Source organism: Actinomycetota bacterium (genome assembly GCA_035640355.1).
Taxonomy (GTDB): domain Bacteria; phylum Actinomycetota; class UBA4738; order UBA4738; family HRBIN12; genus CALGFI01.
The window spans coordinates 1-57,671 of sequence record DASQWI010000007.1 but is presented as its reverse complement, the minus strand read 5'-3'; the positions used below and the strand labels follow the sequence as shown (position 1 = coordinate 57,671).

Sequence of the window (57,671 nt, the reverse complement as noted above, 5' to 3'; positions counted from 1 at the left end):
ACGTCCACCGAGTCGTCGTCGTTGGCGACCAGGAACACGCCGAACGAGGCGGGCGGTCGGCTGAGCTTCTCGACCTCCTCACGGAGGCCCTCGATGCGTTCCTTCTCCGAGGTGAGCGTCGACGTGAGCTTCTCGTTCTGCACGAGCGCGCGAGAGAGATCGGATTTGGCCTCGAGGAGCTTCTCCTCCAGGATCTTGACCTGACGAGGAGCGTTCGTGAGGCGGCGGCGAAGGAGCGCGATCTCGTCCTCGAGGAAGCGGACCTGCGTCTGCAACTCGTGGATCTGCTTCTCCGCCCGTTCCTGCTCTTCGCGTGGATCGGGCTCGCGCATCACGTCACCTCCCGCGTTTCCCGAGCATACCCGCGGTCCCCTCGTCGGCCGATGAGCGTGCCGGAGGTCTTCCGACCGATCGATACGGTCTTCGGCACGTTTCCGGGTTGACCTGAGATGAGACTCGGCTCATCCGGCATCGATTCCCCGCCGAGCGACGGTGATGAAGCCGGTGTGTCCGATCATCCGCTGTTCCGGCCGGACGCTTCGTTCGGTGACGTGCCAAGAGCGAAGCAGCACCTCGAACGTCTCGAGGTGCTCATATCCCCGTTCGTCGAGAGCCATGACGAACTCCTGGACCTGTCCGGTGGTCGGGACATACGCGCAGATGATGCCGCCGGACGGAAGGGCCGTTACCAGCGCCTCCAGGACTCCCCACGGCTCGGGGAGATCGAGGATCACCCGGTCGAATCGCTCGCCGGTCGTAGCGACGTCGCGGACGTCTCCAGCGCGAAGCTCGAGCCACGCCGGCAGCTTGCCCAGGTAGGCCTCGATGTTCTCGGACGCCTTCGCTTGGAACTCCGGACGAAGCTCGTAGGAGACGACGCGCCCCTCGGGACCGGCGGCCCTGCACAGCGCCATCGTGAGCGCCCCCGATCCCGTCCCGGCCTCGAGCACTTCGGCACCCGGGACGATGTCGGCCTCAACGAGGATCGCGCCGACGTCCTTCGGATACACGACCTGCGCCCCGCGCGGCATCTTCAGAACGAAGTCGGCCATCCGTGGGCGGAACGCGTGGAACGACATGCCGGTCGCCGAGCGGACGACGGTTCCCTCATCGGCCCCGATGAGCAGATCGTGCGGCACGCCACCGCCGTGGGAGTGCCACGTCTCTCCGCCGCGGAGGCGCACGAGGTACCGCCGCCCGCGCTGGTCAACGAGCAGGATGCGTTCGCCCGGTTCGAACGGCGTGCTCACGAAATCAGGCTAGCGCACGCCGAAGACGCAACCGCTCAAGCGATGGCAGCGGGATTCACGCCGAGCTCGACGGAGAGCGTCACCCGCTCACCGGTGGGACGAACCACCTCGAATTCAACAGTGTCTCCCGGTTCGTGCGACCGGATCGCTTCGCCGAGCGCCGCGGAGTCCGGGATCGCCTCGCCATCGAATGTGACGACGACGTCTCCTTCTTCGACGCCGGCGTCCTCCGCCGGGCCGCCCGGGACGACATTGACGATGCCAGCGCCCTCCTCGACAGAGGTTCCGGTTGTGAACTGAAATTCCGGATCGGACGCGTCGATGGAACCGATCCCCATGAACGCGACGGGCGCACCGGGCTCCTCGGCGGCCTGCGTGATCGTCGGCGTGACGGAGCTGATCTGGATGGCGAACCCGATGTTCTCGGCGGCGCTCGTGCCGGCAGTGTTGATGCCGACGACGTTGCCCGCCATGTCGACCAGCGGACCGCCCGAGTTGCCCGGATTGATGGCGGCGTCGGTCTGGATCACGTCCGTGTACACGCGCTCCTGATCCGAGCCGCACTCCTCGAGCGGGCAACCGGGATCGCGAACGCTGATCCTCCGGGTGAGTGACGACACGATGCCGGACGTCACCGACGGCCCTCCCTCTAGTCCCAGCGCATACCCGAGTGCCACGACCTGCTGACCGAGCCGCAGCTCGCCCGAGTCACCGAGCGGAACCGCCGGCAGCCCCTTGGCGTCGACGTCGAGCACGGCCAGGTCTGCTTGTATGTCGCCGCCGATCACCCTCGCGTCGAACTCTTGGGGCTGCTCGTCCGAGGTGAAGACTCTGAGCCGGGACGCACCCTCGACGACATGGAAGTTCGTCACGATCACGCCGTCCTCGCGCACGACGAACCCCGTCCCCTGTCCGCCGTCTCTCTTGACGTTCACGACCGACGGGAGGACCTGGTCGACGACGTCGGCCACCGTGCCGCGGCTCGTGGGGATGGGTGCACTCGTGGGCAGTTCTCGGGCCTGGGCGTTGTCCGCATCCGTGGTGCTCGACGTGCACGCCGCGAGGAGCAGCGCGACCGACGCGATTGACGAGACGAGGAACCTGTTCATTGGCTTGGTCATGGGCTTGTTCTCCAGTTTCTTCGGTTCACAGGGCGTTCGACACGCCCTCCGGGAACGTTCGCGAACACACGGAAGAGTGTCCGAGATCCACAAGGCATCGAGCGCGGGCGCTCAGCCGACGGCCTGCGGAACGGAGCTCGGCCGGGGAAGCAGCCCGGCGCGCTCGATGACCTCGACGATCGCCTCCTCGTTCCGGATCGTCATCAGGTGCAGGCCGCTTACGCCGGGGATCGCGCGAACCTGCTCGACGATGTCGAGCGCGAGTCCGATGCCTTCGTCCCGTTGCCGATCCGGCGGGACCGAGTCGAGACGGTCGACGACCTCATCGGGAACGTCGATCCCCGGGACCTGGTCGCGCAGGTACCGGACGGCCTTGGCCGACCGCGGCACGAACACTCCGGCGAGCACCCAGGCGTGCTCCAGCAGGCCGAGATCCGCACATCGAGCCATGAACAAACGCATCTTCGACAGGTTGAAGCAGATCTGAGTCTGGACGAACTCGGCGCCGGCTTGGATCTTCTTCCCCAGGCGCATCGGCCGGAAGTCCAGCGGGGGTGCGAACGGGTTCTCGACGGCTCCGATGAGGAACTCCGGCGGCTGCGTCAGCTGCCGTCCCGACACGTACCTGCCCTCGTCGCGCAGCACACGGGCGATCCGGAGCAGGTGGATCGAGTCGATGTCGTAGATCGGCTTCGCCTCGGGATGATCTCCGACGCTCACGTCATCGCCGGTCATGCACAAGACGTTCCGAACGCCGAGCGTAGCTGCGCCGAGCATGTCGGCCTGCAGCGCAAGCCGGTTCCGGTCTCGGCATACGAACTGCATGATCGGTTCGATCCCGGCGTCGGAGAGCAGGTGCGCGGCCGCCATCGGCGAGAGATGCGGGTGCGCCGAGCTGTTGTCGGTGGCGTTGACGGCGTCCACCTTCCCCCGAAAGACATCGGCGAGCTCCGCGACCGATCGGGGGTCGGCCGAGTCAGTGGCCTGGAGCTCCGCCGTCACCACGAACTCGCGGCTAAGGAGCAAGCGGTGGAGGTCGCTCCGCGCCGACGGAGCGGCGCTCATCGCTCGCGCTTCGTGCTCGCCGGCTGTCGTCTCGCCGGGTCCCACGCCGCCGGCACGTGCTGGTCACGCCGCGTCAGCAGGTTCTCCCACGACGACGTCTCCTGCAGTCGCCAGTCGACCGGTGGCTCAACGCGCTCGATATGGTCGCGCCACAGCGGCAGCGTCCGCGAGCCCTCCCACGCGGACACCCACACGCACTTCATGTCGGGAACGACCTCGCAGTGACCGTCCTGGAGGGTGCCGCCGCACGGGCCGTTCCGCAGGTTCTTCGGACACCGCATCGGGCAGACGAGGCCGGTGGAGTGAAGGATGCACTGCCCACACATCCGGCAGTCCCACACGGCCTCCTTGATGGCGCGTTCGACAAGGACGATCGCCCTGCGGAACCCGCGCGGCGGCGGAACGGTGGGCGGGGGCCTTCGGTCGAGCGTGCGAGCCATACGGGCCGGGGCGCGACGCGGGACGTTCAGCTGGCCCGCAGGTCGCTCGCCGGCACCTCCTTCCGCGCGTCGACGAAGGGGATCGCCGTCGTCATGACGGTGAGGGGTCCGTGCTCCGACTCCACCTGGAGGGCGTTCCCCGGTCCGGCCAGATCGATCGGGACCCAGGCGTATCCGATGTTCCTCTCGAGCCGTGGAGACCAGATCGCGTCGGTGACCCTCCCCACCCGCTCGCCGTTTCGAACGACGGGCCAGAACCACGACAGCTCGGCGGGCAGCTCGTTGCCTTCCCATTCGATCCCCACGAGCTTGCGGTCGACGCCGCGGGCCTTGAGGTCCTCGAGCGCTCGTTTGCCGATGTAGTCCTGCGGCTGGTCCTCGACGAGGTGCTCGAGTCCCATGATGTGCAGAGGCGTGTCCTCGTGCGTCATGTCGGAGTTGTAGTTCATGATCCCGGCCTCGATGCGACGAGCCTCGACCGGTGCAACCGCCCGGATGCCGAGCTCGTCGCCCGCCTCGAAGACCGCGTTCCACAGGTCGTCGCCGCGGTCGGGGTCGAGCAGGTTGATCTCGAACCCCCGCACCGCCGTCCATCCCGTTCGGCTGATCAGAACGGGGATGTCCTTGATGTCGAACCAGTCGCACCAGTAGTACTTCAGGTCGTAGATCGCCGCGCCCACGAGCTTCTCGAGTACCTTCGCCGCCTTGGCGCCCTGCACCTGCATCGGGTACGCGTGCGGGTACGAGACGTCCACGTCCACGTTCGCCTGCGTGGCCACGCCGAGCGCGTACAGACCGGCGTCCGAGTCGGCGAGCTGCATCCACCAGCGGTTGTCGCCGACGTGGAGCAGCACGGGATCGTTCACGATGCCGCCGTCCGGCGCCGTGACGATCATGTACTTGCCCTGCTTCACCGCGCACTTCGTCAGGTCGCGGCACGTGAGCATGTCGACGAATCGGTCGGCGTCCTTGCCGGAGATCTCCACGGTGCGTTCCACGGCGACGTCCCATACCGTGACGTCGTTGAGGAGGGCCCAGTACTCGGTGACTGGGTCGTCGAAGTACGCCGGCAGCAGCATGTGGTTGTACACGTCGTATGCGGTGCACCCGGCCCGGCGGGTCGCCTCGAAGTACGGCGAGCGTCTGTACCACGGCCCGAAGTAGATCGTCGCGCTCTGCTCGAGCATCTCTGGGCGTTCGTTCGCCATCACCGTCGCGCTCCTCGGCCGCCGCCCTCGCGGCGGGCGGGTTGAATCATCGTTCAAACGGCCGCTCGGCTGCAACGTGCGTTCTGGCTCGAGGGAAGGCGCGGCTCAGGAGACCGGGATGCGCTTGTCCGGGTCGACGAACGGCATCTCCACGACCGTGGCCGCCCGGGTACCCCACTCCGTGTCGACCGTGACGCTCGTCCCCAGCGTGGAGCGGTCCGCCGGCAGCCACACGAACCCGATGTTCCGCTCCAGCCGCGGCGAGTAGATCGCCGAGGTGACCTTGCCGATGCGCTCACCGCCGTCGGTGACGGGCCACTTGACGTTGTTGAGCTCGGGGAAGGGGTCGCCGTCGATCTCGATGCCGTTGATCCTGCGGGAGACGCCTCGGTCCCTGATCTGCCGCAGCGCTGGGAGCGAGAGGCTCGCGTCGTCGGGCAGATCCCACGCGACGAGTCGCTCCAGTCCCATCTCGAGCGGGTTGTTCTCGTACGTCATGTCGGCGCCCCAGTTGAAGATGGCCCCCTCGATGCGCCGGATATCCGATGGACCCGTTGGTTTGATGTCGAACTCCTCGCCTGCCGACATGATCGCCTCGTACACGTCGGTGCCGCGCGTCGTGTCCGTGAGATAGACCTCGTATCCCACCTCGGACGTCCATCCCGTTCGGGTGATGACGACCGGCGCGCCGGCGATCTTGGCCTCGGTCCACCAGTAGTACTTGAGCTCGAGGATCTCCTCGCCGAGGAGCTTGACCATCAGATCCTTGGACCGAGGTCCCTGAACCTGGAGCGGCGCGACGTCGGCCTCCTTGATCGTCACGTTCAGATCCGGGTAGGCGTTCTTGAGGCCTCGCGCGAACAACAACGCGTCCGACGACGCCAGCGCGAACCAGAACGTGTTCTCGTCCATGCGCGTGAGGACCGGATCGTTGACGAGGCCTCCGTCGCCGTCACAGATCAACACGTACTTCGCCTGACCGACCGCGCACTTCGACAGATCGCGCGGGGTAAGGAGCTGCGCGAAACGGAACCCGTCGGGCCCGGAGATCTCCAGGCACCGCTCGACCGACACGTCCCACAACGTGACGCCGTTCAGCAACGCGTCGAACTCGGCTTCGAACGTGTCGAACCGGATCGGGAAATACATGTGGTTGTAGACGGTGAATCCCATCGGTTCGTACCGCTGCGTCGCTTCGTAGTACGGCGTGCGCCGGTTCCGGGCACCGCGCTGAACCTGGCTCATGTCGAACGGCATGGATGGCCTCCTCGTCTGTTCGGGCCGGCGGCGAGCAGCCGTTGACGGCCGACGTCGCGCGATGCGGTCATCGTGGCGGCGGGGCGTCGTGCGCCGCAACGACGACGCTGACCACAGGTCAGGAAAGGTCGGGTGACGCGAAGACGCGCTCGCCCTCGACGAGCGTCAGCACCACCCGCGCCGCGTGGATCTCGTCCGCGGGGATGGAGAACAGGTCGCGGTCCAGCACGATCAGGTCCGCGTACTTGCCAGGCTCGAGCGACCCGGTGACGTCGTCGAGATGGTTCACGAACGCCGATCCCAACGTGAACGCGCGGATGGCCGTCTCGAGATCCACCGCCTCGCCGGGGATGAACGGCACCCTCGTCCAGTCGCCTTCCGGGGCGTATGTCTGACCGCCGAAACCCTTCCTGTTCACCGCGACGTGGATCTCCTCGATCGGGTTGGCGCTCGAGACCGACCAGTCGCTCCCGGCGACGAGCGTCGCCCCGGACCGGATCAGCGAGCCGAACGGATATTGCCAGCTCGAGCGCACCTCGCCGAGGAACGGGATCGTCAGGTTGAGCATCTGCGGTTCGTTCTGCGCCCACAGCGGCTGCATGTTCGCGGCGACGCCGAGCTGGGCGAACCGCGGGATGTCGTCGGGGTGGATGATCTGGATGTGCGCGATGTGGTGGCGGTGGTCGTTCATCCCGTTCGCGTTCCGAGCGGCCTCGACCGCGTCGAGTGACTCTCGAACGGCGCGCTCCCCGATCGCGTGGAAGTGGACCTGGAACCCCTCGGCGTCGAGCCGCGACACGTAGCGTTTCAACGCTTCGGGTTCGACGAACGACTTCCCGCGGTTGTCGGTCGGCTTCCCGCTCTCGTCGAGGTACGGCTCGAGCACCCCCGCGGTGAAGTTCTCGATCACGCCGTCCTGCATGATCTTCACGCTCGTCGCCGCGAACCGGCCCTCGCGGCCGCGTTCGCGCGCCTCGAGGAGTTCGTCGATCTGCTCCTCGCCTCGGTACCGGTCCCACCACAGCGCACCGACCACCCTTGCGGTGAGCTCATCCGCTCCTGCGAACCGGAGGTACGCGTCCAACGTCCGGTACACCTCGTTGACGCCGACGATCGCGTCCTGCCACGCCGTGATGCCGAGCGAGTGGAGATAGCCTTGCGCGACGCGGAGCCCGGCGATCCAGTCCTCGGTCGTCTCCGCCGGCGCGAACTTCTCCGCGAGGAACACGGCGCCCTCGTGGAGTGTCCCCCACGGCTCGCCGCCGTCGTCGCGGACGATCACGCCGTCGACCGGATCCGGCGTGTCCTTCGTGATGCCGGCGATCTCCAGCGTCCTGGAGTTGACCCACACGCTGTGGCCGTCGCGGCTCGGAAGCATCACGGGCCGATCCGGAATCAGTCGGTCGAGGACGTCCTTCGGCGGGTTACCTCGCGGGAACACGTCCATGGACCAGCCGCCGCCGAGGATCCATTCGACCTCGGGATGCTCGGCCGCGTACGTGGCGATGATGCGCTCGTACTCCGGGATCGAGTACGCGTCGGACAGGTTGCAGCGCAACATCTCCAGACCACCGCTCGGGGGGTGCACGTGCGCGTCCTGAAAGCCGGGGAGCACCGTCCGGCCCTTCAGGTCGAGGACCTCGGTACCGGACGTGATGACCTCGCGCACGTCGTCGTCGGTGCCGATCGCGGCGATCTTCCCGTCCGCCACGGCGACGGCCTGCGCGCGCGGTCGCCTCGGATCGACCGTGTGCACCGCACCGTTGACGAGCGCGAACGTCGCTCGACCCGTCACGCGTTTCCCCTCTCGAGACGCGCGAGAGCATACGGCGAAGCGTCGGTGCCTCGCGCGCCACCGAGCGTGGGTATTCGCGCGGAGGTAATCGATCAGAACAGGGCGGCTTGACCGATGAAGCCGAGCACGAGCAGACCGACCGTCGCCAGCAGCAGGACGCCGCTCGCGATGGCTTCGCGAACGATCGGGTCGTCGCGGCGACGTGACTGGTTCGGCTGCATCGTGTGCTCGATACCCAGTCGGCCGAGCGCCCAACCACCTTTAGGATGCGCGGCGTGGACCGGCAGCAGGCGTTCCTGTTCGACCTGGACGGAACGCTCGTGGACAGCGTCTACCAACACGTCCTCGCGTGGCGCGAGGCGCTCGAGGCGGCCGGGATCGAGCTGTCGGTGTGGCGGATCCACCGAAAGGTCGGCATGTCAGGCGGATTGTTCGCGAACGCCCTCCTTCGCGAGACCGGTCGGGAGGTGACCGCCGAGGACGCAGCCCTGCTCCGGCGGCTCCACGCCGAGGCCTACGCCCGCCGCGGCTCGCAGGTCAGACCGCTGCCGGGGGCGCTCGAGCTGCTTCGGGCACTGACGGACGGCGGCACCCCTTGGGCCATCGCGACGAGCGGCTACCGGGAATCGGCAGGCCCGGCGATCGAGCTCCTCAACGTCCCCGACGACGTTCCGGTTGTCACACGCGAACTCGTCCCCAGGGCCAAGCCCGATCCCGATCTGTTCCTCACCGCGGCGGAGAAGCTCGTCATCGCGGTCGAGGACTGCGTCGTGGTGGGCGACAGTATCTGGGATCTCCTGGCCGCTCGGCGTGCGCGCGCCCTGGGCGTCGGGGTCTTGTCCGGCGGGTACGGGCGCGAGGAGCTCGAGCGCGCCGGCGCGTACCGCGTGTACGAGGACACCGCCGATCTGCTGGCGCACCTCGACGAGGTCGGCATCAGGTGATCCCGATGCCCTTCACGACGCGCTCACGATGACACCTTCGTAGGGGCGGAGCCTCGTCGCGACCGCACCGACGCCCGGGATGGTCGAGAGGAGGACCTCGGCGCCCGCCGGCGGTTCGATCTCGCGGTGTTCGTCGCCGAAGTTCAGGTGGATCTGCACGGCCGTACCGTGGTGGTGCGTTCGTTCGTAGGAGAAGACCCCCGTCGGCGCCTCCAGCGAGCGGTACGCACCGACGGCGAGCGCCGGCGTTTCCCTACGCAGCCGGACGAGCGAACGGAACAGACTCAGCGTGCTCGCCGGATCGTCCCGCTGCCCTTCCACCGTGAGGGCGGGATCGTTCGACGCGATCGGTACCCACGGCTCGGCGATCGAGAAGCCTGCGTTCGGGCCGGACGACCACTGCATCGGCGAACGCGCGGGGAGCCTGTCGAGCCCTGGCGCGCCGAACGCCTGCGGATCGGCGAGCGGATGTCCGGCCGGAACGACCGCGTTCCGCATGCCGAGCTCGTCGCCGTAGTACCAGGTCGGCGTTCCGCGCAGCGTGAGCAGCAGCATGTGCGTCACGCGCAACAGGTCCGGACCGACGCGCGTCGCGATCCGTGAGAAATCGTGATCGCCGAGGAGCCAGTTCGGCCACGCGCCGGGTGGCACGAGCGCGTCGTACGCATCGACCGCCGAACGCACCTCGTCCGCCGACCACTCGCGGAGCTCGGTCAACGTGAAGTTGTGCGGGATGTGCGCTTCGTCGAGATTCTCGCCGTGGTACGTGACGGCGCGTTCGGGCGGGAGAACGACCTCGCCGATCATCACGCGCTCCGGGTACTCATCCACCACCGATCGGAGCGACCGAGCCCGCGCGTGGGCATCGGGCCCGTCCTCGGAGTACCGCCGCACCAGCTGCAACCGCGCCGGTAACCCGTCGTGCCAGTCGGGGTCGAGCGGGTTGTCCCGAAGCTCCGGGTCCTTGCCGAGCAGCCACAGCACGTCGACGCGGAACCCGTCGACGCCCCGGTCGAGCCAGAAACGCATGGCGTCGTGGATCGCCGCCGGCACCTCGGGGTTGTTCCAGTTCAGGTCGGGTTGCCCTGGATCGAACGAGTGCAGGTACCACTGGCCCGGCGGTTCGAGGTAGTCCCACGCTGGCTTCCCGAAGTAGCTGACCCAGTTGTTCGGAGGGCCGCCGCCCGGCAGTCCGTCGCGCCAGACGTACCAGTCGTGCCTGGGGCTGCTCGGATCGCGGCTCTCGACGAACCACGGGTGCTTGTCGGAGGTGTGGTTGGGGACGAGATCCAGAACGAGCCGAACGTCGTGTTTGTGCAGCGCAGCGACGAGCCGATCGAAGTCGTCGAGCGTGCCGAACGCGGGATGGACGTCGACGTAGTTCGAGATGTCGTAGCCGAGGTCCGCGTCCGGCGAGGGGTAGATCGGCGAGAGCCACACCGCATCGACGCCGAGCCACTGCAGGTACTCGGCCCGCTCGGCGATGCCGGCCAGATCGCCGACGCCGTCACCGTTCGAGTCGGAGAAGCTGCGCGGATAGATCTGGTACACGATGCCCCGCTGCCACCACGTGGGACTCTCAGGCACCCAGCCGTCCCGGTCGCTCACGTCGTAATCCCCTCCGTCGCGAGTCCGGTGGACTCTAGCCACTCGGCGTCGAGCGTCGCCGGTCCGTGCACAATGCCCGGATGCTTCACCTCCCGGACGGACGAACGCTGTGGCATCGGGCGCGACGCGAAGTCCGAACGTTCGCCGGCAGGTGGCCCGCCGTCGCCAGCCGTTTCACCACCGGCGAGTTCCCAACCGAGGCCACGGAGCTCTGCATCGAAGGGTTCCTCAGGGCGGGCAACACGTTCACCGTGATCGCGTTTCAGCACGTGCAGCCCGAGCCCGTGAGCATCGCCCACCACGTTCACGCCGCCGGCGCGGTCATCGCCGCCGTCGGAATGCGAACGCCGACCCTCGTGCTGATCCGGCCGCCCGAGCAGTCGGTGCTCTCGTACGTGGTCCGGTGGCCCGAGCTCACGATCGGCCAGGCATTGCGAGGGTACGCGCGCTTCTACCGGCCGCTGCTCCCCTACCGCGACGGGTTCGTCGTCGGCCGCTTCGAGGACGTGACGTCCGACCTCGATCGCGTGATCCGTCGGGTGAACGAGCGCTTCGGCACCAGCTTCGTGCCGTTCGAGCCGACCGAGGCAAATCTCGCCGCCGTCCGCGAGGAGATGGACCGGTGGGACGCGAACACCTACCGGCGAGGTGGACAGATGGAGCTCGGACGTGGGCGCCCGACTGAAGAAAAGGAGTCGCGGAAGGCTGAGCTGCTCGAGCGGTACCGAGCGCCGTCGGTGTCACGTCTCCGCGAGCGCGCGGAACGCCTGTACACCACGTTCGCGGCGCACTCGCGTTGATGGCTACTCGGGCGTGAAGTCGACGCCGCTGTACAGAATGACGTTGGCGTATGGGGAGAACTCGCCGGTACGGACGACCGCCTTGGCCTCAGCGGTGATCTCTTTCAGTTCCTGGTGGGACACCGATGACTCCGCGGCGGTACGAAGCCGCATGCGGAGGGCGTCGACGATGTGGGGACTCGACTCCTTGGCCATCGTGTAGCGCTCGACGCGGAGCTCGGAGAGCACGGCGTCGACAACGTCCAGGAACGCCGGCTGACCCGGTGCAAACGCCAGGTCGATCCGGAGAACGCCGGTCGGGATGGGCAGGCCGGCATCGGTTATGCAGAGCGCGTCGCCATGACCCATCGACGCAATGACCCGCGCCAAGCGGGGATGGAGGATGCCTCGATCCTTCACGCGTCGCCTCCTTCGTCCCGGGGATGAGACATCACGCGGAGCGTACGTGCAAGATGCCGAGATGCCCGAGCTACCGGACGTCGAGGCGTTTCGACGGCGGTTCGCTCGGCATGCCATCGGCCGGACGATCGGCGAGGTCGTGGTGACCGACCCGGGGATCCTCCGAAACGTGACGGCCCACGAGCTGAACGATGCGCTCCACGGCCGGCGGTTCGACGAACCCGAGCGCCGGGGGAAGTGGCTCATCGCGTGGACCGATGGCCCGAGCCCGCTGATCCACTTCGGGATGACCGGAGACATCGAGTGGGCCGGAAGCGCCGACGGCCGGCATCGGCACGATCGCGTGATCTTCGTCCTCGATCGTGGGGAAATCCGGTATCGGAACATGCGAAAGCTCGGCGGTCTGTGGCTCGCGCGGGACGCGGCGGACGTCGATGCGCTGCTCGGACAGCTCGGTCCGGACGCAGCGAGCATCGACCGACGCGGATTCATGGAGCTGCTCGAACGACGACGTGGCGGGATCAAGGCCGCGCTCATGGATCAGACGTACATCGCCGGCGTCGGAAACCTCCTCGCCGACGAGATCCTGTGGCAGGCACGCATCCATCCGCTTCGGCCGATCCCGCAGCTGTCGAAAGAGGAGCGGTCGCGTCTACATCGGGCGCTCCAGACGGTGATCGCGCGGACGGTCGATAGATACCCGGAGGGTTACGAGACCCGCTGGACCGTCGCTCGCGGACGGCCCATGGCGCGATGTCCTCGTTGTCGAACCGAACTGGCACGAATCGTCGTCGGCGGCAGGACGACGTACTTCTGCCCGAGGTGCCAGCAGCTTCCGACGTGAGCAGCGTCGGCTCCCCCTCGGACGCAGGCGCTCAGCGCCCTCGTGACCCCCCGAGGGTTGGGACTCGCGGACTCCTACCCGGCGCTCATCTGTCAGACTCGGCCGCCTTGATCTGCGCGGCGAGCTCATCCGCGCTCGCGTCGATCTCGGCCGAGACATACCGGTTGACGGCCTTGATGTTCGCGGCGATGTTGTCTGTTCGAGGGGAGGATTTACGACCGGACGGCATGGTCGAAATCTGACTCGCGTTTGACACGGGCTCGGTACCGGACGCGTTGTGAATCACCGAGACCCGCACCGCACGGTGGCTGTCCTGAGAACCTAGCGGTCGGCGGAGCTTTACAAACGCCTGCGCCTCGAATCCCAGTCTCACCGCACCGGACGAGTCCGCGCTGGCAAGCAAACGACCACGACCGAACGGACTAACGACTTGCGGGCTATGACTCTGTCGCGGCCTTGTCGGGAGCGTCCGGGATGACGACGAAGGTTTCTGTCGTTCGCTGACCGACGTTTACACCCAGTCGGTCGATCACCTCAGCAAGTTTCTCCTGTGCGCGCTCGAGCCCGGCAACGGCCGTGCCGAAGACGCGCCTGATTTCGGCCGCCTCAGCTAGTGCTTCCGCGCGCGTTCGGTCGGCGTCGGCGCGTGCGGCGTCCACGATCTGCGCCGCCTCGGCCTCGGCTTCGGCTCGGCGCTTGATCGTCTCTTGTCTCATGCGCACGGCGTCGGCCCGATCGGCTCGCGCGGATTCCGCGGCCGAACGCGCATCGCGTATGTGCGTCCCGACCCCCTCGACGAACCCACGTACGAGTTCCACGATCTCCGATCCAGCCTGCTGGTAGGGATCGGTCTCCCTGCCTCCGGGCGTCGTCGTCGGCGTGATTGATTCGCTCGCTCCGCCGGCCGGCGACGTCGGCGAACCCGTTACCCCGATATTCGAGCTCTCATCCATTTGTCATCGAGGCTAGTCCCCCGCCTGAGGGCGGCAACACCGACAATGGTCTGCGACTCAGAAATACTGCCCTAGGCCTTTCGTCGGTCCCCTGCCATCGTCGGCAAACGTCCGCGCCTATTCGGTGAGCCGCGATGATGCATATGGACACACGGTGTCGGCACCTCGAGATCACCGACTCCGGTCGCCGTACGGCGCGGCAGGGGGTTCGTTGTCACCCAACGCTCTCGGCGTAAAGCGGAACCTGCCAGCCGCCGCTGCACACCAGTGGGGCATCCACTTCCGACACGTGCACAGACTGATTCCCTTTCCTTATTGTCCCTGGCCCAACGGTCTCGTGGCCCTCCGAGGCACCACGGTGGCAGCGCAATCAGAAGCCCCGGAGGCAAGGGTGGCTTCCGGGGCTTTATCGTTTCCGCTGCTGGTTGACGTGTCGGAGGACCGAAGTCTCCAAAGTGCCACCAGGAGTGGCGATTCTTGCCGTGGCCGACTTTCATGTAACAAAGATCGCAGCACCCTGAGCGGTCCGTGGAGAGATAGCAATAGCGATCATCCAGTGATCCTGACGCCTCGGCAGACGGGGCGCGACGAACGACTGCATCTCCGTTCGTCGCCTCTAGACGCGCGCGCCGTAGATATTCTGGTCCAGGCCTCCCTTGCTCAGGCAGGGATCGTCGATCGTCGGTGACGAGTACGAGGGCGCGTCGATGTCGTTCGGCACATAGGTGCAGGGCTGGAGGACGTCAAAGCCCTCCACGTCGGCGCCCTCGCGCGGGTCGACGCCTCCCACGAGGTCCCGGGAATCCGTCCATACGACGTTCACCGCGCCAGACACAGCCGAGACATAGAGGTAATCGCCCCAGAACCCGACCCGGCGCGACCCGTGCGTCATCCACCCGAAGTTGCTCCCCGACGTGCTCACCACGGACTCCGTCCAGCTGTGACCGCCGTCGGTCGACTCGGCGATCATCGCCTGGACCACGTCACCCGAGTTCATTCCGCTGCCGGTGTTGCCCGGCGGCAGACTCGGCGAGTAGGCCGGGTCGTCCCTCGAGTCGTAGAAGATCACCGTAAGCGTTCCGTCCGCCGTCGCAACATCGGGGAACCACTGGTGGCCCAGTGTCACCGCGTCGAGGGTCTCGGCCTCGCCCCACGTGTCACCGCCGTCGGGCGAGTTGCGCACGAAGACCTTCGACTGGCCACTCGGCAGCTCGGAGCCCCACACCACGTGCACGCCGGTCTCGTCGGCGGTGACCGCCGAGTTGCTGAAGAACCGCGAGAACGTGAGTCCGCTTTCGCACTCGAACGGCCCGTCGCCGCAGTCGACCGTCCCCGTCGTGCCGGCGAACTGGTTCGAGTCGAACAGCTCGATCGAGGCGACGTGGATCGGCGCCTCGAACGAGACACCCCCGCTCGTAGAGCGTTGCAGCCAGATGTCCGCCGTCGGCCGGCTCGAGGATGGATAGGTCAGGTACGTGAGCCACACCGTCCCCTCCGGGCCCACGGCCAGGTCCGCGAACGAGGCGGTCCCCCGCTCCTTCGGCGTGACCCTGATCGGCCGGGAGAACGAAAGGCCACCGTTCGTGGACCGCGAGAACAGGACGGCGTTCGTCGGCGCGAAGCCGTCGTACTGCGACCAAGCGACGTACACGTTCCCGCCATAGGCGCCTGCAGTCTGGTCGACCGTGAGGTTGATCTTGTCCTGGAACAGCCCGGTCAGGAACAGCCCGGACGGCGTCCCGCTCTTGACGAGCACCGTCCGGTCGTACGTGGCGCCGTGGTTCGTGTACTTCGCGACGTAAACGGACCCGTTGACAGGCGCCGAACGGTTGAAGCAGATGAAGGCGTAGAACAGGTTCCCGTCGGCGTCGAACGACTGTGTGGGGTCGCCGGCTGCCGCGCAGCTGCCGTGCACGGGCGAGGCCGTACCTGCGGCCGACGTGTCGTCCGGGTACCCGGGGACCAGGCTGTTGGTCCACGTGCGCCCACCGTCCGTCGAACGGTAGTACCCGGTCCAGACCTCGTCGTTCACGATCGCGGAGCAGTAGTCGTTCGCCCCCGCCACGACCACGTTCGGGCTCGAGGGGTCGACCGCGACCGACGGCTCGTTCTGCTGCCGGCGTCCCGTGCTGCAGCCGTTCGTCGTAGTGTCGGTGCCGCCGTCGTAGCGCACGTAGCTGCCCGCCCGGTCGTCGATGGTCACGCGGGCGTTCGGCGCGGCGAGCGAGGGCGTCGCCAGGACGGCGACAAAGGAGAGCGCGGCCACCAACGGAAAGATGCGTCGTCTCATCTAATGCCTCCTTGCGAGCTCACAAACCACACGAGCCACGGGCTTCGACGCGGTCGATGCGCTTCAACCTAGGACGGCCTGGCGTTTTCGCGCAAACTCGGTGGCCGACCGGATGTCCGCCACGACTGGAACGCGTGCCCGAGTTGCACGCGACGCCAGCCCTTCCTAGGCTCGGCCTCCAGATGCGGTCCGGTCACGCAGGACTGCACCTCGACGACGACCGAGGAGGTAGGTGACGTGACTCACATCCGCACCGCCGGTCCGGGTTTCGCGACGCGTTCGGTGATGTCGTTGGTCGCCGCGGCGGCCCTCGTGTTCGCCTTGGCTCCCATCGTCGCCGGTGCCGCCCCGCCTGATTCTCTCACCGCGACCGGGGCGACCAACGTGGGGTTCTGCGGCGGGGATGACTGGGAACCAGAGATCGCCGCGGCAGGTACGCACGTTTACGTGGGGATCGCCCATTTCCCGGGAGATTCCTCGTGCGACGCCGCCGCGGGCGGCCCACGCGAGATCTTCGTCCGCTCATCCGACGACGCCGGAAGGACATTCGGCCCGCTCGTCGCTCTGCCTCGGCTCGGCTACCCGAACGTCGTGGACGTCGTCGTGACGGTTGATGACGTCAGCGAGGACGTCTACGTGAGCTTCCTCGCGTACGGGAGCGGCTTCGCCACCGACGTCCTCGTCGCCAAGTCGTCCGATCACGGCGCCACCTGGACCACGACCAAGATCAACGGGCCGCTCTGCACGGCGTGCGATCACCCGTGGCTCGTCGCTCACGACGACAACGTGTACGTGATGTACGCCTCTGGCGAGGACCACTTTCTGTCACGATCGTCGGACGGTGGCGCGACCTGGTCGGAGAGCCTCGTCCTCGAGGACACGCACGTCGCGTTTCCGGAAGGGGCCGTCCTCGATCCCGCAGGGAACGCCTGGTTCGCGTGGGGAGACTGCTTCGGCAGTTGCACCGGCACCACCGCGGCGATCTACCAGGTGTCGAAGACGGTCGCCGGGACGTCGAACACGAAGTTTGCCCGGTGGCCGAGGGCACCGCCGGTCCGCACTGTCCGCCGGCCGGTTCGTGCGGCTTCGCCTACTGGGGGCCCCAGGACGACATCGCCATCGACGCCGCCGGAAACCTGTACCTCGTGTGGCAGGACAACCTCCCCGACAAACCCGGCCGCCCCACCATCGTGCAGCTCTCGAGCTGCTCGGCCGGGTCCGACTGCACAGAGTCGGAGAATTGGGAATACGTCGGTCGCGTGGACGACAAGACCTCCACCGGTTGCGCGGGTGGGGCGTGTTACGCGCTGTACCCGAGGGTCGAGGGGGGCAACGCGGGCCAGATCAGCGTGATCTGGATGGACGACCGTCTTGGCACGCCGCTCGACCACAACAACGGATGGAACGTCTGGTATCGCACGTCGACAGATGGCGGTATCTCGTGGACGGGGCCAAGCGTTCGCGTCTCCGAGTTCGATCCGGACCGCTCCGAATCGCACCCGAACGGCTTCGAGTTTCCCTACGGCGACTACCAGGGGATCGATCTGCTCGGGAACCGAGCCGTCATGACGTGGGGCGAGGGGCACAACTACGTCGGCGGCCCGACGAACCCGGGCATGTGATCTACCGGTCGCTGCGAACGTAGGATCCGCTTGTCAACTGGGGGCGTGGTCTCGTGCCCACGTCGGACGCGAGCCCGCGGACGAGAGCGGTGAGGTCGACCGGGTTCCCATCGAACCCTCGAGCGCCGGCTCGCATCGCAGCCCAGGCACTAACTATCGGCGAGATCTTCCCGACTGGATGCCGTCGACGCCTCCTACGACAACGTGCGGCCATTCCGTGCCTCTCAGTCGCACGCTCGTGAGTGAGGACGGAGAACTGCAATGCAAGCTTGTTCTGGATCCGAGCCGCGACTAACAGCCCATGAGCTGAGGTGGAACGATGTCGCGGGAAACGTGTGAACGATGTCCCGAGACACACATTTGGTGTCGGAGGGGGGATTTGAACCCCCACGGGCTATGCGCCCACTAGGCCCTCAACCTAGCGCGTCTACCTAGTTCCGCCACTCCGACGGGTGAACATCGATACTACCAACGGCGCGTTTGCCCTCGGACCTTACTTCCACTGCCAAGACAGCCAGAACGTGCTCAGACCGAAGATCAGACCAGTAGCGACGGTGATCCGGTCCAGCCGGCGCTCGAGCGACGTGCCGCCTGACAGGCTCGACGACCCGCCGAACATGTCCGACAGCCCGCTCCCCTTCCCCGAGTGCAGCAGGATGAACACGATGAGGAACAGGCTCGACAGGATGTTCAGCACGAGGGCGACGACGTCCAGCACGGCGACCCAGTCTACCGGCCGGAATGGGAGACGCCGTTAAGACGCCTGGATCTCCGCCCGGTCCTCGAGCGGGAAATGGCACGCCGCGACCTGGCCGGGATGGTGCGGCGCGAGGGCGGGCTCCTCATCCCGGCACCGTGGGTGGGGCTGGTCCGCGTACCCGGCTTCGGCAGCCACTTCCCGGCTCCGCGGGCACCTGGGGTGGAAGCGGCAGCCCGACGGCGGGTCGATCGGGCTCGGCACGTCGCCCTCGAGCACGATCCGCTTCTTGTGCGCCGACAGATCCGGGTCCGGGATGGGAACGGATGAGAGAAGCGCACCCGTATACGGGTGCTTCGGGTATCGGTACAGCGTCGAACCGCCGGCGACCTCAACGACCTTCCCCAGGTACATCACGGCGACCCGGTCCGAGACGTGCTTCACGACCGACAGGTCGTGCGCGATGAAGATGTACGTCAGACCGAAGTCCGACTGGAGGCGTTCGAGCAAGTTGATGATCTGGGCCTGGATCGAGACGTCGAGTGCCGAGACGGGCTCGTCGCACACGATCAGCCTCGGTCGGAGGGCGAGGGCACGCGCGACGCCGATCCGTTGACGCTGTCCGCCGGAGAACTCGTGCGGATATCGGTTGTAGTGCTCGGGGTTCAGCCCGACGAGCTCCATCAATTCTTCGACGTTCGACTTGATCTTGTCCTTCGGCACCGAGCCGTGGATACGGAACGGATCCGCGATGATCGAGCCGACCGTCTTTCGCGGGTTCAGCGATGCGTACGGGTCCTGGAACACCATCTGGATCTGCCTGCGAAGCGGCCGCATCTGCCGGCGACCGAAGTTCGTGTAGTCGTCCCCGTCGAAGTACAACCGCCCCTCGGTCACGTCGTAGACCTTGAGGATCAGCCTCGCCAGCGTCGACTTGCCACAGCCGGTCTCTCCGACGAGGCCGAGGGTCTCGCCGGGGTAGACGTCGAGGTCGACGCCGTCGACCGCGTGCACCTGCCCGATCTTCTTCTGGAAGATCACGCCTCTCGTGATCGGGAAGTGCTTCTTCACGCTCTCGATCCGAAGGAGCGGTGTGCGCGGAGGCCTGCCGTCCGACGTCGTGGGCGTTCGATCGACGAGCGTCATGCCCGCTCGAGGACCTGCTCGCGGAAGATCCGTTCCTTCTCCGCGAGTGAGAGGTGACACGCGGACGCGTGGTGCCCGTCCGATGGGAGGAGCGGGGGCACGATCTCCCGGCAGACGTCCATGACGTACGGGCATCGCGGGTGGAACGGGCACCCCGACGGGACGAAGATCAGCGACGGCGGCAGCCCCTTGATGGGGTGGAGCGGCTCATCCTCGTCGCTGTCGAGTCGCGGGATCGACTGCAGCAGGCCCCACGTGTACGGGTGGTGCGCGTCGTAATAGATGTCGCGCGTCCGGCCCGCCTCGACGATCGTGCCGGCGTACATGACCTGGATGTCATCGCAGTGTTCGGCGACGACGCCGAGGTCGTGCGTGATCAGCACGACCGCCATGCGGAACTCCTGCTTCAGGCGGTCGATGAGCTCAAGGATCTGCGCCTGCACCGTCACGTCGAGCGCGGTGGTCGGCTCGTCCGCGATCAGCAGGTCCGGGTTCAGGGCGAGGGCCATGGCGATCATCACGCGCTGCCGCATGCCGCCCGAGTACTCGTGTGGGTACTGGCGTGCGCGTTCGGCGGGCTTGGGAATACCCACGAGGTTGAGCATGTCGACGGCCCGATCCCAGGCCTCCTTCTTCGACGCCTTCTCGTGCGCGCGGACGGCCTCCACGATCTGCTCCCCGACCGTGTAGAAGGGGTGAAGCGACGTCATCGCGTCCTGGAACACCATCCCCATCAGCTTGCCGCGGAAGTGACGGAGCTCCTCGTCGGGTAGGCGGAGCAGATCTTGGCCCCGGAACAGGATCTCGCCTTCGATGTGTGCCTGCTTCGACGTGACGAGCCCCATCACGGTGAGGAACGTGACGCTCTTCCCGGAGCCCGACTCACCGACCACGCCCAGCGTCTCGCCGGCATCGATGGCGAAGCTCACCCCGTCGACGGCCTTGACGACCCCGTCCGCCGTCGGGAAGTGAACCCTCAGGTTCCGAACCTCCATGAGCGGCTCGGCGGACGAGACACGGGGCGTGCCGTCGATCATGCGTATTTGATCCGCGGATCGAGGAACGCGTACAGCACGTCGACGACGAGACTCATGATGGCCACGCCGAGCCCTGCGAGCACGACGACCGCCAGGATCACCGGCAGGTCGCCGTTCCCGGTCGCTCGAACGACGTACGTCCCCAGACCGGGAAGGTTGAAGACGGTCTCCGTGATGATCGCCCCGCCGAGGAGCTGGCCGAAGTCGACGCCGAACAGCGACACGATCGGCGTGAGGCTCGAGCGGAGCGCGTGCTTGAACACGACCTTGCGTTCGGACAGGCCCTTCGCGCGCGCCGTTCGAATGTAATCCTCGCTGAGCGTCTCGAGAAGGTTGCTCCGCACCATGCGCGCATAGAACGCGGCGAACAGCAGCGCCAGCACGGACCAGGGAAGGATCATGTGGAGGAACCACTGGGACGGGTCGTCCGTGAGGGAAACGAACCCGGTGCCGGGCAGCACCTTGAGCTGCTGCCAGAACACCCAGAGCGCTATGAGGCCGAGCCAGAAGACTGGCGCGGACACACCGAGAAGCACGAACCCCATCGCCAGCCTGTCCGCGACCTTGCCCCGGTTCAGGGCGGAGATGATCCCGATGACCACACCGACGATGAGCCACAGCACCGCCGCCCCGGCGGCGAGCTGGAACGTGACGAGGGCCCGGTCGAACAGCACCGGCCTGATGGGCGATCGGGTAAGGAACGAGAACCCGAAGCCCGGCCATCCGTACTCGTCGCCGAGGAAGATGCGCTGCACGAAGAGCAGGTACTGCATGTAGGCGGGCTCGTCGAGGCCGAGGGACTCCTTGACCTGCGCGATCAGGCGGGGAGTGGGGGCCCTGCCGGCGAACAGGATCGAAGGATCGGTCGGCGGCATGACGAAGAAGATCACGAACGTGAACAACGTGACCAGGAAGAGCACCAGCACGACCCAGAGCAGACGCCGGATCAGGTACCTACCCATGCAGGTTCCTCAGACCGCGGTCACGTAGAGGGAAGCCGCTGCGAACGTCCACGTAGGGCGATTGTATGGGGTGGAACGGGACAGCCGTCGCCCAGGCTTCCCTGGGCGACGGCTCCCGGTGCTCCCGACCCCTAGGCGCCCTGTGCCGACTGGTCGACCGCGACCTTCGAGAACGCCGTCACGCCGGCGAACTGGTCGAAGTCCCACGCCGTCACCGCCGGACCGATCGTCGTGAGGATGTTCGGCCACAGGTACGGGACCCACGGCACGACCTCCTCCATCAGCTTCTCGTCCAGTGCCAGCCAGCACTCGTTCGTGGCTGCGGCGTCGCCCTCGAGCGCGACCTGCTTGCAGTTGTCGATGTCGGCGTCGACGTTGGGAGTCTCCACGAAGTCGATGCCGCACTCCTCCGCCTTCTCGCGCGTAAGGCCGACGAGCGAGTAGTTGAAGTTGCCCTCGCACGCGATGCCGCGCCCGTCGAACAGGAATCCCACGAACGACGATGAGTCCGGGAAGTCCTTGCCCCATCCCGGGTTCATCCCGAGCGGCGTCTCGTTGGAGACGGTCTGGATGATCGTGTAGTGGTCCTCGGCCTCCCGAACGTCGACCTCGATCCCGATCTGCGCCAGCGCGTCCACGACGACCGGCTCGGACTCCGTCCACGGCGACGTGTTCCGGTTCACCATCAGGAGCCCTGAGCACTCCGGAGCATCGCACACGCCGTCGCCGTCGCTGTCATACGCCGATTGGCGCATCTCTTCCTTCGCCGCGTCGAGGTCGCCGGCCCAGTTCGGCGTGGGATACGGGTCGTACTCCTCGTTCGTCGGACTGCCTCCGGTCATGTTCGGCGGCTGGATGTGCGTGGCGACTTCGCCGCTGATCTGGCCGCCCCAGGCCTGCAGGATGCTGGCCTTGTCCATCACCAGGTTCACCGCTTTTCGAACGTGGATGTCGTCGAACGGTGGCGTTGTCAGGTTCATCGTGATGTACCACGTGCGGTCGTCGTTGCCTGACTTCAACCGGTCCTGCAGCTCCTCGCTCGTCGAGTACCGCTGGAGCACGTCGGCCGGCGGGTTACCCGAGGAGACGGCGCCGTCCAGCTCGCCGCGCTCGATCTTGTCGTAGATGTCCGCGACGTTGGTGTTCAGGTCGATGTTGATCCCGTCGACGTAGTTCGCGCGGACCGTGGGGTCGTCAGTCGCCGGGTCGTAGTCGGGGTTGCGAACGAAGTACGAGTGGTCCTCGGGGTCGAACCCGGAGATCGGGCCCGAGCCCGTCAGCGCGTCACAGCTCGACGCGTCGAGCTGATCGGTCCCCTCGTACATGTACGGACCCGAGGAGATCACGTAGCGCCCGTACTCCCCCGCCTCGGTGAAGCAGCCGGCGACCTCTTCCGGCATCGGCCCTGCGGCCGGCATCGCCGTCAGGAACTCGAACTCGGGCGCGAGCCTCGTCAGCTCGAAGACGATCGTCTTGTCGTCCGGCGTCGTGATTCCGGGGATACCACCGGGGCCCGGGTCCTTTCCCGCCTCGAACCCGTCGATGAGCCCGTAGTAGTAGAACCCGTACTGCGCCACGAGTGATTCGGTCGCGATCCGCCGGAACGCGAACTCGACGTCCGCGGACGTGATCTCGCGGCTGAGGGGCGGCCCGAACATGATGCCGTCCTTCAGGTGGTACGTGTAGGTCAGGCCGTCGGCACTCACCTCCGGCATGTCCTCGGCGAGGTCCGGTACGAGGCTGTTGCCCGCCTCGCCACCGGTATGCGGATACGTGAGCAGCGTGCGCTGCAACAGGTTCGTGAAGATGCCGAACGAGATGCCCAGGTACTCGCCCGTGGGGTCGCCGCCGCTGGTGTAGGCGATCCCGTCGGTCTCCATGCGGTAGGTGCCGCCAGTCTGAACCTCGCCCGTAGCACCGTCGGGACCGGTTTGCGCCGGCCCTTCCTCGTCGTCGCCGCCGCAAGCGACGGCGACCATCGCCACGATCGCGAGAAACGCGACCGCCGGTAGCATGCGTCCTCTTCTCACCTTGCCCCCTCTCTCAGCTCTCCGTCGAGCCGCTTTCCTGTGTTTCCGCTCCACCCGTCGCGGCCACGGGGCCGCGAACGTCGAGCTGCTTGATCTTCGTGGAGAGACGCGGGTCGAGCGCGTCTCGTAGACCGTCGCCAACCAGGTTGAATGCCAGCGTGGTAAGGACCAAGAACAGACCGGGGAAGAACATCGCCCACCAGGCGATCTCGAAGATCGGAGCGGCCTGAGCGATCTGCCGTCCCCATTCGGGAGTTCGCTCGGGGACTCCGAGACCCAGGAACGACAGCGACGACGCGAAGATGATGTTCGTCGGGATGACCAGCGTCGAATAGACGATGATCGGGGCGATGAGGTTCGGGAGCACCTCGCGGAACATGATCGAACCGTTTCCCGCCCCGAGCACTCGACTTGCCTGGATGTAGTCCCGTTCTCGAACCGACAGCGTCTGACCGCGAACCAGCCGGGCGATGTTCGGCCAGCTGAACAGCGCGATGACGAAGATGACGACGGGAACGCCCGGCTTGATCAGGCCGCCGAGGCATCCTTCCTTCGCGCGGGAGCACGTCGACACGATGCCGATGGCGAACAGGAGCAGCGGCATCGACAACATGACGTCCGTACCACGTGCGATCGCCGTGTCGGCCCACCCGCGGAAGTAGCCCGCGGTCATGCCGAGGATCACGCCGATCGTGACGGCGATGGCCGTGGCGAACAGCGCGATGATCAGAGACGTCCTGATCCCGTAGATCACGCGAACGAACAGGTCCCTCCCCACGCGGTCCCCGCCGAACCAGAACTGTGCGTTCGGCCCCTTGGGGAGCCCGAACTCGTTCAGCATCTCTTCTCGAAACAGCTCGTATGGCCCGTGGTGGACGACGTACCTGGAGATCAGTGACGCGGTGAACGCCAACAGAACCAGCAGCACGAGGATTCCGAGCCCTGCGATCGCGGCCCGATCGCTTCGGAATCGCATCCAGAAGAGCTGACCCGGAGACTTGCCGACGACGACCGGACCGGCCTGCGCCGACGTCACCTCGGTTGGGCCGGCGCCGACCTCTGTTTGCAGTTGCGACATGCGCCGATCGCATCTCCGGCGTTGTAGGGAACTCGGGCATCCTAGCGACGGCGCCGAAGCCCGAGCAACCCGCTCACGAGCACATATACGCCCCAGCGCACGCGGTGGGATTGCCGCGCAGGTGGCGGCCCGCTACGTGCCCCGCCGCTCAGGACTCGACAGGAACGACCTCGCGCACCTCGGAGAAGTGGCAGGCGTCGGGATGTGGCCGGCTCCGCGGGGTCAGCGCCGGCTCCTCTTGCCCACAGATGGGCTGCGCCTTCCAGCAGCGCGTTCGGAACCGGCACCCGGACGGCGGGTCCGCGGGGCTGGGGACGTCGCCGGTCAGGATGATGCGGTCGCGCTTGCCGCGGAGCTTCGGGTCCGGAACGGGGACTGCCGACAGCAGCGCCTGTGTGTACGGGTGCGCCGGGTGCTCATAGATCTCGTCCTCGTCGCCGATCTCGACGATCTTCCCGAGGTACATGACGGCCACGCGGTCGGAGATGTGGCGGACGACGGACAGATCGTGCGCGATGAAGATGTACGAAAGCCCGAACTCGTCCTGAAGGTCCTCCAGCAGGTTGACCACCTGCGCCTGGACCGAGACGTCGAGCGCCGAGACCGGCTCGTCGCAGATGATGATCTCTGGGTTCAGGGCGAGGGCCCGAGCGACGCCGATCCGCTGACGCTGACCCCCTGAGAACTGGTGCGGGTACCGGTTCACGTGGTCCGGGTTCAGGCCGACACGTTCCAGCAGGTCCTGTGCCCGCGTGCGGCGCTCCCGCCGGGAGGCCACGTCTCGATGGATCGCCCAGGGCTCCGCGACGATGTCGCCGACGGTCATACGCGGGTTCAACGACGAGTACGGGTCCTGGAAGATGATCTGGATGTCGCGGCGGAGCTGCCGGAGATCGCGGCGGTTCAATGAGAAGACGTCGCGCCCCTTGAAGTACGCCCGCCCGGCGGTGGGCTCGTACAGCCGAAGAAGCACTCGCGCAACGGTCGACTTGCCGCAGCCGGACTCGCCGACGAGCCCGAGCGTCTCGCCCTTGTTCAGGTCGAACGCAACTCCGCTGACTGCCTGGACGTCCCCGACGTGCTTCTTGAACAGGATGCCCTGCGTCAGCGGGAAGTTCTTGACCAGGCCGCGAACCGAGAGCAGCGCGTCGGGGTTCGGCTCGGTCGGCGTCCCTGGTTGCGCCTGGGTCTCCGCCTTCACGTCGCGACGACCTCCACGCCCTCCTCGGCCAGAAGCTCCTCGGCGAAGTGGCATGCCGCAAGGCGGTTCGTCACGACGTCACGGAGCGGCGGCACCTCGCTCCTGCACGGATCGGGGATCCGCGCGCGGGGGCACCGGGGGTGGAACGGGCAACCGGGCGGGATGTTCATCAGGCTCGGCGGTGCCCCCTTGATCGGGTCGAGCCGTCCGCCCTTCTGGTTCACGCGTGGGATCGAGTTCATCAGGCGCTCGGTGTACGGGTGGGCGGGTGACTCGTAAACATCTGATACCGACGCCTTCTCCACGATCTTGCCCGCGTACATCACGCACACCTTGTCCGCCACTTCCGCGACGACGCCCAGGTCGTGCGTGATCAGGATGAGACCCATCTGTGTCTCCACCTGGAGGTCGTGGAGGAGCTCCATGATCTGTGCCTGCACGGTCACGTCGAGCGCGGTGCTCGGCTCGTCGGCGATCAGGATGTCCGGGTCGAGCGAGATGCCGATGGCGATCATGACCCGTTGCCGCATCCCGCCCGAGAACTGATGCGGGTAGTCGTGGAGGCGTTCCTTCGCGGACGGGATGCGAACGCGATCCATCAGCTCGAGCGCCTTCTTCATCCCCTCCCTCTTGGACATCCCCCTGTGCACCACGAACATCTCGGCGATCTGGTCGCCCACCGAGAACACCGGGTTCAGCGCCGATAGCGCGTCCTGGAAGATCATGGCGATCTCGGCGCCGCGAACCGATCTTCGCTCCGCCATCGGAAGGGTCAGAAGGTCGATCCCCTTGTAGAGGATCTGGCCCTCCGCGATCCGCCCTGGCCGGTCGATCAGACCCATGATGGCCAGCGCGCTCACCGTCTTTCCGGAGCCGCTCTCGCCCAGGATGGCCAGCGTCTCGGCGGCGTCGAGGGTGTAGTTGATCCCGTTGACGGCGTGGACGTTCCCGTAGTCCGTGTTGAACTCGACGGCGAGCTCGCGCACCTCGAGCAGGTGCTGTGACGGACCGAACTCTATGTCGGCGAGCGCCGTTCGGGCTTTGCGCACCTAACGGAGCCTTGGGTCGAGCGCGTCCCGCAGCTGGTCGCCCAGGACGATGAAGCACAGGACGAACACCGACAGGAACGCGCCGGGGAAGAGCAACAGATGCGGGCTGCTGAGGAGCCGCCCCTGCGAGTCGGCGATCATCAGCCCCCACGAGATCGACGGAAGCTGCAGTCCGACGCCGAGGAACGAGAGCGCCGCCTCGGCCGAGACGATGATGCCGACGCTGATGGTCGCGTACACGATGACGGGAGCGATGCCGTTCGGCAGGATGTGCACCCGAAGGATGCGCCAGTCGCTCGCGCCGAGGGCGCGGGCCGCCTGGACATAGTCGGCCTCCTTCCCGGCGAGCACGGACGAACGCATGAGGCGCATGAGCGTGGGCCATCCGAGAAAGATCAGGACCGCCGATACCTGGAACAGTCCGCGATTGTCGAGAACGCTCAGGAAGACGAGCCCGGCCAGAGTCGTAGGGAGCGCGAACCAGATGTCGGCGCCGCGCCCGATGATCGAGTCGAAGGCTCGGCCGTAGAACCCGGCGATACACCCGAGGATCAGGGCGATAACCACGTCCACGCCGACCACGAGGAAGCCGATGATCAGCGACACGCGCGTTCCGTACAGGACCCGCGTGAAGTAATCGCGCCCCTGGATGTCGAAGCCGAACCAGTGCTGCGCGGAAGGCGTCTCGACACTCCGCGAGAGATCGGCGTAATCGGCCGGGTGCTGCGGGTCTTGATTGGCGAACTCAGCGCACGAGTTGCATACCCCGGCGAACACTCCGGGCGCGAGGGCGACCGCGACGAAGAGAACGAGCAGGCCGGCTGCGATCAGGAACAACGGCTTGCGACGCAACTGCCGCCAGGCGTCGCCCCACAGGCTGGCCTGGTACTCGGAGACGGCCCCTTCGGCCGCGGTTGCGGCGGAGAGCGCGCCCGCCGCGGGTTGCGTCGACGCCGCATGCAGGAGCTGATCTTCCTGTCGCGCCGCCTCCTCGTCGTCGGGCTCGAGGGTGTCGGCGCCGCCCGCCGGCCGCTGCTCACTCATAACGGATCCTCGGGTCGAGCACCGCGTAGAAGAGATCGACGAGCAGGTTCATGACGATGAAAACCAGGATGCCGGCCGTGACGATCCCCACGACCACCGCGTACTCCTGGCTCTGGACCGCGAGGAACACCTCACGACCCACGCCGGGGATGTTGAAGATACCCTCGGTGATGATGGCGCCGGCCATCAACGTTCCGAGGTCGACGCCGAGGAAGGTCACGACGGGGATCAGCGAGTTGCGCAGCGCGTGGCGTCCCACCACGCGGCGTCTCGGCAGGCCCTTCGCCTCCGCCGTCCTGATGTAGTCGGAGCGCAGGTTCTCGACCAAGCTCGTCCGCGTCAGCCGCGCGATGTACACGAGCGACAGCGAGCCGAGGACCATTGCCGGGAGTATGTAGCTGTACCAGCCCTCCTGGAGGCCGGCGATGGGGAACCACCCGAGCTGAACGCCGAGGACGAGCTGCGCAACGAACCCCAACACGAACACCGGGATAGCCACGATGAAGGTCGTCGAGACGAGGACCAGATTGTCCATGAACGAACCTCGTCGCAGTCCGGCGAGGATCCCCGCGATCAGCCCCAGGACGCCCTCGAAGATGAACGCGGCGAACGCGAGCTTCACCGTGACCGGGAACTTCTCCTTGATGATGTCCGATACAGGTTGCCCCCGGAACGTCTCGCCGAAATCGCCCGTCAGGAGTCCGCCGACGTACTTGGCGTACTGGACGACGAGGGGGTCGTCCAAGTGGTAGCGCTCGCGCAGGACGGCCTGCGCGCTCTCCGAGATCGGTCGCTCTCCGTTCAGGGCGCGGATCGGGTCGCCCGGGATCAGGTACACCATGGCGAAGACGATGAACGTCGCGCCGAAGAACACGGGGATCGCCTGTAGCAGCCGTCGAGCTACATAGCGCCCCATCGTTCACAACCTCGGTCGTTGGTTACGTGGTTGGAGCGGCCGATCGCTCGGCCGCTCCAACCATCGTACTGCCTTGTTCGCTCTATCTGCTACTCGGCGACCACCTCAACGGTGGCGGGGTCGACGAACGTGAACTTGTCGAACACGACGTTCGACACTCGCTCCGACGTGACCTGCTGAACCTGGCCGTACCACAGCGGGATGATCGGCAGGTCCTCGATGATCATGTCGTCGGCTTGCTGGTAGAAGGAGATCGCTTCCTCGCCCGAGCTTGCCGACTTGCCCTGCGCGAGCAGGTCGTCCACCTCCGGGTTGGAGTAGGTCGTGTAGTTCGACCCGGCCCCCGTGCCGTGGAGGTTCTCGAGGTAGTTCTGCATGCTCGGGTAGTCCATCACCCAGCCGAGGCGGAACGGCCCGTCGACGCCCTCGGTTGCGGGGTCGTCGTCGATCCCCTCGTCCAGGAGGCCGAGGTACCTGGCGAACGGCATGGACTCGAACTCGATGTCCTCGATGCCGAGGTTCTGACGCCACTGGTTCGAGACGGCTTCGATCCACCCCTCGTGACCGCCGTCGTTGTTGAACCAGATGCGGAGCGTGCCATCGTACCCGCCCGCCTGATCGAACAGCTGCTTGGCGGCCTCGGGGTCGAAGGTACATGCTTCGCCGCACGCGCCCTCGCGGTAGCCCTGGACCGTTGGCGACACCATGTCGTCAGCCGGCGTCAGCGTGTCGAAGAAGATGGCGGAGATGATCGCCTCGCGGTCGATCGCCATCGACAGCGCTTTGCGGATGTCCGGGTCGTCGAACCCCTCGGCGTACAGGGGGAACCCGATGTACGAGAACGACGAGCTCTCCGCCGTGATGAAGCGGTCTCCGAACTCCGTCTCCGCGTTCGCGATCTGGTCGTCGGGGACGTCACCGATGTCGAGGTTCCCCGCCTGGACGTCCCGGTACGACACGGCGAGATCCGCGTAGACGCGGAACTCGATGGCGTCGGCGTTCCCCGGCGTTCCGCCGTAGTCCTCGTACCTCACGACGTTGATACCGACGTCGTGCTCCCACGTGCCGTCCATCATGTACGGCCCGTTGCCGACCGGCGCCTCGTTGAACGCCTCGGGGTCGTCGAAGAACGACTCAGGCAGCGGGTAGAACGCGTTGTAGTTCACGGTAATGGGGAACTCGCTGAACTCCGCGCCGAGCTGGACGGTGAACGTCAGGTCGTCCTGAACCTGGAGGCCCGACAGTCCCTCCCCAGAGGACCGGTTGGGGCAACCCTCTTCGGGATTCAGCTCGTCGTATCCGACGATGTTCACGCCCGCGGGGCCGAAGAAGTAGTTGTTCCCCGCTGCGTTCACGCAGTCGGCGCCCCAGTTCCACGCGTCCACGAACGACTGCGCGGTGACCGGCGTCCCGTCGTGGAACGTGTAGCCGTCGCGGAGCGTGATCGTCCAATTGACGTTGTCATCGGATTCGATCGATTCAGCGACCGCGAAGATCACGTTGTTGTCCTGATCGAACTGGACCAGCGGCGTGAACAGGGCCCTCAGCACCTGGCTTCCGCACGTCTCCGCGTTCACCTGCGGGATCAGCGACTCGGGCTCGCAGATCGACATGGACCACTCGCCGCCGGTTACCTCGCCTCCCGTAGTCTCGGTAGGTCCGGTCGCCCCTCCCCCGCCCTCGTCGTCCCCGCCGCATGCCGCGGCGACGAGCGAGAGCGAGAAAAGCACGGCGAGCCATGCTGGCGCCCTCTTACCCCAACTCATTCGACCTCCCTCCGACTCGACGGCCAACCATTAGCACAGTCCAAGGCAGCCGCGCCATGGCGCCTCAAGCTGCGCCATTCCTTTCATACGCATCCCGAGGTGCCCGCGGTTGGAACGGCCGTTCAAACCCACCGGCCTCAGCCTCGGAGGAGCCCAGCAAGAAGCGGGACGATCTCGACCCCTCGGAGCGATCCCAGTGACCCCCGCGCGCAGGCGCCCTCGCCGTAGCTCTCGCTCCCATCGGAGGTGACCCCCACGCCGGAGACGACGAGCGGCACCGGGTCCGGCGTGTGGGCCTTCCGCACGCACGAGGTCGAGTGATCCGCGGTCACGGCGACGAGCGTTCGCGCCGGATCGATCATCGGCAGCACCTCGCCGAAGAACGCCCGGTCGATCATCTCGATCACGTCGCGCTTGTCCTCCGCCCGGCCGTCGTGGGCAGGCACGTCGGGACCTTTGATGTGGATGTACAGCGCGTCATAGCCGTCCAGCGCGTCGGCGGCGAGCCGCGCCCACGTCGAGTAGTCCGACTCCGTCAGCAGTCGCGGCGCGTCCACGGGCGCCATGCCGAGGAGCACGGCGATGCCGCGTTCCACCGGCATCTCGACGAAGCATCCCCACTCCGGTCCGAAGCGCTCGCGGATCGGCGTGAGGTTGGGCCGCGCGTCGCCGCCGTCTCGCGTCAGGATGAGGTTTCCCGGCAGCTTTCCCGTTCGCCGGCGCGCGGCGTTCACTTCCGATGCGTCGAGGATCTTCGCGCTGTCTTCGACGAAGGCGTTCGTCAGCGCTGCCGAGCGCCGTGCCGCCTCCGAGTCGTCGAGCGGCTCGCACCGAGCGACCTCCGGCTCGAACGTCTCGAGCGCCACGCCGAGGTGTCCTTCCTTGCGGTAGGCGGGATCCGTGTTGGTGACGTTCGCGGAGAGCGTTCCCTCGTTCGAACGGATCACCAGCACGCCCCGATGCTCGACGGTGGCCCGAAGCTCGAACGTCGCCTTCGGCAGCCGCAGCGTGCGGTTGACCTCGTCGGCGAGGGCGGCGGCTTCGTCCGATGTGAGGTCACGGCCGACGCGCCGGTCCACGATCCGGGGCCAATCCGCCGTGGCGAAGTTCACGCGGTACGCGAGGTCGCCGTCGCGGAAGTCCATCCCTACCCCGACGGCCTCGACCACGCCGCGGCCGGGGTGCTCGTCGCGGGGGTCGTAGCCGAGGATCGCGAACACCGCGATGTCGGACTCGGGCGCGATCCCCTCACCCACCGTAACGACGGTCCCCGTTCGGCCACGTCGCGCGAGCGAGTCGAGGAACGGCGTTCGCGCCGCCTCGAGGGGCGTCCGGTCGTCGAGCTCGGGGATCGGGTCGTCGCCGAGCCCGTCGAGGCAGACGTAGAGCAGGCGATTCATCTACTGGCGGTACTTCACGATGAGCGCGAACTCCTCCGGGTCGAGACTCGCGCCGCCAACGAGCGCGCCGTCGATCTCGGGGTGCGCCATGAACTCGCGGATGTTGCCGGCCTTCACGCTCCCCCCGTACTGGATCCGAACGGCATCGGCGATCTCCTTCGAGGAGCGCTCGCCGATCGTCTCGCGGATCAAGCCGATGATCCGTCCGGCCTCCGCCGGCTCGGCATTCCGCCCCGTACCGATCGCCCAAATCGGTTCGTATGCGATGACGAGCCTCGCCGCGTCGTCATCGGAGACGCCGTGGAGGTTCCGTTCGATCTGTCCACGCACCTTGTCGTCGGCCGCTCCGCCGTCGTGCTCGGCAAGCGTCTCGCCGACGCACAGGATCGGCGTCATGCCGTGCGAGAACACCGCGCGCACCTTCTTGTTGATCACGTCATCGGTCTCTCCGAAGTGCTCGCGGCGTTCGGAGTGGCCGACGATCACGTACTCCACCTTGAGTGCGGCGAGCATGAGCGGCGACACCTCGCCGGTGAACGCGCCCTGGTCCATCCAATGAACGTCCTGCGCGCCCAGACCGTACGGCAGCCGGTCGCTGTCGAGCAGGGTCTGGATCGAGCGGAGCGCCGTGAAGGGGGGGCAGATCACGACCTCCACGCGCTCGGCGTCATCGCGGTCGAGGAGGTACGAGAGCTTCTGCACCGTCTGGATCGCCTCGAGATGCGATTTGTGCATCTTCCAGTTGGCCGCGAGGATCGGCCGCCGCTCGCTCGTCATCGTCAGGTCGTGCGACGGGTCATCGGTCCTTCTCCAGCACTGCGATCCCCGGCAGCGAACGGCCCTCGAGGAACTCGAGCGACGCCCCACCGCCGGTCGAGAGGTGGTCGAATCCGTTCTGGAGCCCGTACTTGGCCACCGCTGCCAGGCTGTCACCGCCGCCGGCAACCGTGTACGCGTTCGCGCCCGCAACCGCCGTGGCGACCCCCCGCGTCCCTGCGCCGAAGGGCTCGAGCTCGAACACCCCCATGGGCCCGTTCCACAGGATCGTCCTCGCGTCGGCGATCGTGCGCGCGAACTCCTCGACGGTTCGGGGTCCGATGTCGAGGCCCCTCATTCCGCGGGGGATCGCGCTGGCGGGGACGGTCGAGCGGCTGGCGTCCGCGGTGACTTCGGACGCCGCGACGACGTCCTCCGGCAGCTGGATCAGGACGCCTCGTTCCGCGGCCCGGGCACGCGCCTCGCGGACCTCGCCGAAACTATCCGCTTCCACGAGGCTGTCGCCGATGGCTCCGCCGTCCGCGGCGAGGAACGTGAACGCCATCGCACCGCCGATCAGGATGGCGTCGACACGCTCGACGAGCGCGACGATCGTGGCGAGCTTGTCGGAAACCTTCGCCCCGCCGAGCACTGCGACGTACGGTCTGTCGGGATCGTTCAGCAGTCGCGAGAGCGCGACCACCTCTCCCTGGAGGAGCCGCCCGGCAACGGCGGGTTTCCCCTCTTTCACGAACAGCTCGGCGAGCGCGGCGACCGAAGCATGCGCGCGATGCACGGCGCCGAATGCGTCGTCGACATAGACATCGGCGAGGTCGGCGAGCTCCCCGGCGAAGCCGGTGTCGTTCGCCTCCTCGCGTGGATCGAACCGCAGGTTCTCCAGGTAGACCACGTCGCCGGGCTCGACGTGACCGCATACCGCCGCGACCCGATCGCCAACGACCTCGTCGAGCGCCTGAACGTCGCGCTCGAGCAGCTCGCTCAAACGGTCGGCGACCGGAGCCGTCCGCAGCTCGTCGCGTGTCTCGCCCTTTGGACGGCCCAGATGCGAGGCCACGACGAGCGACGTTCCCGCGTCCAGGAGCTCGGTCAGCGTACGCAGGCTCGCTCGAACCCGCGCGTCGTCGGCGACGTCGCCGGCCTCGAGCGGGACGTTGTGGTCGACGCGGACGAACACGCGACGCCCGCCGATGTCACCGAGGTCGTCGAGGGTTCGAAGCGTCACGTCACCGCGCTCACAGCGCCGCGGCGACCTTCTCCGCCAGATCGACCAGCCGGTTCGAATATCCCCACTCGTTGTCGTACCAGCCGATGACCTTCGCCACGTTGCCCATGACCATCGTCGACGCGGCGTCGAACGTGCACGACGCCGGGGTGCCGACGATGTCGCTCGAGACGATCGGATCCTCCGTGTACACGAGGAGCCCGCCGCTCAGCGGACCGCTCTCCGACGCGGCCCGGAACGCCGCGTTCACCTCGTCGATCGTGACGTCCCGCTTCAGGGTGACGACGAGATCGGTGACCGAGCCGTCGGGCACCGGAACACGCATGGCGATCCCGTCCATCTTGCCCTTGAGGTGCGGCATCACGGTGCCGGTGGCCTTCGCGGCGCCGGTGGACGTGGGAATGATGTTGATCGCCGCGGCGCGCGCGCGACGAAGGTCCTTGTGCGGCAGGTCGAGGATGTTCTGGTCGTTCGTGTACGCGTGGATCGTGGTCATGAATCCCCGCTCGATTCCGAACGCGTCGTCCAGGACCTTCGCCATCGGGACCACCGAGTTCGTCGTGCAGGATGCGTTCGAGATCACGTTGTGCTCCGCGGGGTCGTATTTGTCGTCGTTGACCCCGGGGACGATGGTGATGTCCTCGCCCTTGGCCGGCGCGCTGATGATCACCTTCTCCGCGCCGGCGGCGATGTGCTTGTCCGCTTTCTCCCGGTCGGTGAACAGGCCGGTCGACTCGATCACGATGCGCGCTCCGAGCTCCTTCCACGGCAAGCTCGCCGGATCGCGTTCCGCGAGGACCCGAAGCTCGTCACCGTCGACGCGGATGCCGTTCTCGGAGACCGCGATGTCGCGGTCGAACGTCCCGAGGACGGAGTCGTATCGCAGCAAGTGCGCGAGGGTCTTCGAGTCCGTGATGTCGTTGACGGCGACGACGTCGAGGTCCGAACCTCGTTGCGTCGCTGCCCGGAAGAAGTTTCGCCCGATCCGTCCGAAGCCATTGATGCCGATCTTCACGCCCATCGACGTCCTCCTGGAGGGGGGGAATTCCACTCTATCGAAGGGGGTTGGGGTGGGTCGCTCGAGAGACGGCGAGCGCCGTCAGCGATCGAGGTCGCGGTAGTCGACCGACGCCGAGAGGCCCTTGTCGCGGAAGAACCGCGCGAGGTCGTCCGCGATCACGACCGAGCGGTGACGGCCACCGGTGCATCCGACGGCGATCGTAAGGTAGGCCTTCCCCTCCGCGATGAATCCCGGAACCATGAACCCCAGTAGCGCGCGGAGCCGCCGCATGAACTCGCGGTAGGTCTGCTGACCGCGAACGTATCTCACGACCCGTTCGTCGGTTCCGGGCAGCGGCCGCAGATCGTCGACCCAGTGCGGGTTCGGCAGGAATCGGCAGTCGATGACTAGGTCGGCGTCGCGCGGAGCGCCGTACTTGTAGCCGAAGGAGATGAGCGAGACGGCGAGGTCGGCGTCGGGCGCGGTCTCCGCGAAGGCTTCGCGGATGCGGTCGCGAAGCTCGTGGGGCGTGAGGCCGGAGGTGTCGATGATCAGGTCGGCGTCGCCGCGGAGGCTCTCCATCATCAGGCGTTCCTTGCGGATGCCCTCGACAACGCGATCGGCCGGGGCCAGGGGGTGCCGGCGCCGCGTGGCCTCGTAGCGGTTCACCAGGTCCTGATCGGACGCCTCCAGGTAGAGGATCCGGTACGGGATGTTGAGCTCGTCGAGCTCCGCAAGGGCCCGCGAGAGCTCGCCGAAGAACACGCCCCCGCGAACGTCGAGCACGATCGCCACCTTGCCAGGACCGCCCGGCCTCGACGCGAGCTCCGCCATCTTCGACAGGAGCGACGGCGGCAGGTTGTCGACGACGAAGAAGCCCAGGTCCTCGAGGCATCGCGCCGCCTCGGAGCGCCCGGCGCCCGAAAGCCCGGTGATGATCGTGAACCCCGGACCCGACGTGCGAGGACGTGTTCGAGCCGGTTTCGAGCTGCCGGTCGGCTCGGACGATCGATTCGCGTTGCCCGTCCGCGTCCCCTCCGCTCGTTCCTGCACGCTCACGCGCTCTGCCTCCGTTGACCGTTCGCCGAGGCCGCCGCCGTGAGCCGTTCGTGAACCGCCTGCGCGACCCCACGTCCGACGCCGGGCGTCGCGGCGATCTCGTCGACGCTCGCGCGTGAGATACGCGCGAGTGAGCCGAACCGCTTCAGCAGCGCCTTCTTCCGCCCGGGGCCGACACCCGGCACGTCGTCGAGCGGTGACGCGAGCGCGCGCTTCGCCCGCTTCTCACGGTGGTAGCCGATGGCGAACCGGTGCGCCTCGTCGCGGAGATGTTGAAGCACGAACAGCCCCTCGGATCCGCGCGGGATCAGCAACGGATCCGGACGGTCCGGAAAGTAGATCTCCTCGAGCCGCTTGGCGAGGCCGATTGCCGGGATGTGGAGGCCTTCTTCGGCGAGCACCTTCGTCGCCACCGAGAGCTGCCCCCGGCCCCCGTCGACCACGATCAGCGCGGGCGGGTACGAGAATCGGCGTCTCCTGGACGGATCGGCGTCACGATCCTTGCGCAGCCGCGCGAACCGGCGTCCGAGCATCTCCTCCATGCTCGCGAAGTCGTCCTGTCCGGGGACCCCCCGGATCTCGAACCTCCGGTAGTCGGATCGCTTCGGCAGTCCGTCCTCGAACACGACCATCGAGCCGACCTTGTCGGTCGGACCGAGATTCGAGACGTCGTAGCACTCGATCCGCAGTGGCGCCTGCTCGAGGCCGAGCAGAGCGCCGAGCTCCGACAGCGCTCGCGAACGCGCGCCGAAGTCCGAGGCACGCTTCAGCTTGTGCCGCTGGAAGTGCTCGCGCGCGTTCTGCGCGACCGTGTCCATCAGCTTTCGCTTCGCACCGCGTTCGGGAACGGCGAACACGACCGGTGCGCCCCGCCGCGCCGCGAGCCACGCAGACAGCACGTCGGCGTCGGCGGGTTGCGTCGGCAGGAGGATCCGCGGCGGAACCTCAGTGCGCTCCATGTAAAGCTCGCGCACGAACGACGCGAGCAGCTGCGGCACGTCGAGGTCTTCGACGCGATCGACCACCCAGCCCTTCCGGCCCTTCACGCGTCCGCGCCGAACGAAGAACACCTGGAACGCTGCCTCGAGGTCATCGTCGGCGACGCCGATCACATCGAGGTCCTGTGGCTGCGTGAGGACCATCTCCTGGCTCTCGAGCGCGCGGCGAGCGGCGACCAGCTGGTCCCGATACTTCGCGGCGAGCTCGAACTCCTCGCGGTCGGCCGCCGCCCGCATCTCGCGCTCGAGCCGAGCGAGCACGGGCCGTTCGTTCCCGGCGAGGAAGTCCGCGAGGGCGTCGACGTGCCCACGGTACGTCTCCTCGGTCACGCCGGTGACCTCGGGGACACACGGACCGGCGCATCGGCCGATGTCGTAGTACAGGCACGGTCGTCCCGCGCGGGCGCGCTGCTCGAAGAACGAGTTCGAGCAGGTCCGGACGGGGAAGACGCGCGTCAGCGCGTCGAGCGTCTCGCGGATCGCGTACGCGTGTCCGAACGGGCCGAAGTACCTCACGTTCTTCCTCTTCGCGCCGCGCAATACCTGAGCGCGGGGCCATCGCTCACCGACCGTCAGCGCCAGGTAGGGGTAGGACTTGTCGTCCCGGTAGCGCACGTTGAACCGCGGCCGGTGCTCCTGGATCAGGTTGTACTCGAGCATCAGCGCGTCCACCTCGCCCGAGGCGACGATCCACTCGACGCCCTCGGCGGCGTCGACCATCGCGACGGTCCTGGCGTGCAGGTCGCGGGCCCAGTAGTTGGCCAAGCGCTTCCGCAGCGAGCGGGCCTTGCCGACGTAGATCACTCGGCCATCGGCGTCCCTGAACAGGTAGGCGCCGGGGGCATCGGGGATCGTGGAGGGCTCCGGGCGGAGGGCGCTCACACGCCCATTGTAGGACCGGCCCGGAACGCTCCTTCCGAAGCGAGACTGGTCGTCACGTGCCGTTCATCGATGAAACACCGGGTTGAATACCCAGATCAGCCGACGACGGCGGATCCGTTCATCGTCGGATGGACGTCGCACTGGAAGTAGTACTCGCCGGCGTCGAGCGGAGGGACCGTGTAGTCGATCGTGTCGCCGGTGACGGTCTCGCCGCGGAACAGGTTCTCCGCGACCGTGTCGTCCGTGTAGATCGCGATGTTGTGCGGCACGGTGTCCTCGTTCACGAGGGTGATCGTGCTCTCGGTCTCGGTGGGCAGCTCGATGGTGTCGGTGTCGAACGAGATGTTCTGCGCCGTGACCGTGACGGCCGCGCCCTGGTCGCCCCCAGCGCCTCCGCCGCTCTCACCGCCTCCGGCGCCACCTCCCCCGCCGCCGCCGTCCCCCCCGCCCTCGTCGGCGACAACGGTGCCGTTCATCGTCGTTGGATGGACGTCGCACTGGAAGTAGTACTCGCCGGGGTCGAGCGGGTCGACGGGCGGGTACTCGACGGTGTCGGGGCCAGCGATGATGTCTCCCCGGAACAGCGGATCAGTGAGCTCCTCGGGGCTCGGGTAGATCGCGACGTTGTGCTGGTCGGGGTCCTCGTTCGTGAACGCGATCGTGAACGGTTCGCCGGCTGCCACGTCGACACAACCGGTATCGAACTCGAGGCCCTGGGCCGTGATCTCCAGGACGCCGTCGGAGACCGGCGTGCAATCGCCCTCCGGCTGCGGTGCGGGGGCGGCCGGCTCCGGCGTCGGCTCGGGGCTGGGTTCGGCGAGCGCGAGGCCCTCGATCTCGCCGTAGCTTCCAAGCAGGACATCCTCGTGCTGGGTGTCGTACCAGGCGAGGTAGACCGCCTCGCCATCGGGCGTGACGGCCACAGACGGCATCGCTCCCGTAGCGGTGTCTGCTCCGGTGTCGATGCGCGTGAGGTCGTCCGCGGGCCCCGACGCGAACCCGACGCCCTGCGTCGTGTCGTACCAGGCGACCCAGACGTCACCGTTCTCTTCGACGGCGATGGAGGTTCGGGCGCCGGGCGGGGTATCGGACTCCGGGCTCACGTCGATCTGCGAGGAGGTCCCCTCGCCGTCCAGCGACTGCACGAGGATCGTGACGCGATCGTTCTCGTAGAACGACAACGCGAAGCCATCCTCCGTGCCCGCGCCGGAGATACCTTCTCCACCGAGGCCGTGGCCGACGCCCGTGCTGACCCAGCCGTTCTCACCGTCGTTCCTCGCCACCTGGACCCCTGCACCATCGGCATACGCGACGATGATTTCGCCACCCGCCCCCATCACGGCGGTTTGGCAGTTCTCACAGCCGGGGGCGTCGGCGATCGCGTCGACCTGCCACTTGTCGTCCGTCTTCGTGGCGAGCTCAACGGATGCGCGCTCCGACGTCGACGTGTAGTAGCTGACCCACGGCGTGCTCCCGACCACGCCGATCGACACCCCGTACGGCGGCGTCTCGGTCACCTGTTCGATCCGGACCTGCTCCGTCGTGCTCGGGTCCGTCGAGCCCGTCGCGTAGAACGCGCCCGCGTTCGAACCCCACACGGCGTGGAACCGATCGCCGTCGACCACCATGTCGAGGCCCGTGACGTTCTCTGCCGTGAGATCGGCGATCGCCGGGTCGAATGCCGGGTTGAACGGGACGTCGACGCCCGTGATCTGGCCCTGGAGCGCGATCGCACCGCGCGTCCAGATCCCGTCCTCGTTCAGGGTCGCCATCAGCACGCCGGGGATCGACGGCGCGCCGACCGGTCGGGTCTGCGGGAGGACCCCCTCGGCCGTCTCCTCCGCGAATGCGAAGTACGCGACGAGCGGCCGACCTTCCTGATCGATCGCCACCTGGACGTGGCGACCCGCGTCGTTCAGCGAATCGGCGACCAAGGGGACGAAGCGGGCGCCGGATCCGAACTCGACTTCCGCATGTTGCGGTGAGGCGCATGCCGCTGCGATCAGCGCGAGGACGAACGCGAACGGCAAGGCCTTTCGGGGCATGAGCGGGCGCAATCCTACAGGTCGGTTCGTACCACCCGCCTACGAACGCCCCGTGGAGCCCGCGCCGACGACCTCAAGGGGCAACGTCCCCACGACCTGTTCGAGGAACTGGCCGGTATGCGAAGTCGCGTGCGATGCAACGGTCTCGGGCGAACCGGCGACGACGATCTCTCCGCCCGCGTCTCCGCCCTCGGGCCCGAGATCGACGATCCAGTCGGCGGTCTTCACCACGTCCAGGTTGTGCTCGATCACGAGCACAGTGTTCCCCTGCCCAACGAGCCGCTGCAGGACGCCGAGCAACTTCCGGACATCCTCGAAGTGCAACCCGGTCGTTGGTTCGTCCAGCACGTACAGCGTGTTGCCGGTCGCGCGCTTTTGGAGCTCCGAGGAGAGCTTGATCCGTTGCGCCTCGCCGCCCGAAAGAGTCGGCGCCGGCTGCCCGAGCTTGACGTAGCCGAGCCCGACGTCCGACAGCGTCTGGAGGTGACGCTTGATCACCGGGATGTTCTGGAAGAACTCGAGCGCCTCGTCGACGCTCATCTCGAGCACGTCTGCGATCGAGCGGTTCTTGTATCGAACCTCGAGCGTCTCGCGGTTGTAGCGGCGGCCCTTGCACACCTCGCAGGTCACGTACACATCGGGAAGGAAGTGCATCTCGATCTTGATCTGTCCGTCTCCGGCGCAGTTCTCGCACCGTCCCCCGCGGACGTTGAAGCTGAACCGGCCGGGGTTGTACCCGCGGACGCGAGCGTCCGGTACCTGGCTGTAGAGCGTCCTCACGGCGTCGAACAGTCCCGTGTATGTGGCCGGGTTCGACCGCGGCGTGCGGCCGATCGGCGACTGGTCGATGTCGATCACCTTGTCGATCTCCTCCCAGCCGACCAGCCGGCGATGCTTCCCCGGCAGCGCACGAGACCGGTACACCTTCTGCATCAGGGCTCGGAGCAGGACCTCCTGCACCAGCGTGGACTTGCCCGAGCCGCTCACCCCGGTCACGCAGACGAACAGCCCGAGCGGGATCTCCAGATCGACGCCCTTCAGGTTGTGCTCGCTCGCGCCGAGCACTTTCAGCCACCGGTCGCCGGGCGGGCGTCGGACCTCGGGCGTGGGGATCACGCGGCGTCCCGACAGGAACGCGCCCGTCAGCGAGTCCTCGGCCTCGAGCAAGCCCTTCAGGTCGCCGGTGTAGACGATGTCCCCTCCCGCGTTGCCCGCACCGGGACCGATGTCGACGACGTGGTCGGCGGCCGCGATCGTCGCCTCGTCGTGCTCCACGACGATCAGCGTGTTCCCGAGGTCGCGAAGCCGTTCCAACGTGTCGATCAGCCGGCGGTTGTCGCGCTGGTGCAGACCGATCGACGGCTCGTCGAGGATGTACAGCACGCCGACGAGACCGCTCCCGATCTGCGTGGCCAGCCGGATCCGCTGCGCCTCGCCGCCGGCGAGCGTCGCCGACGCGCGCGAGAGCGTCAGGTAGTCGAGCCCCACGTCCACGAGGAACTGCAGACGCTCGCGGATCTCCTTCAGCAGGCGCTCGGCGATCATGTGCTCGCGCTCGCTGAGATCCATCGTGCCGGTGAACGTGAACGTGTCGCGGATCGACATCGTCGTGAGCTGCGAGATGTTGACCCCGCCGACGGTCACCGCGAGCGACTCGGCCTTGAGGCGGGCGCCACCGCACGTGCGGCACGGCACCTCTCGCATGAACTGCTCGAGCTTGTCACGCTGGGCGTCGGACTCGGTCTCCGCGTGGCGCCGCTCGACCGAGGCGAGCACGCCCTCGTATGTCGTCCAGTACGACCGGACGCGTCCGTACCTGTTCTTGTACCGAACGTAGATCTCCTTGTCGGTGCCGTGCAGAACGACCTCGCGCGCCGTCTTCGACAGCCTCTTCCACGGCGTATCGAGCGAGAATCGGTGCGCCTGCCCCACGGCCTCCAGAACGCGGTACCAGTACTCCAACCTCGTCCCCGCCCACGGCGCGATCGCGCCCTCCTCGATCGACAGGTCCGGGTCCGGGACGAGGAGCTCGGCGTCGACCTCCAGACGGGTACCGAGCCCGTCGCACGTCGGGCAGGCGCCGTAGGGCGAGTTGAACGAGAAGTTCCGCGGCTGCAGCTCGTCGAACGACAGACCGTCGTATGGGCAGGCGAGCTTCTCGCTGTACGTCTGGACGTCCTCGCCGTCATGGGTCTGCACGGCGATCGCCACGAGGCCCTCGGTGAGCTCGAGCGCGGTCTCCACCGAGTCGGCGATGCGACGCCGGATGTCGGGCTTGGCGATCAGGCGGTCGACGACCACCTCGATCGTGTGCTTGTAGTGGCGGGGCAGCCGGATGGGCTCCGAGAGGTCGTGGAGCTCGCCGTCGACGCGAGCCCGGACGAACCCCTTCCGCCCCAAGTCCTCAAGGAGCTTCTCGTACTCCCCCTTCCGGCCCCGAACGACGGGAGCGAGCACCTGGAACCGGGTGCCCTCGGGGAGCTGCATGACCTGGTCGACGATCTGCTCGGGTGTCTGGCGACCGATCGGCCGGCCGCACTTCGGGCAGTGCGGGTGGCCGATCCGGGCGTAGAGGACGCGGAGGTAGTCGTAGATCTCGGTGATCGTCCCCACCGTGGACCGCGGGTTCTTCGAGGTCGACTTCTGGTCGATCGAGATGGCCGGCGAGAGGCCCTCGATGAAGTCGACGTCGGGCTTCTCCATCTGCCCCAGGAACTGGCGGGCGTACGCGGAGAGCGACTCCACGTAGCGGCGCTGACCCTCCGCATAGATGGTGTCGAAGGCCAGCGAGCTCTTCCCGGAGCCGGACAGGCCCGTGAACACGATCAGCTTGTCGCGCGGAAGCTCGAGCGTGACGTTCTTGAGGTTGTGCTCACGGGCGCCGTGAATCACAAGCTTGTCGGTGCCCACCCGCCGCATTGTACGGGCGGCGGCGACATGGCCTCCGGGGCGTCTTCAGGACCCATACGGGCTCGCCGATGACGACGGCATGGAGGACGTCGTGCTCACCGGCTCGCCGGTCCGATCGTGGCCTCCATCGGCGGGGCGCCACGGAACGGACCCATCGCTCCTGGCGATCGCGCTGCTGCTCGGCGCCGCGACGTGGGCGACGCACGCGCTCGGTGCCTGGGTGCCTCGGGGAGCCACGCCGATGCGCGCCGTCTGGTGGCTCGCCGGCGTCGATGCGCTGCGCCTGGCGATGTGGCTGGCGATCGTTGCCGCCCTGGCTTGGTGGCGACCCGCCGGAATGGGGCGCGGCGTCCGGTCGGCGTGGGCGCTCATCCCGCTCGCGGCCGTGGCGGTCGCCGCAGCGTCCGCCGAATGGCCGGGTGGAAGTCCGAACGGCAGCTCCTTTGCTCTCGTCCTGGCGGCGAGTAGCGCGCTCGGTGCACTCCGCGAGGAGGTGGTCTTCCGCGGGGTGGTGTTCCACTGGGCGGCGATGCGCCTCGGGGGGACGAGCGCGGTGATCGGCTCCAGCGCCCTGTTCGCGATGGCGCACGTCCCCCGCTTCGTTTGGGAAGACCGCACGGCGGCCGAGATGGCGGCCGCGTTGATCGTCGTGTTCTGTCTGGGGCTGTTCCTCTGCCGCGTCCGCGCCGCCACCGGGTCGATCTGGATGCCGGCCGTGATCCACGCCATGTGGAACATCGCGGTCGGAGGGGTGGCCCTCGCCGAAACGCCGGCGCCGGTCACGTTCGCGTTCGCCGCGCCGTTCGCGGTCGGCGCGGTCCTGTTCCTTTCGCTCGTGCTGCCCAAGATGTGTCCGAAGACGTTCGGATCCTTCGGCGCGTTCGCCATCCTGGGGACCGATCGCATCGTTGCTCGTCCGAGCGACGCTACCGCGTAGCGAGCTCGCCCTCATCGTTCGTCGCCGTGGGAGCATCGGCGCGTGCCGCCACCGACACGCCTGGCCGACAAGGAAGTGCCCTTCCGTCAGACGCTTCGGTTCTGGGTCCGACTAGGGTTCATCAACTTTGGCGGACCCACGGGCCAGATCGCGATCATGCACGACGAGCTCGTCGAGCGGCGCCGATGGATCGACGAGCCGAGGTTCCTCCACGCGCTGAACTTCGCCATGCTCTTGCCCGGTCCCGAGGCGCACCAGCTTGCGATCTACGTCGGCTGGCTGCTGAACGGAGCTCCCGGCGCCGTCGCCGCCGGCGTCTTCTTCCTGCTTCCGGCGTTCGTGTTGATCGTTGCCCTGTCGTGGGTCTACGCGGTACACGGCGACGTCGGCTGGGTCTCGGCGATCTTCCAGGGCCTGGCGTGGGGTGTCGTCGGGATCGTTACGGCTGCCCTCGTCCGCATCGGTACGCGCGCGCTCCATACTCCGGCTGCCGTCGCGATCGCCATCGCCGCGTTCGTCGCGCTGTTCGCCTTCGGCGTGCCGTTCCCCGCGATCGTGCTGGCCGCCGGGGTATTCGGGTTCGTCGCGGGCGACCGGCTGACCGCCCCGTCGACCGGCGCGGTCGACGTCGGACCGGTGGGACGGCCGGACGTTCGGCCGACGTGGCGGCGAACGATGCGCGTCCTGGTGATCGGGGTGGTCGTGTGGCTCGGGCCGCTGGCGCTCGCCGTGGTCGTGACCGGGACCGACGGCGTCATCGCCGACGAGGCGGCGTTCTTCTCCCTGCTGGCGCTGGTGACGTTCGGCGGTGCCTACGCCGCCCTCGCATACCTGAACCAGGCGGCGGTGACACGCTTCGGATGGCTCACCTCCGGCGAGATGGCCGTCGGTCTCAGCCTGGCGGAGACGACTCCCGGGCCGCTGATCCTCGTTGTGGTCTTCGTGGGTTTCGTTGCGGCGTATCGCGATCCTGGATCGCTCGGGCCGCCTTCCGCCGGCGTCGTGGGGGCGATCGTGACGGCATGGGCGACGTTCGTCCCCAGCTTCCTGTGGATCTTCCTCGGCGCGCCGTCCGTCGAGCGTCTCCGCGGGAACGTGCGCTTGGGCGCGGCGCTCGCCGCGATCACGGCCGCAGTAGTCGGCGTCATCGCCAACCTCGCCGTCGTCTTCGCCATCGGCGTGCTGTTCGACGAGCGCGCCGTCGAGCGGTTCGCCGGCAACGACGTCGTCCTGCCGGTGATCACTTCCGCCGATCTGCTCGCAATCGCCGTCGCCGCCGCGGCGTTCGTCGCGCTCCGCGTGTGGCGGGTGAACGTCGCGTGGGTCGTCCTGGGGAGCGGCCTCGTCGGCGTCGCCCGGTACCTGATCGCGTGACCGCTGCGGGGCGCTAGGCTTCTGCCGTGCCCGACCGCGCCGAGCTCGAATCGCTGTCGTCTCCGGAGCTACACGATCGCGCCACGCGTCTCGCCTGGCGCCGCCTCGACGTCTCGTTCCTGTGGGACCTGTTGAAGACGATCCCAGAGGCCCGCGCGGCCACCGGCGACGAGGAGCGAAGCGAGAGCGACATCATTCGTCCGCTCGCGCTGCTGAACGATCTGGTCGACGCCGACCGCGGCGAGCTGGCCGACGCGCTCCGGCCGCTGTACGTCGATTACCTGCTCGAGCATGGGGACGACCCGTCCGACCGGGAGCGCGACGACGCCTGAGCGGAGCCTGGAGTCCTACCGGGACGAGTTCCCGGTGCTCTCGAAGAAGACCTACCTGATCAGCGCGTCGCTGGGTCCGATCTCCAACCGCGGGCGCACGTACCTGGACGGCTACCTCGACGCGTGGGCGAGCAAGGGCGCACCGGACCATGTGTGGTTCGAGGACATCTTCCCGAGGATGCTGGAGGTGAAGCGGACGTTCGCCCGCCTGGCCGGTTGTGACGTCGACGAGCTCGCGATCACCACGAACATCTCCATCGCCATCTCGACATTCGCCTCCGCGCTCGACTTCAGCCGGCGCAACAAGGTCATCCTCTCCGAGCTCGACTTCCCGACCGACGGCCACGTGTGGCTCGCGCAGCGACGGCGCGGGATCGAGATCGAGTGGTTGCGCTCGCCGGACGGCCTCACGATCCCGGTCGAGGAGTACGACCGCGCGATCGACGAACGGACGGCCGTGGTGATGGTGAACCGCGTGCTGTATCGGTCGAGCGCGATCGTGGACGCGAAGGAGATCTGCACGATCGCGCGCGAGCGCGGCGCGCTCACGCTCCTCGACGACTATCACGGCATCGGCATCCTGCCGCTCGACCTGCACGATGTTGGATGCGACGCGTACGCGACCGGCGTGCTGAAGTGGCTGTGCGGCGGGCCGGGGCTCGCGTTCCTGTACGTCCGGCGCGACTTGATCCCTGCGTTGGAACCGACGGTGACCGGGTGGTTCGCCACGGTCGAGCCGTTCTCGTTCGACACGCAGCACCTCGAGTTCCACCCGACCGCGCGGCGGTTCGAGCACGGCACGCCGCCGGCGGCGGTGTACTTCGTCGCGCAGGGTGGTCTCGACGTCATCGAGGAGGTCACTCCCGAACGGATTCGACAGCGTCAGGGTGAGCTCACCGATCACCTCATCGCTCGGGCCGACGAGATCGGCCTTCCCGTCCGCACGCCGCGCGACCGGAACGCGAGGGGCGGCGTCGTGAACGTCGGCGTCGGACCCGAGGCGGCGAAGCTCTGTCATGCGCTCCTCGAACGGAACGTGTGCACCGACTACCGAGGAGACGGACTTCGCATCAGCCCTCACTTCTTCAACACGGAGCAGGACATCGACCGCTGCTTCGCGGAGCTCACGAGCCTGTTGTGACGACGCGGCCGGCCCGCACGACGAGACGCACTCGCCCGAGGGCCTCGACCTGTTTCAGCGGGTCTCCGTCGATCGCGATCACGTCGGCCGGGGCACCCGGTTCCAGGACCGTCGCGGTCATTGCGGTCATGACCTCTTCGGGCGCCATGCGGACGGCCTCGTGCAGCAAGAGCGCCTCGCGGACGTGGATCCCGGGCGGGATCGGACCGTTCCCCAGATCGGTCCCGTAGACGACGACCCCGCCGGCGGCTCTGAACCGAGCGAGGTTGTCGCAAGCAGTCCGAAGCTCCGGCGTGATGTTGCCGTACGACAGGATGTCGAGCGTCGAGACGATGCGCATCGAACGCGCGGCCGCGTCGATCAGCGATTCGGACAGCCGCTCGGTCCACGGCGTGTGCGCGAACTCGTCGATCCCCGCGCTCACGGCGCGCTCGGCCTGACCCCGCCCCTGAACGTGCGCCGTCACCAGGAGAGCGCGTGCGTGCGCGGTCTCGACGATCGACGCGAGCTCACCGTCGCTCGGCGTGGGCCCAGCTTCGACGTTCAAAGAGACCTTGATGGCCGCCGCGCCTCGGCCGGCGAGCTCCGTTACCACGCGTCGCGCATGGTCGGGTCCGTCGAGCTCGACGCCCGTCCCCGGCGGAGCCCACCGATCCTGCGTCGGGTAGCCGCCCTTCCCGGTGAGCATCGGGCCGGCCGCACGGATGATCGGGCCGTTGAAGCTCGGAAGCTCCGACGCGCCGGCCAGCGCGAAGATCTCGTCTGGCGTCCACGCCAGGTCGCGAACCGCCGCGACACCGCCGAACAGGACGGCTGCGGGATCGGATAAGCGGATGTGCACATGACGGTCGGCGACCGCGGGCATGAGGAACCCCTCGACCTCGATCCGTTCCTCGGCGGCGGGAGCGGCAGCCGACGGCCCCGCGTACGTGACGACACCCCGGTCGGCGACGACGGCCGCGTGCCGCGCGAAACGGCCGGGACCGAACCACGCGAGGGGCGCCTTCACCTTGAGCGACGGGCTCACCGCCGAGACCTTATGTCGTTCGCCGCGGCGGCCCGCGTCGAGCTACGTACCGACGCCCGCCTCGCGCAGGCCCTTCAGCTCCTTGCGGAGGTCGACGACCTCGTCCCGCAGGCGAGCCGCGTATTCGAACCGGAGGTCCCGCGCGGCCTGATGCATCTCCTCCTCGAGCTGCTGGATCAGCCGCTCGAGCTCCTCCGTGGGCATCTCGGCGTGCTCTTGCCTGCGCCGCTTTCGGTCCGGCGTCGGCGCCTTGGCGGTGTCGACCGCCATCGTGAGCAGGATGTCGGAGACCTTCTTGCGCACGGTCTGCGGATCGATGCCGTGCTCGCGGTTGTAGCCCATCTGGATCTTGCGCCGTCGCTGCGTCTCGTTGATCGCCTGACGCATCGAGTCCGTGACGTCGTCGGCGTACATGATCACAGTGCCGTCGACGTTCCTGGCCGCGCGGCCGATGGTCTGGATCAGCGACGTCTCCGATCGGAGGAATCCCTCCTTGTCTGCATCGAGGATCGCCACGAGCGACACCTCGGGAAGGTCCAGTCCCTCGCGAAGCAGGTTGATCCCGACGAGCACGTCGAACTCGCCCAGCCGGAGGTCCCGGATGATCTCGATCCGCTGGATCGTGTCCACCTCCGAGTGGAGGTACCGAACGCGAATGCCCATCTCGAGCAGGTAGTCGGTGAGGTCCTCGGCCATCTTCTTGGTGAGGGTGGTGACGAGCACGCGCTGGCCGGCCTCGGCCCGCTTGCGGATCTCCTCGATCAGGTCGTCGACCTGACCCTTCGTCGGACGAACCTGGACCTCAGGGTCGATCAGACCGGTCGGGCGCACGATCTGCTCGACGACGCGGCTCGACATGCGCAGCTCGTATGGGAACGGCGTGGCCGACATGTACACGGTCTGCCGAACCTTCTTGGCGAACTCCTCGAACCGGAGCGGCCGGTTGTCGAGCGCCGACGGTAGCCTGAATCCGAACTCGACGAGCGTTTCCTTGCGCGTCTTGTCGCCCTCGTACATCCCATGGATCTGCGGAACGGTGACGTGCGACTCGTCGATCACGCAGAGCCAGTCCTCGGGGAAGTAGTCGAGGAGTGTGTACGGCGCCTCGCCGGGCGCTCTGGCGTCGATGTGGCGCGAGTAGTTCTCGATGCCCGAGCAGAACCCGACCTCGCGGAGCATCTCCAGGTCGTAGGTCGTGCGCATTCGCAGCCGTTCGGTCTCCAGGAGCTTGCCCTGCGACTCGAGCAGCGCGAGTCGCTCGGTGAGCTCCTCCTCGATCGTCTGGATCGCATGCTTCATGCGGTCGTCAGCAGCCACGTAGTGAGAGGCCGGGTAGACGATGGTCTCGGACAGTTCGCCCAGGAGCTCACCGGTCAGCGGGTCGAACCGGCTGATCCGCTCGATCGTGTCGCCCCACCACTCGACGCGATAGCCGAGCTCCTCGTACGCGGGGAAGATCTCGAGGACGTCGCCCTGGACGCGGAACGTGCCTCGCGCGCGCGAGGACTGGTTGCGCTTGTACTGGATGTCCACGAGGCGGCGGATCGAGAAGTCCATCGGCAGGTCCACGCCGGCGATCGGGCGCCACAGCTGGCCCTCGTACTGCTCGGGTGAGCCCAGTCCGTAGATGCACGAGACGCTGGCGACGATCAAAACGTCACGGCGCGTCAGCAACGCGGCCGTGGCCGAGTGGCGCAACCGATCGATCTCGTCGTTGACCGACGAGTCCTTCTCGATGTACGTGTCGGTCTGCGGCACGTACGCCTCGGGCTGGTAGTAGTCGTAGTAGCTCACGAAGTACTCGACCGCGTTCTCCGGAAAGACCTCGCGGAACTCGTTGGCCAGCTGCGCGGCGAGCGACTTGTTCGGAGCGATGACGAGCGTGGGCCTCTGGACGCGCTCGATGACGTTCGCGATCGTGAAGGTCTTCCCCGTCCCGGTGGCGCCCAGGAGCGTCAGGTGCGGCTCACCGGCCACGACGCCCTCGGCGAGAGAGTCGATCGCCGTGGGCTGGTCGCCCGTCGGCTCGTGGTCGGCGTGGATCTTGAACGGGGGCACGCCATCGATGCTAGCGCGGCCCGCCGATGCGACTTCGCCGAGGCTACCGGCGATCGTCGACGAACGCGGCGAGGGACGGATGGTGGGACGCGTCGTGCCGGAACGGACCGGCGGGGCCGCTCAGGATCCCGCCCAGACGCCGTCCGAGCGGCCGCCGCCCGCGCGACGTCGCGGGGTTTCGCCATCTCGGATCGCCGAGCTGGCGGATCGCGGCGATCAGCTCCTGGTGCACGCGTTCAGCGTCCCGACTGACCTTGGCAAGGGACCACGCCGATTTACGCCCGACGTTCTGGCGGTTGATCCGGTTGACACCCACGGTGAACTGCAGCTCGTCGATCGGCGGGCGCTCGCCGCGCTCCCACGCATCGAGCGCGTCGAGCGCGTACTCGTCCCAACTGGCCAGGTGACCGATGAGGTCCTTCGGCGACCACTCCCCGCCGCCGAGGCCCGGGGTGGTCAACGCCCGACGCGGCAGCCGTTCGAGCAGCTCCGTCGTCCGCGCTCGGTCTCGCTCCAGGACTCGGATCGCCTGCGCTCGCGTCGGCAGGTCTTCCGTCACATCCGGCCGGCCTCGATGATGCTTTGCAGGAACTGCCGAGTGCGCTCCTCGCGCGGCGCCGAGAAGATCTGCTGGGGCGGGCCTTCCTCGAGGATGACGCCGGCGTCGAGGAAGCAGACGCGGTTCGAGATGTCGCGGGCGAACCCCATCTCGTGCGTCGCGAGGACCATCGTCATCCCGGCGGCCGCGAGCTCACGGATCACGTTGAGGACCTCCGCGACGAGCTCGGGGTCCAGGGCGCTCGTGACCTCGTCGAGCAGCAGGATGTCCGGTTTCATGGCCAGCGCCCGGACGATCGCCACGCGCTGCTGCTGTCCGCCGGATAGACGATCGGGGTACTCGTTCCGCTTGTCGAACAGGCCGAACCGGCCGAGGAGCTCATCACCCATCGCCTGGGCCTCCGAACGCGACATGCCGAGGGCCTCGGTCGGACCGAGCGTCACGTTGCGGACCACGCTCATGTGCGGGAACAGGTTGAACGCCTGGAACACGATGCCGATCCTTCGGCGGATCCTGTTGACGTCGACGCCTCGAGCGGTGATCTCCTCGCCCTCGACGACGATGCGTCCGCGGTCGATCGGCTCGAGCAGGTTGATACACCTCAGCAGAGTGGACTTCCCCGAGCCGGATGCCCCGATCACGCAGACGACCTCGTGCTCGCCGAGTTCGAGGTCGATCCCCCGCAGAACCTCCAGCTTGCCGAAGGACTTGCGGACATCCTCAAGGACGAGCGCGCGGCCGTCGGCAGGGGGACCGCTCATACGCCGGCCGCGGTCTGACGCTGCCGCAGATCGCGGGCGATCAGCCAGTCGACGAATCTGGCCTGAGGGATCGTGATCACCACGTAGATCAACGCGAGCGCGACGTACGGCGTGAAATCGAACGTCGCCGACTGGATGATCGCGGCCTGCCGCAGAGCCTCGACGTAGCCGAGGAATGCGATCAGCGCGGTGTCTTTCTGCAGCCCGATGAAATCGTTCAACAACGGGGGGATAACGCGGCGAACCGCCTGCGGCAGGACGACGAAGCGGAGAGTCTTCACGCGGCTGAGGCCGAGCGACCTGGCGGAAGCGACCTGCGAGGGGTGCACGGACTGGATCCCGGCGCGGTAGACCTCCGCGACGTACGCCGAGTACACGAGCGTAAGCGCGATGATCGCCCAGAAGACGTCGGAGTCCGGCAGCCCGCGGATCGCAAGGGCGGGAGCACCGAACCCGAGCAGCGCGATGATGAGGATCGTCGGCGCGCCTCGAAACAGGTCGGTGTAGGCGGCCGAGAGCAGCCGCAGCGGGAAGAACACTGGGCCGGTGAGGCTGCGCATCACAGCGATCGCCATCGCCACGACCAGCACGAGGATCTCCGCGGTTACGAAGATGAACACGTTTCGGCGAAACTTCTCGAGGATCTTCGGGAACGCCTCCGCGAAGACGTCGCCGTCGAAGAACGATTCCTTGATCAGCGGCCAGCCCGAGGAGTTCAGTACGGCGACGATCACGACGGTGAAGAAGACGACGGTGCTGACGAGCGCGATGGCGACGCCGCGCGCGCCCTCGACGCGAAGCGGGGCCAGGATGCGGGAACCTCGATCGCCGGCGGGAAGGCGCGGCTCCTCCGGTTGGTACCCGTACAGCTCCGGCGGCGGGCCGCTCACGACGCCCGAGGCGTCACGTCAGCTGAGGACGGGCGCGTCCGTCGCGTCGGCCAGCCACTCCTGCTCGATCGCGTCGAGCGTCCCGTCGTCGCGCATCTCCTGAAGGGCGAGGTTGACGCATTCGACCAGCGGGCTCCCCGTCTCGAACGCCATCGCGAAGTACTCCTGGGAGCCATCGGTCTTGAACTGACCGACGACGACCCCCTTCGGGATCTGCACCGCGGTGATGAAGAAGGCGCTCGGCAGATCGGCGACGATCCCATCGATGGCCCCGTTCTTGAGGTCCTGCACCGCGCCGGCAAGGTCGTCGTACACCTGCGGCTCGGCGGTCGGCTGGACGACTTCCTCGATCACGGTGAGACTGGTCGTGCCGATCGGAGCGCCGAGAGTCGCGTCGGCGAGGTCGGACACCGACGTCGCGTCGGCGATCGGCGAACCCTCGACCGATACCAGCGCCTGCTGCACGTCGTAATAGCTGTCGCTGAAGTCCACGGCCTCGTCGCGTTCCGGGACGTAAGAGATCTGCTGGAGGACGAAGTCGAAGTCCTTGGGACCGGGCGCGAACGACTTGTTGAATCCGACGGCGACGAACGTCACCTCGTCGGGGAACGTGAAACCGAGACGCTCCGCAACCTCGGCGGCAACGGCGCCCTCGTAGCCCTCGCCGTTCTGGGGGTCGTTGATCTCGAACTCGGAGTCCCCGCTCGTTCCGCCCTCCCACCAGGGCGGGAAGGCGGGATTACCGGTCCCGATCGTCAAGGTCGCCGGTGTCTGGAACGCGTCGGCGTTCGCGTCGGCGCACTCGGCGGCTGTCTGCGCGCCGGTCGCCCCCGTCGTCGACGTCGCGCCTGTCGGGCCGCCGATCGTCGGATCGTCCTCCGCGCACGCGGCGACCAAGAGGCCGGTCGCCGCGAAGACCACCAACACCTTGCGCACCTGGAACCCCCTCGATCGCGGAACGCGCGCTCCGGCCCCGACGCGCGCGGAGCCTAGCACACGCTGTTTTCTACGCAGATCGGACGCAGCGCGGTTCGTTCCTACCTGCGCCGGCTACTTCCGGGGCTCCCACGAGAAGTACCGCGCCGCGAGAACGAGTCCTAGAAGACCCCACACCGCCATGACGAGCACGTCGACCCCGCGAAAGCCGCTGCCGGTCGGCGAGAAGTACGCGGCCTGCATGGCGTCGGAGAAGTGTCGAACCGGAAACACCTTCCCCACGAAGTCGACCCACGCCGGCGGGTTGTCGAACGGGATGAAGATGTCCGACAGGAACAAGATCGGGAGGATCGACGCGTTCACGATCGCCGGCGACGCGTCCGCGTTGGGGATCGCGGCGGTGATGGCGAGGCCGAGTGCCGAGAAGCTCGCTGCGCCCACGAGCAGCGTCACGACGAATGCGGGGAGCGTCCCCGTGGGGAGGTCGGCGTCGTAGAACGCAGCGCCGAACAACGCACAGATGGCGACCAGGGCGACCGCGATGATCGTCGAGTGCACCACCCGACCGAGCAGGAACGCCCACGGCGGGAGCGGGGTTCCCCGGATCCGCTTGAGGATGCCCGCGTCGCGCTGGAACGAGACGCTGATGGCGATGTTCGTGTAGCAGGCCGTGATGACCGAGAACGCCGAGATGGCCGCGACGTAGAAGGTGCTCACGCTCACCGTGACGCCGCCCACCACGGGGATCTCGTCGTTCCCGAACAGCGTCGTGAAGATGACGAGGAACATCAGCGGGAAGGCGAACGTGAAGAACGCGGAGGCCGGGTTCCGCCAGAACGCCTTGTTGGTGAAGACGATCTGACGGGCGACCTGTCCTGGCCCGCTCACTCCGAGCCCGCCGTCGCGCCGAACTCGTGTGTGAGCTCCAGATAGACGTCCTCGAGCGTCGGACGCGACACGTCCAGCGCCTCGAGCGAGACGTTGCGTTCCATCGCCCAGTGCGTCATGTCGTGAAGCATTCGAGTGGGGTTGTCCGTCCTCAGCTCGAACGTCCCGTCGGAAGCGGGCACCTGTCCCCAATCCGGTACGTCGGCAACCGCCGCGGAAACCCGGAACCGAACGACGGTCGCAGCGAGATGGCGACCCCCGAGCGTGCTGGGCGGACCCTCGGCGACGATCTCCCCATTGGAGATGACTGCGACGCGATTGGCAAGATTCTGGGCCTCGTCCATGTAGTGCGTCGTCAAGAAGACGGTCTTCCGCAGCGACGAGAGGTTCCGAACGATCTCCCACGCGTTCCGGCGTGCGCCGGGATCGAAGCCCGTCGTGGGCTCGTCGAGGAACAGCAGCTGGGGATCGCCGGCCAACGCGATCGCTACGTCGAGCCGGCGCTGCTGCCCGCCGGACAGCTTCAACACCCTCGTATCTCTCTTCTCGCTCAATCCGACGAGGTCGATGACCTCGCCGACGGGCCGTGCGTTCGGGTAGTACCCGCCGTACAGGTCGACCGTCTCGCGAACCGTGAGGTATGGGTCGACGCCGGTGGATTGCAGAACGATGCCGATCCGTGCTCGGAATTCCGGACCTGCGGTCGCCGGATCGTCCCCGAGCACCGAGACGTCCCCCGACGAACGCCTCCTGAACCCCTCTAGGATCTCGACCGTCGTCGTCTTCCCCGCGCCGTTCGGACCGAGCAGCGCGAACACCTCGCCCGATTCGACGGTCAGGTCGATGCCGCGAACCGCCTCGACGTCGCCGTAGGACTTCTGGAGCCCCCGAACCTCGACGGCGGCGCTCAAGACGGCACGTACCCTCGCTTCTTGTCCACAACGTTCTCCAGTGGAAGGCCCGTAAGGTACCGCTCGAGGTTCTGTACGAACAGCTCGACGATCGCCTCGCGGAACCCCGCGAAGTCGCCGGCGAGGTGCGGCGAGACGATGACGTTCGGCAGCTCCCACAGCGCGCTGTCAGGCGGGAGCGGTTCGCGCTCGAACACGTCGAGCGCGGCGCCCGCCAGGCGCTCGTCGCGAAGCGCGCCGACGAGCGCTGCCTCGTCGACCGTAGTGCCGCGCCCGATGTTCACGAACCGCGCGGTCGGCCGCATTGCGGAGATCACCTTGGCGTCGAACAGGTGGTTCGTCCCCTCCGTTCCCGGAAGCGCGTTCACGATGTAGTCCGCCCACCGGCACGCCTCCGCGAGCTCGTCGGGCGCGTAGACGATCCGGAACACGTCGTCCTTCCCCCGCGCAGTGCTCCCGACGCCGCGAACGGTCATGCCGAACGCGCCGCACTGGCGCCCGATCTCTCGCCCGATCGAACCGACCCCCGCGACGAGCACGCGCTTGCCGGAGAGCGTCTCGGTGTCGCGATGCTCCCACTCCCGCCGTGCCTGCCGGTCGAGCATCCCAGGCAGACCCTTCGCGAACGCCAGCATCGCCCCGAGGACGAACTCAGCGATCGCCCGGTCGAAGATCCCACGCGCGTTCGTTACGACCACGTGGCTCTCGATGAGCTCCGGGAACAGCAGCGCGTCGACGCCCGCAGACGCCGTCTGGATCCACTTCACGCCGTCGGCTTTCGGCCATACCGGTCGGAGCAACGAGCTGTGCGGCCTCCACGCGAGGACGACGTCCGCACCCGGAAGGACGTCGGCGAGCGCCTCCGAGGTATCGGCGAACGACAGGGCGACGACCTCGGCCACGACATCGATCCGCGGTGGCGGGGCGTCGGCCGTCGCGCCCATCACCACGACACGAGATCGAGGCCGAGTGCCGGTCGTCTCGTCCGCAGCCGAGGTCACAGGGGCCGACGCCCGATGAAGCCGGTGTCGATCTCATGCCAGTTCGCCACCCGATCCTCGTCGAGCCGCCAGCACAGCCACACCCGACGGCCCTCGCGCTCGCCGGGGAAGTCGATCAGGCCGGTCTCGGGGTCGCGCAGGAGGATGTTCTCCTCCGACAGCCGTTCGATCTCGGCCCTGAGCGCCTTCTGTGCGTCCCAGTATTCGCGGCCGCCGTGTGAGCCACCGCCATCGCTCGCGACGCGCTCCGTCACGAGCTCGGCGGTCTGCAGGAGGACCTGCCGCGCATCGCGGATCCGAACGAGGCGTTCGCGAAGGTCGGGCAGCATCGAGTTCGCCTCGTCGACGGTGTAGATGCGGTCGCTCACGTGATCCCCATGATGCCCGGAAGCTCCTCGAGCGAGGAGATCCTCGATCCGGGCGCATCGCGATAGCGGTCGCGCCGGTCGATCAGCACCGGGAACATGCCTACGGCGCGCGCCGGCTCGACGTCGAGTGCGGGGTTGTCGCCCACGTACACCGAGCGAGCGGGCTCCACGCCGGCGCGGTCCATCGCCAGGAAGAAGATGCGCGGGTCTGGCTTCTCGAGCCCCTCGACGCCGGAGATGACCCGGACGTCGAACAGCTCACGTACCCCCAGACGCACGAGCAGCCGCTCCAGCCACTCCTCGAAGTTCGACACGATGCCGAGCGTCAGGCCGGCCGTCCGCAAGCGCTCGAGGACCGGGATGACTTCGTCGAACAGCGCGTAGTTCGCCAGGTCGGTGAACTCCGCGTACACGCGGTCGATGAGACCGTCGCCGTTCGGGACGCCGACCTCGCGCAGGAAGATCTCGTACACCCCGTGCCAGAAACGTCGCGACTTCTCCGGCGACGTCGTCCACAGCTCGTTCTCCTCGGCGGCCGAACGGAATCGATCGGAGACGACGTGGATGCGCTCGCGGATCGTCTCGGCCGACACGGTGTGTCCCTCTCGTGCAAGGACGCTCGCGAACAGATCCGGAAACGTCGGATGCGGGTGCACGAGGGTCTCTCCCGCGTCGAAGAAGACCGCAGACCAACGCATGGTTCCGTTCGCTGGGGCAACGTCCATTCGCTCACGCTCGCTCATGTCCTGAGTCTTGCCCTCCGCCCCACGGTCACGCGCTCGCCGCGGAGCGCATTCGAAGGTCGGTCCATACTCGCCCCACCTGCTCCTCGAGTTCCTCGAGCGATCCTTCGTTGTCGATCACCACGTCGGCCACGGCGAGCTTGTCCTCGAGTGGCGCCTGCGCCCCGATACGCGCGCGGACCGCCTCCTCGGTCATCGCGCGGTCGCGGAGCAACCGCTCCACCTGCGCCTCAACCGGCGTCGCCACCACGACCAGAATCTCGAACGCCGTGTGCATCCCGGTCTCGACCAGGAGAGGTGCGCTGAATACCACTACTCGGTCGGTGTCGCGGTATCGCTCGCACCCCTCGGCGAACAGCCGCCGAACCTCGGGATGCACGATGGCCTCGAGGTCGCGTCTGGCCGCAGGGTCGGCGAAGACGATGCTGGCGAGCGCCTCGCGGTCGAGCTCACCGCCCGGACCGAGCACGTTCGCGCCGAACCGGTCGACGACGGCGTCGTGACCGGGCGTTCCGGGTTCGACCGCCCGACGCGCGAGGGCGTCGGCGTCGAAGACGACGGCGCCGCGCTCTTCGAGCATGCGCGCGACGGTGGACTTGCCCGAGCCGATCCCGCCGGTAAGGCCGACGAGGAGCACAGCTCTACTCCGAGCGGCCTTCGCGACGCTTCAGGTCCTCCAGGATCGCCTCGAGCGAGACGTCCTCATCCGTTTCGTCCGCCTGAGGCGCCGAGTCGGGAGCGGCTTCGGGGGTCGCGGTCGCGTCTTCGGCGGGGGTCTCGGTCGCAGCGGCGACAGCGGCTTCATCGGAAGCGGGGGCGGCCTCGACTGACGCCGACCCGGCGCCACCGGCTGTCGCCGCCTCCGCCGGAGCGATCTCGGGCGCGGCGAGCTGCTCAGGCGAGGCTGCAGGCGGGGCCGTCCCCGCCCCA

Annotated in this window: 55 protein-coding genes and 1 tRNA gene (1 of these 56 running past the window's edge); 8 read left to right on the top strand and 48 right to left on the bottom strand. The window is 67.5% G+C overall.

The genetic code is table 11. The features are described 5' to 3' along the window. The 9 genes from arc to VFA08_03775 form a co-directional block, all read right to left on the bottom strand. Positions 1–332 carry the 5' portion of a proteasome ATPase gene (arc, locus tag VFA08_03815; protein HYZ12716.1) on the bottom strand. 1,420 nt of this gene lie to the left of the window's left edge, so only the first 332 of its 1,752 coding nucleotides appear in the window; its start codon is at positions 330–332; the stop codon falls past the left edge of the window. Between the two features lie 129 nt (positions 333–461). Further along, positions 462–1,250: a tRNA (adenine-N1)-methyltransferase gene (locus tag VFA08_03810; GenBank protein ID HYZ12715.1), complete on the bottom strand. Its 789-nt coding sequence runs from the start codon at positions 1,248–1,250 to the stop codon at positions 462–464. A 35-nt stretch (positions 1,251–1,285) separates the two neighbouring features. Beyond that, positions 1,286–2,371 (bottom strand): trypsin-like peptidase domain-containing protein, encoded by a 1,086-nt coding sequence (locus VFA08_03805; GenBank protein ID HYZ12714.1) that lies wholly within the window; start codon positions 2,369–2,371, stop codon positions 1,286–1,288. A gap of 111 nt (positions 2,372–2,482) precedes the next feature. Next, complete coding sequence (locus VFA08_03800) at positions 2,483–3,436, bottom strand: methylenetetrahydrofolate reductase (protein HYZ12713.1); 954 nt, start codon at positions 3,434–3,436, stop codon at positions 2,483–2,485. After that, a complete protein-coding gene (locus VFA08_03795; GenBank protein ID HYZ12712.1) occupies positions 3,433–3,876 on the bottom strand; it encodes a methylenetetrahydrofolate reductase C-terminal domain-containing protein in 444 nt (147 codons plus the stop codon). Before VFA08_03795 ends, VFA08_03800 begins: the two co-directional genes overlap by 4 nt. A 26-nt stretch (positions 3,877–3,902) precedes the next feature. After that, positions 3,903–5,084 carry a glycine cleavage T C-terminal barrel domain-containing protein gene (locus VFA08_03790; GenBank protein ID HYZ12711.1) on the bottom strand — a complete coding sequence of 394 codons (1,182 nt, stop codon included), beginning with the start codon at positions 5,082–5,084 and terminating at the stop codon, positions 3,903–3,905. Between the two features lie 105 nt (positions 5,085–5,189). Beyond that, complete coding sequence (locus tag VFA08_03785; protein ID HYZ12710.1) at positions 5,190–6,341, bottom strand: glycine cleavage T C-terminal barrel domain-containing protein; 1,152 nt, start codon at positions 6,339–6,341, stop codon at positions 5,190–5,192. A gap of 118 nt (positions 6,342–6,459) precedes the next feature. Beyond that, positions 6,460–8,136, bottom strand: a complete 1,677-nt coding sequence (locus VFA08_03780; GenBank protein HYZ12709.1) for an amidohydrolase — start codon at positions 8,134–8,136, stop codon at positions 6,460–6,462. A 92-nt stretch (positions 8,137–8,228) separates the two neighbouring features. Beyond that, a complete protein-coding gene (locus VFA08_03775) occupies positions 8,229–8,357 on the bottom strand; it encodes a hypothetical protein (protein ID HYZ12708.1) in 129 nt (42 codons plus the stop codon). A 54-nt stretch (positions 8,358–8,411) separates the two neighbouring features. Between VFA08_03775 and VFA08_03770 the strand changes: the two genes are divergently transcribed. Further along, positions 8,412–9,080 carry an HAD family hydrolase gene (locus VFA08_03770; GenBank protein ID HYZ12707.1) on the top strand — a complete coding sequence of 223 codons (669 nt, stop codon included), beginning with the start codon at positions 8,412–8,414 and terminating at the stop codon, positions 9,078–9,080. 12 nt (positions 9,081–9,092) lie between these two features. Here the strand turns inward: VFA08_03770 and VFA08_03765 are convergent, their stop codons facing one another. Continuing rightward, positions 9,093–10,688, bottom strand: a complete 1,596-nt coding sequence (locus VFA08_03765; protein ID HYZ12706.1) for an alpha-amylase family glycosyl hydrolase — start codon at positions 10,686–10,688, stop codon at positions 9,093–9,095. A 65-nt stretch (positions 10,689–10,753) separates the two neighbouring features. On the opposite strand from VFA08_03765, the gene VFA08_03760 reads away from it, so the two are divergent. After that, a complete protein-coding gene (locus VFA08_03760) occupies positions 10,754–11,488 on the top strand; it encodes a hypothetical protein (GenBank protein HYZ12705.1) in 735 nt (244 codons plus the stop codon). 3 nt (positions 11,489–11,491) lie between these two features. Here VFA08_03760 and rbsD read toward each other — a convergent pair whose 3' ends face one another. Next, positions 11,492–11,887, bottom strand: a complete 396-nt coding sequence (rbsD, locus tag VFA08_03755; protein ID HYZ12704.1) for a D-ribose pyranase — start codon at positions 11,885–11,887, stop codon at positions 11,492–11,494. Between the two features lie 61 nt (positions 11,888–11,948). Here rbsD and VFA08_03750 point away from each other — a divergent pair, with 61 nt between their 5' ends. Then, a complete protein-coding gene (locus tag VFA08_03750; GenBank protein ID HYZ12703.1) occupies positions 11,949–12,731 on the top strand; it encodes a DNA-formamidopyrimidine glycosylase family protein in 783 nt (260 codons plus the stop codon). 85 nt (positions 12,732–12,816) lie between these two features. Here the strand turns inward: VFA08_03750 and VFA08_03745 are convergent, their stop codons facing one another. The 4 genes from VFA08_03745 to VFA08_03730 all read right to left on the bottom strand — a co-directional run bounded on the left by VFA08_03745 (position 12,817) and on the right by VFA08_03730 (position 16,676). Then, the gene (locus VFA08_03745) at positions 12,817–13,104 is read right to left on the bottom strand and encodes a hypothetical protein (GenBank protein ID HYZ12702.1); all 288 of its coding nucleotides are present in this window, start codon (positions 13,102–13,104) and stop codon (positions 12,817–12,819) included. A 64-nt stretch (positions 13,105–13,168) separates the two neighbouring features. Next, on the bottom strand, positions 13,169–13,684 hold the full coding sequence (locus tag VFA08_03740) for a hypothetical protein (protein HYZ12701.1): 516 nt from the start codon (positions 13,682–13,684) through the stop codon (positions 13,169–13,171). Positions 13,685–14,300: 616 nt separating this feature from the next. Then, on the bottom strand, positions 14,301–15,974 hold the full coding sequence (locus VFA08_03735) for a sialidase family protein (GenBank protein ID HYZ12700.1): 1,674 nt from the start codon (positions 15,972–15,974) through the stop codon (positions 14,301–14,303). A 522-nt stretch (positions 15,975–16,496) separates the two neighbouring features. Then, positions 16,497–16,676 carry a hypothetical protein gene (locus VFA08_03730; protein HYZ12699.1) on the bottom strand — a complete coding sequence of 60 codons (180 nt, stop codon included), beginning with the start codon at positions 16,674–16,676 and terminating at the stop codon, positions 16,497–16,499. Between the two features lie 332 nt (positions 16,677–17,008). Between VFA08_03730 and VFA08_03725 the strand changes: the two genes are divergently transcribed. Next, positions 17,009–17,596, top strand: a complete 588-nt coding sequence (locus VFA08_03725) for a hypothetical protein (protein HYZ12698.1) — start codon at positions 17,009–17,011, stop codon at positions 17,594–17,596. Between the two features lie 361 nt (positions 17,597–17,957). On the opposite strand, the gene VFA08_03720 is transcribed toward VFA08_03725, so the two are convergent. The 20 genes from VFA08_03720 to uvrA all read right to left on the bottom strand — a co-directional run bounded on the left by VFA08_03720 (position 17,958) and on the right by uvrA (position 42,815). After that, positions 17,958–18,046 (bottom strand) — tRNA-Leu (locus tag VFA08_03720). Positions 18,047–18,089: 43 nt separating this feature from the next. After that, complete coding sequence (gene secG / locus VFA08_03715) at positions 18,090–18,311, bottom strand: preprotein translocase subunit SecG (GenBank protein HYZ12697.1); 222 nt, start codon at positions 18,309–18,311, stop codon at positions 18,090–18,092. 39 nt (positions 18,312–18,350) lie between these two features. Next, positions 18,351–19,439 (bottom strand): oligopeptide/dipeptide ABC transporter ATP-binding protein, encoded by a 1,089-nt coding sequence (locus VFA08_03710; protein ID HYZ12696.1) that lies wholly within the window; start codon positions 19,437–19,439, stop codon positions 18,351–18,353. Continuing rightward, positions 19,436–20,476 (bottom strand): ABC transporter ATP-binding protein, encoded by a 1,041-nt coding sequence (locus tag VFA08_03705; GenBank protein ID HYZ12695.1) that lies wholly within the window; start codon positions 20,474–20,476, stop codon positions 19,436–19,438. Before VFA08_03705 ends, VFA08_03710 begins: the two co-directional genes overlap by 4 nt. Next, positions 20,473–21,438 (bottom strand): ABC transporter permease, encoded by a 966-nt coding sequence (locus VFA08_03700; protein HYZ12694.1) that lies wholly within the window; start codon positions 21,436–21,438, stop codon positions 20,473–20,475. Before VFA08_03700 ends, VFA08_03705 begins: the two co-directional genes overlap by 4 nt. 131 nt (positions 21,439–21,569) lie before the next feature. Continuing rightward, the gene (locus VFA08_03695; GenBank protein HYZ12693.1) at positions 21,570–23,468 is read right to left on the bottom strand and encodes an ABC transporter substrate-binding protein; all 1,899 of its coding nucleotides are present in this window, start codon (positions 23,466–23,468) and stop codon (positions 21,570–21,572) included. A gap of 13 nt (positions 23,469–23,481) precedes the next feature. Next, positions 23,482–24,546: an ABC transporter permease gene (locus VFA08_03690; protein ID HYZ12692.1), complete on the bottom strand. Its 1,065-nt coding sequence runs from the start codon at positions 24,544–24,546 to the stop codon at positions 23,482–23,484. 148 nt (positions 24,547–24,694) lie between these two features. Further along, positions 24,695–25,747, bottom strand: coding sequence for a dipeptide ABC transporter ATP-binding protein (locus VFA08_03685; GenBank protein ID HYZ12691.1), 1,053 nt, complete (start codon positions 25,745–25,747; stop codon positions 24,695–24,697). Beyond that, entirely contained in the window at positions 25,744–26,796 is a 1,053-nt protein-coding gene (locus tag VFA08_03680) for an ABC transporter ATP-binding protein (protein HYZ12690.1), read from the bottom strand. The genes VFA08_03685 and VFA08_03680 overlap by 4 nt, the downstream gene beginning before the upstream one ends. Then, positions 26,797–27,840, bottom strand: a complete 1,044-nt coding sequence (locus VFA08_03675) for an ABC transporter permease (protein ID HYZ12689.1) — start codon at positions 27,838–27,840, stop codon at positions 26,797–26,799. Next, a complete protein-coding gene (locus tag VFA08_03670) occupies positions 27,833–28,756 on the bottom strand; it encodes an ABC transporter permease (protein ID HYZ12688.1) in 924 nt (307 codons plus the stop codon). The genes VFA08_03675 and VFA08_03670 overlap by 8 nt, the downstream gene beginning before the upstream one ends. 89 nt (positions 28,757–28,845) lie before the next feature. Then, complete coding sequence (locus VFA08_03665) at positions 28,846–30,522, bottom strand: ABC transporter substrate-binding protein (protein HYZ12687.1); 1,677 nt, start codon at positions 30,520–30,522, stop codon at positions 28,846–28,848. A 137-nt stretch (positions 30,523–30,659) separates the two neighbouring features. Continuing rightward, the gene (apgM, locus tag VFA08_03660; protein HYZ12686.1) at positions 30,660–31,922 is read right to left on the bottom strand and encodes a 2,3-bisphosphoglycerate-independent phosphoglycerate mutase; all 1,263 of its coding nucleotides are present in this window, start codon (positions 31,920–31,922) and stop codon (positions 30,660–30,662) included. Further along, on the bottom strand, positions 31,923–32,699 hold the full coding sequence (gene tpiA / locus VFA08_03655) for a triose-phosphate isomerase (GenBank protein HYZ12685.1): 777 nt from the start codon (positions 32,697–32,699) through the stop codon (positions 31,923–31,925). A gap of 19 nt (positions 32,700–32,718) precedes the next feature. Next, positions 32,719–33,921, bottom strand: coding sequence for a phosphoglycerate kinase (locus tag VFA08_03650; GenBank protein ID HYZ12684.1), 1,203 nt, complete (start codon positions 33,919–33,921; stop codon positions 32,719–32,721). Positions 33,922–33,931: 10 nt separating this feature from the next. Then, a complete protein-coding gene (gene gap, locus VFA08_03645) occupies positions 33,932–34,942 on the bottom strand; it encodes a type I glyceraldehyde-3-phosphate dehydrogenase (protein ID HYZ12683.1) in 1,011 nt (336 codons plus the stop codon). Between the two features lie 78 nt (positions 34,943–35,020). Further along, positions 35,021–35,980, bottom strand: coding sequence for an RNase adapter RapZ (gene rapZ, locus VFA08_03640; GenBank protein HYZ12682.1), 960 nt, complete (start codon positions 35,978–35,980; stop codon positions 35,021–35,023). Then, entirely contained in the window at positions 35,977–37,860 is a 1,884-nt protein-coding gene (gene uvrC / locus VFA08_03635) for an excinuclease ABC subunit UvrC (protein HYZ12681.1), read from the bottom strand. Before uvrC ends, rapZ begins: the two co-directional genes overlap by 4 nt. A 95-nt stretch (positions 37,861–37,955) precedes the next feature. Then, positions 37,956–39,905: a cupredoxin domain-containing protein gene (locus VFA08_03630; GenBank protein ID HYZ12680.1), complete on the bottom strand. Its 1,950-nt coding sequence runs from the start codon at positions 39,903–39,905 to the stop codon at positions 37,956–37,958. A 39-nt stretch (positions 39,906–39,944) separates the two neighbouring features. Next, positions 39,945–42,815, bottom strand: a complete 2,871-nt coding sequence (gene uvrA, locus VFA08_03625; GenBank protein HYZ12679.1) for an excinuclease ABC subunit UvrA — start codon at positions 42,813–42,815, stop codon at positions 39,945–39,947. Positions 42,816–42,894: 79 nt separating this feature from the next. On the opposite strand from uvrA, the gene VFA08_03620 reads away from it, so the two are divergent. The 4 genes from VFA08_03620 to VFA08_03605 are packed head-to-tail and all read left to right on the top strand — an operon-like array spanning position 42,895 to position 46,599. Continuing rightward, complete coding sequence (locus VFA08_03620; GenBank protein ID HYZ12678.1) at positions 42,895–43,752, top strand: CPBP family intramembrane glutamic endopeptidase; 858 nt, start codon at positions 42,895–42,897, stop codon at positions 43,750–43,752. Between the two features lie 42 nt (positions 43,753–43,794). Beyond that, positions 43,795–45,126: a chromate efflux transporter gene (gene chrA, locus VFA08_03615; protein HYZ12677.1), complete on the top strand. Its 1,332-nt coding sequence runs from the start codon at positions 43,795–43,797 to the stop codon at positions 45,124–45,126. A gap of 26 nt (positions 45,127–45,152) precedes the next feature. Continuing rightward, complete coding sequence (locus VFA08_03610) at positions 45,153–45,458, top strand: hypothetical protein (GenBank protein HYZ12676.1); 306 nt, start codon at positions 45,153–45,155, stop codon at positions 45,456–45,458. Then, positions 45,418–46,599 (top strand): aminotransferase class V-fold PLP-dependent enzyme, encoded by a 1,182-nt coding sequence (locus tag VFA08_03605; protein ID HYZ12675.1) that lies wholly within the window; start codon positions 45,418–45,420, stop codon positions 46,597–46,599. The genes VFA08_03610 and VFA08_03605 overlap by 41 nt, the downstream gene beginning before the upstream one ends. Here VFA08_03605 and VFA08_03600 read toward each other — a convergent pair. From VFA08_03600 to VFA08_03540, 13 genes are all read right to left on the bottom strand, one after another. After that, on the bottom strand, positions 46,583–47,626 hold the full coding sequence (locus tag VFA08_03600; protein HYZ12674.1) for an amidohydrolase family protein: 1,044 nt from the start codon (positions 47,624–47,626) through the stop codon (positions 46,583–46,585). The genes VFA08_03605 and VFA08_03600 overlap by 17 nt on opposite strands. Before the next feature lie 42 nt (positions 47,627–47,668). Next, positions 47,669–49,684: an excinuclease ABC subunit UvrB gene (gene uvrB, locus VFA08_03595; GenBank protein ID HYZ12673.1), complete on the bottom strand. Its 2,016-nt coding sequence runs from the start codon at positions 49,682–49,684 to the stop codon at positions 47,669–47,671. A 43-nt stretch (positions 49,685–49,727) separates the two neighbouring features. Beyond that, positions 49,728–50,243, bottom strand: a complete 516-nt coding sequence (locus tag VFA08_03590) for a DinB family protein (protein HYZ12672.1) — start codon at positions 50,241–50,243, stop codon at positions 49,728–49,730. After that, positions 50,240–51,004: an amino acid ABC transporter ATP-binding protein gene (locus VFA08_03585; GenBank protein HYZ12671.1), complete on the bottom strand. Its 765-nt coding sequence runs from the start codon at positions 51,002–51,004 to the stop codon at positions 50,240–50,242. The genes VFA08_03590 and VFA08_03585 overlap by 4 nt, the downstream gene beginning before the upstream one ends. Next, a complete protein-coding gene (locus tag VFA08_03580; protein HYZ12670.1) occupies positions 51,001–51,894 on the bottom strand; it encodes an amino acid ABC transporter permease in 894 nt (297 codons plus the stop codon). The genes VFA08_03585 and VFA08_03580 overlap by 4 nt, the downstream gene beginning before the upstream one ends. An 18-nt stretch (positions 51,895–51,912) precedes the next feature. Further along, complete coding sequence (locus VFA08_03575) at positions 51,913–52,830, bottom strand: ABC transporter substrate-binding protein (protein HYZ12669.1); 918 nt, start codon at positions 52,828–52,830, stop codon at positions 51,913–51,915. A 114-nt stretch (positions 52,831–52,944) separates the two neighbouring features. Next, positions 52,945–53,718: an ABC transporter permease gene (locus VFA08_03570; protein ID HYZ12668.1), complete on the bottom strand. Its 774-nt coding sequence runs from the start codon at positions 53,716–53,718 to the stop codon at positions 52,945–52,947. After that, positions 53,715–54,629: an ABC transporter ATP-binding protein gene (locus VFA08_03565; GenBank protein ID HYZ12667.1), complete on the bottom strand. Its 915-nt coding sequence runs from the start codon at positions 54,627–54,629 to the stop codon at positions 53,715–53,717. The genes VFA08_03570 and VFA08_03565 overlap by 4 nt, the downstream gene beginning before the upstream one ends. Further along, a complete protein-coding gene (locus tag VFA08_03560) occupies positions 54,626–55,531 on the bottom strand; it encodes a D-2-hydroxyacid dehydrogenase (protein HYZ12666.1) in 906 nt (301 codons plus the stop codon). The genes VFA08_03565 and VFA08_03560 overlap by 4 nt, the downstream gene beginning before the upstream one ends. Before the next feature lie 95 nt (positions 55,532–55,626). Next, complete coding sequence (locus tag VFA08_03555; protein ID HYZ12665.1) at positions 55,627–55,998, bottom strand: DUF2203 domain-containing protein; 372 nt, start codon at positions 55,996–55,998, stop codon at positions 55,627–55,629. After that, on the bottom strand, positions 55,995–56,741 hold the full coding sequence (locus VFA08_03550) for an HAD-IA family hydrolase (GenBank protein HYZ12664.1): 747 nt from the start codon (positions 56,739–56,741) through the stop codon (positions 55,995–55,997). The genes VFA08_03555 and VFA08_03550 overlap by 4 nt, the downstream gene beginning before the upstream one ends. A gap of 28 nt (positions 56,742–56,769) precedes the next feature. Continuing rightward, a complete protein-coding gene (coaE, locus tag VFA08_03545; GenBank protein ID HYZ12663.1) occupies positions 56,770–57,378 on the bottom strand; it encodes a dephospho-CoA kinase in 609 nt (202 codons plus the stop codon). A gap of 4 nt (positions 57,379–57,382) precedes the next feature. Next, positions 57,383–57,671, bottom strand: a 289-nt coding sequence (locus VFA08_03540) for a hypothetical protein (protein ID HYZ12662.1), incomplete at its 5' end; no start/stop codon positions are given.

Excerpts from the sequence above, each read along its gene's own strand:
- VFA08_03805 (HYZ12714.1), bottom strand. The coding sequence starts at position 2,371 with ATGACCAAGCCAATGAACAGGTTCCTCGTCTCGTCAATCGCGTCGGTC.
- VFA08_03800 (HYZ12713.1), bottom strand. The coding sequence starts at position 3,436 with ATGAGCGCCGCTCCGTCGGCGCGGAGCGACCTCCACCGCTTGCTCCTT.
- VFA08_03795 (HYZ12712.1), bottom strand. The coding sequence starts at position 3,876 with ATGGCTCGCACGCTCGACCGAAGGCCCCCGCCCACCGTTCCGCCGCCG.
- VFA08_03790 (HYZ12711.1), bottom strand. The coding sequence starts at position 5,084 with ATGGCGAACGAACGCCCAGAGATGCTCGAGCAGAGCGCGACGATCTAC.
- VFA08_03785 (HYZ12710.1), bottom strand. The coding sequence starts at position 6,341 with ATGCCGTTCGACATGAGCCAGGTTCAGCGCGGTGCCCGGAACCGGCGC.
- VFA08_03775 (HYZ12708.1), bottom strand. The coding sequence starts at position 8,357 with ATGCAGCCGAACCAGTCACGTCGCCGCGACGACCCGATCGTTCGCGAA.
- VFA08_03750 (HYZ12703.1), top strand. The coding sequence starts at position 11,949 with ATGCCCGAGCTACCGGACGTCGAGGCGTTTCGACGGCGGTTCGCTCGG.
- VFA08_03740 (HYZ12701.1), bottom strand. The coding sequence starts at position 13,684 with ATGGATGAGAGCTCGAATATCGGGGTAACGGGTTCGCCGACGTCGCCG.
- VFA08_03735 (HYZ12700.1), bottom strand. The coding sequence starts at position 15,974 with ATGAGACGACGCATCTTTCCGTTGGTGGCCGCGCTCTCCTTTGTCGCC.
- VFA08_03710 (HYZ12696.1), bottom strand. The coding sequence starts at position 19,439 with ATGACGCTCGTCGATCGAACGCCCACGACGTCGGACGGCAGGCCTCCG.
- VFA08_03705 (HYZ12695.1), bottom strand. The coding sequence starts at position 20,476 with ATGATCGACGGCACGCCCCGTGTCTCGTCCGCCGAGCCGCTCATGGAG.
- VFA08_03700 (HYZ12694.1), bottom strand. The coding sequence starts at position 21,438 with ATGGGTAGGTACCTGATCCGGCGTCTGCTCTGGGTCGTGCTGGTGCTC.
- VFA08_03690 (HYZ12692.1), bottom strand. The coding sequence starts at position 24,546 with ATGTCGCAACTGCAAACAGAGGTCGGCGCCGGCCCAACCGAGGTGACG.
- VFA08_03675 (HYZ12689.1), bottom strand. The coding sequence starts at position 27,840 with ATGAGTGAGCAGCGGCCGGCGGGCGGCGCCGACACCCTCGAGCCCGAC.
- VFA08_03670 (HYZ12688.1), bottom strand. The coding sequence starts at position 28,756 with ATGGGGCGCTATGTAGCTCGACGGCTGCTACAGGCGATCCCCGTGTTC.
- VFA08_03665 (HYZ12687.1), bottom strand. The coding sequence starts at position 30,522 with ATGAGTTGGGGTAAGAGGGCGCCAGCATGGCTCGCCGTGCTTTTCTCG.
- apgM (HYZ12686.1), bottom strand. The coding sequence starts at position 31,922 with ATGAATCGCCTGCTCTACGTCTGCCTCGACGGGCTCGGCGACGACCCG.
- tpiA (HYZ12685.1), bottom strand. The coding sequence starts at position 32,699 with ATGACGAGCGAGCGGCGGCCGATCCTCGCGGCCAACTGGAAGATGCAC.
- gap (HYZ12683.1), bottom strand. The coding sequence starts at position 34,942 with ATGGGCGTGAAGATCGGCATCAATGGCTTCGGACGGATCGGGCGAAAC.
- VFA08_03630 (HYZ12680.1), bottom strand. The coding sequence starts at position 39,905 with ATGCCCCGAAAGGCCTTGCCGTTCGCGTTCGTCCTCGCGCTGATCGCA.
- VFA08_03620 (HYZ12678.1), top strand. The coding sequence starts at position 42,895 with ATGGAGGACGTCGTGCTCACCGGCTCGCCGGTCCGATCGTGGCCTCCA.
- VFA08_03605 (HYZ12675.1), top strand. The coding sequence starts at position 45,418 with ATGGGGACGACCCGTCCGACCGGGAGCGCGACGACGCCTGAGCGGAGC.
- VFA08_03585 (HYZ12671.1), bottom strand. The coding sequence starts at position 51,004 with ATGAGCGGTCCCCCTGCCGACGGCCGCGCGCTCGTCCTTGAGGATGTC.
- VFA08_03550 (HYZ12664.1), bottom strand. The coding sequence starts at position 56,741 with ATGAGCGAGCGTGAGCGAATGGACGTTGCCCCAGCGAACGGAACCATG.